Origin of the sequence: Streptomyces sp. Alt3, assembly GCF_030719215.1 — a bacterium.
Lineage (GTDB): Bacteria > Actinomycetota > Actinomycetes > Streptomycetales > Streptomycetaceae > Streptomyces > Streptomyces glycanivorans.
This window is the reverse complement of record NZ_CP120983.1, coordinates 2,118,328-2,175,998: the sequence shown is the minus strand read 5'-3', so window position 1 is coordinate 2,175,998 and position 57,671 is coordinate 2,118,328. Positions and strand designations below refer to the sequence as shown.

Sequence of the window (57,671 nt, the reverse complement as noted above, 5' to 3'; positions counted from 1 at the left end):
GACCCCTGTCCCGGCCGGCCGCGGTGCGGGCCCGGGGAGCCGCCCTCCGCTCGCTTCCCGTACCCTCGTGCCGGGCCGTAGGCTGCCTCCCGGCCCGCGGGAAAGCGCGACACGCGCGGGGGGCGGAGTCGGGGTGAAACCCTAGATGTAGTGGTTGCATTGCTGTCACCACCCACAAGTAGTGGTCCCCGGTCGGACGGGGTCTGGTTCATCGCCTATGCTTGTGACCGTCCTCAGGGGCCCTGAAACAGGGCACGGAGGGCTATTCAGTCGTGCTGTGAAGGAGGGTTCGGAGACATGCACTGCCCCTTCTGCAGGCACCCCGACAGCCGGGTCGTGGACAGTCGCACGACGGACGACGGGACGTCGATCCGACGACGGCGTCAGTGCCCCGACTGCTCCCGTCGCTTCACGACGGTGGAGACCTGCTCGCTGATGGTGGTCAAGCGCAGCGGCGTGACCGAGCCCTTCAGTCGCACCAAGGTCATCTCCGGAGTCCGCAAGGCTTGTCAGGGCCGTCCCGTCACCGAGGACGCCCTGGCGAAGCTCGGCCAGAGGGTCGAGGAGGCCGTGCGCGCCACGGGGAGTGCCGAGCTGACCACCCACGACGTGGGTCTGGCCATACTCGGCCCCCTGCAGGAACTCGACCTCGTCGCGTACCTGCGTTTCGCTTCGGTGTACCGGGCGTTCGACTCGCTCGAGGACTTCGAGGCCGCCATCGTGGAGCTCCGCGAGCAGCGGCCCCGCGCAGAGCAATGCGGGAGCGGTGGGACCCCCGAGGTCCCCGCCCCCGCCGCAGTCGCCGCTGATTGATCACCTGGCCGGCCGCCCGAGGCGGCGGCGGGCGGCACCAGACCTGTTCCGGGACGCTGTGCGTGGCGTCCGGAGCATCAGACACACACTGTGCCCTGGGAAGAACTGGGCACTTCAGGGCGTTTTTGCCCACATATGGGAGGCGGCATGACAGAGACGGCGAGCGGCCCGGCACGAGGTTCCCGCACCAAGGGAGCCAAGTCGACTGCGACCAAGCAGGGCCTGCGCATCGAGCGCATCCACACGACTCCCGGCGTGCATCCGTACGACGAGGTCGCGTGGGAGCGCCGTGACGTCGTCATGACCAACTGGCGCGACGGCTCGATCAACTTCGAGCAGCGTGGCGTCGAGTTCCCCGACTTCTGGTCGGTGAACGCGGTCAACATCGTCACCAGCAAGTACTTCCGGGGGGCTGTCGGCACGCCGCAGCGCGAGACCGGTCTGCGGCAGCTGATCGACCGGATCGTGAAGACGTACCGGAAGGCCGGCGAGGACTACAACTACTTCGTTTCCCCCGCCGACGCCGAGATCTTCGAGCACGAGCTGGCCTACGCCCTCCTGCACCAGATCTTCAGCTTCAACTCCCCGGTGTGGTTCAACGTCGGTACGCCCCAGCCGCAGCAGGTCTCGGCCTGCTTCATCCTGGCCGTCGACGACTCCATGGAGTCGATCCTCGACTGGTACAAGGAAGAGGGCATGATCTTCAAGGGCGGCTCCGGTGCCGGCCTGAACCTGTCCCGCATCCGCTCCTCCAAGGAACTGCTCTCCTCGGGCGGCAACGCCTCGGGTCCGGTCTCCTTCATGCGTGGTGCCGACGCCTCCGCAGGAACGATCAAGTCCGGTGGCGCCACCCGTCGCGCGGCCAAGATGGTCATCCTCGACGTCGACCACCCCGACATCGAGAACTTCATCGAGACCAAGGTGAAGGAGGAGGAGAAGATCCGCGCCCTGCGTGACGCGGGCTTCGACATGGACCTGGGCGGCGACGACATCACGTCCGTCCAGTACCAGAACGCCAACAACTCGGTCCGAGTGAACGACGAGTTCATGAAGGCCGTCGAGGCCGGCGGGAAGTTCGGCCTGCGCGCCCGGATGACCGGCGACGTCATCGAAGAGGTCGAGGCCAAGTCCCTCTTCCGCAAGATGGCGGAAGCCGCATGGGCCTGCGCCGACCCCGGCATCCAGTACGACGACACCATCAACGCCTGGCACACCTGCCCGGAGTCCGGCCGCATCAACGGCTCGAACCCGTGCAGCGAGTACATGCACCTGGACAACACCTCGTGCAACCTCGCCTCGCTGAACCTGATGAAGTTCCTCAAGGACGACGGCGAGGGCCGCCAGTCCTTCGAGTCCGAGCGCTTCGCCAAGGTCGTCGAGCTCGTCATCACCGCGATGGACATCTCCATCTGCTTCGCGGACTTCCCGACGCAGAAGATCGGCGAGAACACCCGCGCCTACCGCCAGCTGGGCATCGGCTACGCCAACCTCGGCGCCCTGCTGATGGCCACCGGGCACGCGTACGACAGCGACGGCGGCCGTGCGCTCGCCGGCGCCATCACCTCGCTGATGACCGGCACGTCCTACCGCCGCTCCGCTGAGCTCGCCGCGGTCGTCGGCCCGTACGACGGCTACGCCCGCAACGCCGAGCCGCACCAGCGCGTCATGAAGCAGCACTCCGACGCCAACGCCGTGGCCGTCCGCATGGACGACCTCGACGCACCGGTCTGGGCCGCGGCCACCGAGGCCTGGCAGGACGTGATCCGTCTGGGCGCGAAGAACGGCTTCCGCAACGCCCAGGCCTCGGTCATCGCGCCTACCGGCACCATCGGTCTCGCGATGTCCTGCGACACCACCGGTCTCGAGCCCGACCTCGCCCTGGTCAAGTTCAAGAAGCTCGTCGGCGGCGGATCGATGCAGATCGTCAACGGCACGGTCCCGCAGGCGCTGCGCCGGCTCGGCTACCAGCCGGAGCAGATCGAGGCGATCGTCGCCCACATCGCCGACCACGGCAACGTGATCGACGCTCCCGGCCTCAAGACCGACCACTACGAGGTCTTCGACTGCGCCATGGGCGAGCGTTCGATCTCGGCCATGGGCCACGTCCGGATGATGGCGGCCATCCAGCCGTGGATCTCCGGCGCACTGTCCAAGACGGTGAACCTGCCGGAGACGGCCACCGTCGAGGACGTCGAGGAGGTCTACTTCGAGGCGTGGAAGATGGGCGTCAAGGCGCTCGCCATCTACCGCGACAACTGCAAGGTCGGCCAGCCCCTCTCCGCCAAGACCAAGGAGAAGGAGAAGGAGGCGGTCACCGCCAAGGCCGAGGACACCATTCGCGCAGCCGTCGAGAAGGTCGTCGAGTACCGCCCGGTCCGCAAGCGCCTGCCCAAGGGCCGTCCCGGCATCACCACCTCCTTCACGGTGGGCGGCGCCGAGGGTTACATGACCGCCAACTCCTACCCGGACGACGGTCTCGGCGAGGTGTTCCTGAAGATGTCCAAGCAGGGCTCCACCCTCGCGGGCATGATGGACGCCTTCTCGATCGCCGTCTCGGTCGGTCTGCAGTACGGCGTGCCGCTGGAGACCTACGTCTCCAAGTTCACGAACATGCGCTTCGAGCCGGCCGGTATGACGGACGACCCGGACGTGCGGATGGCGCAGTCGATCGTCGACTACATCTTCCGCCGCCTGGCACTCGACTTCCTGCCGTTCGAGACGCGCTCCGCGCTCGGCATCCACTCGGCCGAGGAGCGTCAGCGCCACCTCGACACGGGTTCGTACGAGCCCGCCTTCGGGGACGAGGACCTGGAGAGCCTGGCCCAGTCCGCTCCGGCGGCCGTGGAGCCGCTGAAGGCCGTTGCCCCGGCCGAGGAGAGCGTCGCGGAGAAGCCGGCCCCCAGGGCCGCGCACACCTCGGCCGAACTGGTCGAGATGCAGCTCGGAATCAGCGCGGACGCACCGCTCTGCTTCTCGTGCGGTACGAAGATGCAGCGTGCGGGCTCCTGCTACATCTGCGAGGGCTGCGGCTCGACCAGCGGATGCAGCTGAGAACGAGCGGAATCGCGTCTGAGGCAGGTTTGAGCATCTGCTGCCGAGGGCGCTGATCCGCACATGGGAGAGGGCACCGACCGACGGTCGGTGCCCTCTCCGCCATTTCGGATCCGCGTGGATTCGAGTCGCTGCGTGACCGACGCGTCGAAGTTGCGTTGCGTGCACGGTGACGAAAGCGGCTGACTTGCCGGGGTCGGCGTCCTCGGCGCCGGCCTCGGGCGTCGTACGCATCGACCCGGCGCCGGCCGTGTCCGGGACGGTGGCGGGCGGCCGGGCTGTGCGGCAGCGGACCCCGATGCCGCGCGCGAGCCGCCCCGGCGGGGCTCAGCAGTCGTAGCGGTGGGTGTACGGGGTGTCGGGGCAGGTGCGGCAGACGAAGAAATACATGCCGCCGAGGTCGCCCAGGCACATGTCGTGCCCGAATGTGTCGAGGGTGGCGGGATCGGCCTCGGCCCGCCAGGACGGGACCGTCGCCCCGTCCCGGTGTGGGTCCCGGTCGGCCAGGGGGAGCCAACGACCCGTGTCCGGTTCGGTCGCGGTGACGCTGAGCAGGTGTTCCATGCGGGTGCCGCAGCCCGCGCAGTCGGGCCAGTCGGGCTGCTGGGTCCACCCCGGGTAGCCGCCGACCTTGCTCTGCTGCGTGGTGGCCACCTCGAAGTAGTCGTAGCCCTGTACCTCCTTCAGGTCCTCGAACCGCTCGTCGAGCAGATTGCCGAGCCCCTCCGGCAGGTCCCAGTTCGGGTACTCCACGGCCTGAGTGGGGGACACCGTGCACGGGCGGGGCAGATAGTCCGCCTCCGCCGTGTGCGGTCGCGGCGGTTCCCCGGCGACGGGGCCGGCGGTCGTCAGCGCCGTGCTACGCCAATGGAGCCGAGGGTTGGCCGCGTACCGGTCGTCCTCGTGGACGAGCGGGCACCAAAGGATCTGCAACAGGTCGGTGCCGGGCGGGAAGACGAGGCCTGGCACGTCCCGTGCGTACAGCTGCACCACCGGGACCATCGCGACCGGCTCGGGTCCGACGGGCGCGTCGAGCGGCTTGTAGTGGTCCGGTTCGGCGCACATCGGCCAGGGCTCGTCGGCCGGCCACAGCAGCGGCCCGCCGATCGAGCTGTCACCCGGGCCCGGCTGCCCGGCCCTGGGGTAGAGGAGGGTGACTTCGCGGGACGTGCCGGTCAGCTCCGGAAAGACCGCCTCGACGTCGAACGGGATCGGCGCCGGCGGCCGGGGCCCGGTCGGCTGGGCCCGGGCGACGTCCTGCTGCGGGTGCCGTGACGGCATGGGGGTCTCCTGCTGTGGCCGGACGCCGCCGACCCTGGGAGCGTGGACCGGTGACGAGTACGGAGCTGCTGATCGCGATCAACGGGATCGGTCGCGGTCAGCCTGCCGGTGCCGGTGATCATGTGGTCGAGATTTTCGGATAATACAAGTGCGGCCTGGTCGCCCCGCGTGATATTCCTCCCGCCTATGGACGATCTTGTGACAGCGCGGCTCGTGCTTCATCCGATGACCGTCAGCGAGGCTGAACAAGTGGTGGCGGGCGAGTCGGCCAGCGGTGCCCGGTGGGGGCCCGGATATCCCACCGATGGGGACGTGTCGGCCGCCAGGCGCTTCCTGGGTACCTGCGCGACCACCGGTGATCCCCAGCCGTTCGGCAACTATGAGGTCCGGCGCCGCGAGGACGGTGCGGCGATCGGCGGCGTGGGCTTCCACGGAGCTCCGGACGAGGAGGGGGGCGTCACGATCGGCTACGGCCTCATCCCCTCAGCGAGAGGCAACGGATACGCTTCCGAAGCTCTCCGCGGACTGCTGCCGTTCGCGCGGGCACGCGGCGTCACCCGCGTGAAGGGCGACGCCGACCACGACAACATCGCATCCCAGCACGTGATGACGGCAGCCGGGATGCGGCCGGCCGGACAGGACGAACGCGTCAGGTACTTCGAGATCGCCTGGACCGGCACGACGGCGAATCCTGACCCACACTCCTGACCTTCGCCTCGGGACCCGGCGTGTCCCGCCCTGCCTCCCGGGCTCTCCGGGCCAATGGGGGGAGACGGGTATCGGAACCGTCGGATGAGTGGGTCACCCGTCGAGGAATCGGTGTCTGCTGTCGGCCGGCGAGGTGAAGAGCTGGCCATCACGGACCTGCCATTCGCTCGGTCCTTCGACTTCGTGGCTGACGAGCAACAGTCCTTGGACGAGGTCTCCGTCGTCGTCGGATGCGGGAATCCGAGCGATCTCCTTGATCTGATCCACGAACCAGTCCAGGGCCGAAGCACGGATGTCAGCCCCGTAGAAGATGTAGTGGGTCCAACTGGTGTGCCGGCGCGGTGAGCCCCACCCGTTGGAGTAGTGGTTGTCTTCATGAGACGCGATGACCTCGCGGACGGCGGTGAGTTGTGTCTCGTCGCACTCCAGCCATCCTCTGATCGAGACGTAGACGCCCATGATTCGTCCTTTCTGTCTTCAGTTCTGATCTGCCAGCCGTCGACTGCTCAGGTGCCCCGGTCGCCGACGGCGGCTCGCTGCCACTTCACGGCGACGGTGATGTCTGTGCCGAGGGTGCGGGCGAGGACCGCGGCGGGTAGCCCGGTCGCGAGCTGGAACAGTGCGGTTGAGCGGGTTTCCGCGAGGCGGATGCCGAGCTTGCGGAGTCGTTCGCTCCTCGCCCAGACGCTGATCGTCACGCCGGGCCGGACTCCGGGGGAGAGCCAGGGTGAGTCCGTCCGGGCGAGGACGGCATGGCTCCGGCGGACCACGACCCAACCATCTACTCGTCTCGCTGGGGCAGGGTTCCGAGGGTCGGTCTCCCTCGCGGTGCTCGACCGAGAGGAGTGGACCCCAGGCCGCACGCGCCGGTTTCGTGGGGATGCCGACCGGATGCGACGACTCGCCGACCGCAGGGCGCCACGGTTGAGGGCACGGGGTTCCTCGGCCGTGGTCCGGAACCCGAGGAACAGCGCGTGCGAGGGATATGCGTTCTCCGTCGGTGGCACGACCGCGGCCGCACCGGACAGGGCGTCCGGTGCGGTCCCCGCGGATCGCTGAACAGCAGTGCACCAAGGGGGCCGGCCGTCGGCCGGCCCCCTTCGGAGCGCCGTCACTTCGAACCGGCGTGGGATTCGCCGGTTCGGAAGCGGTGGCGGAAACACGACGTCCTGGCCGAAGGCGCGGGCACCGGTGAGAGCCATCGGCGCGGGCACGGAGCGGCCGGACCGTGGAGTTCCCCAGGTGTCCTCACGAGGAGTCCGGGGCTGCGGCCCGTCGGTGTCAGCCTGCGCGGCTTCCCATCTCGGCGGCGAACGAATCAGGGTCCCCGTCGAATCCGCGCAGGGTCCCGCGGAAGCCCCAGGAGCCCGAGGAGTCCCGGACGAACTCCGCCACGACCGCGGCGGTGGCGGCCCCCACCGTCGAGAAGTCGTCCTCCGCCAGAATCGTGTAGCCCTCGCGGATCTGCACGGCCGTGTGCTCTATCCGGTCGAAGGTCTTGCGGCCGTCGCGCTGCTGGATGGCCACGCCCACCACGACCCTGGCGTAGGCGTCCGACAACCGTTCCAGTTCGAGCGTCATGACCTCGTCGAAGCCGAAGCCCTGCCCTGTCCGGCTGTCCCGGTTCAGCGTGATCGTCCCGTCCGGTGACCGGCTGTCGAAGTGCACGAGGTAGGCAGGGCTGCCGTAGGGCCTGTCCGTGCCGTACGTGGCCGCGATTATGTCGAGATCGTTGGCCGGCTCACCGGCGGCGCTGGGGTCCCATTTGACCCTCACCTCGACCTTCTCGATGTCCTTGTTGGGAGTGCTCATCACACGTGCCTCCTCGCTGCTGGACCGACGGGCCTCATCCATCCTCAGATCATGTCCGTAACTGTCGGTGAAACCAACCGTGTTGGAAATGGACGTCACTTTCGGGCCATGGTGTGGCCGGAGAGGTGCGCCACGCGGTGCCGGCCGGACCCGGTCCGTCAGGAGCGTGACCCGCGCCACGCCGGGCGCCGTACGATGGCTCTGTGCTGGTCAAGTGGATTCGCTGCACCGTGGTCGACCGCCACGGTTTCGAGCGGGAGCAGCGGAAGTGGGCGGGACTGCTCGGTGAGCCGGGATTCCTGACGCAGAGCGGCGGGTGGAGCCGAGGGCAGCCCGATGTCGCCCACGTGTTCGCGTTCTGGGAGAACAGGGTCTTCTACGACTCGTTCATGGCCCGCGGGCACGACAGGCTGGCCGCCCCGCAGTCCGGCACGTACAAGGACATGCAGGTCAAGCTCTTCGAGTACCGCTTCGACGTGAAGACCGGATTCGAACCGGACTTCACGGACGCGGACGTGGTCAGGGTCGCGCACAGCCGGGTGTACGAGGACCGTGTCGACCACTTCGCACTCATGCAGCAGCGGGTGTGGAATCCGGCCATGGCGGGTTCCCCCGGAATGTTGCGCGGAGTTTTCGGAGAAGCTCCGGGCCCCGAGTTCCTTGTGCTGTCCATGTGGCAGTCGAGCGCCGAACGAGGCAAGTACCGGCCCGGGAGCGCCGCTCGGCTCGAGGCGCGGGCGGAGACGGAACGGGACGTCGAGACGCTCACCGGGGACGTGGTGCAGCTCGAGCCGTCGTGGACCGTCTGACCGCGGCCCGTAGGGCAGTTTCCTTGGTCACATACGCTCGACGGTGCCCGTACGGGTGCTCGATCGCACCGGACGGCATCTAGGGTCGGTACATGGCACGACCGCAACGCATCGTTCTCGTCCGGCACGGTGAGTCCGAGGGCAACGCAGACGACACGGTCTACGAACGCGAGCCGGACCACGCTCTGAGGCTCACGGCCAAGGGCCTGGGCCAGGCACGGGCCACGGGGACGCGGCTGCGTGAGACCTTCGGCGACGAGCGTGTGAGCGTCTACGTCTCGCCCTACCGACGCACCCACGAGACCTTCAGGGCTTTCGATCTCGAACCTGAACACGTGCGCGTCAGGGAAGAACCGCGGCTGCGTGAGCAGGACTGGGGCAACTGGCAGGACCGTGACGACGTCAGGTTGCAGAAGGTCTACCGGGACGCCTACGGGCACTTCTTCTACCGCTTCGCGCAGGGCGAGTCCGGGGCCGACGTGTACGACCGGGTGGACGCGTTCCTGGAGAGCCTCCACCGCAGTTTCGAGGCGCCGGACCACCCCCCGAACGTCCTGCTGGTCACGCACGGGCTGACCATGAGGCTCTTCTGCATGCGCTGGTTCCACTGGTCGGTGGCGGAGTTCGAGTCCCTGTCCAATCCTGGGAACGGAGAATCCCGGACCCTGCTTCTCGGCGCTGACGGCCGCTATACGCTCGACCGGCCCTTCGAACAGTGGCGCACCCCTGAGCCGTACGGCAGTACCGGATAGAGTGGAAGAGCGATGACCGCTGACTCCGCTTACGACCGCTTCGAACGCGCTCTGGCCAGCCTGCGTGGACTGTCCGTGGGAGATGCCCTCGGCTCCCAGTTCTTCGTCCCGGCCAACTACCCCCTGCTCAAGGACCGGGACCTGCCGCCCGGTGACTGGCAGTGGACCGACGACACCGAGATGGCCTCCTCCGTACTCGCGGTGCTGGCCGCGCACGAGCGCATCGACCAGGATGCGCTCGCCGAGTCCTTCGCCCGTCACCATGACTTCGACCGGGGCTACGGGCCCGCGGTGAACCGGCTGCTCAGGCTGGTCAGGGAAGGCGGGGACTGGCGCGAGCTGGCGTCCGCGCTCTTCCAGGGCCAGGGTTCCTGGGGCAACGGTTCGGCGATGCGTATCGCGCCGCTGGGCGCCTGGTACGCGGACGATCCGGAGCAGGCCACCCATCAGGCCGAGGTCTCCTCGTACACCACCCATCAGCACCGCGAAGCCGTGGTGGGCGCCATGGCAGTCGCGGCGGCGGCCGCTCTCGTGGCCGCGCCCGGGCGGCCGCCGACGCCGGAGGGCCTGATCGACGGTGTGGTCGCCCTCATCCCGCGCAGCGCGGTCGGCGCCGGGCTGCGACGGGCGCGCGACATGCTCGACTACCGGGACGCGGGGACGGTCGCGGCGGTGCTCGGCAACGGGCGTCGTACGAGTGCGCACGACACGGTGCCGTTCGCCCTCTGGTCCGCGGCGCGGAACCTCGGCGATTTCGAACATGCCTTCTGGGTGACGGCGCAGGCGGGCGGTGACGTGGACACCACCTGTGCCATCGTCGGTGGAGTCGTTGCCGCGGAACCGGTCGGTGCCCCGCCGGCCGAGTGGCTGGCCCGGACGGAAGAACTGCCCGAATGGGTCCCGTCGGCTCCGGCGCGCCGCTGAGTTCCACGTCTCCGGCGGGCTGCTGACCGTCCGGTGAAGGGCCGGCGCTCCGGGGCCGCCGCTCATGAGGCCCGCATCCGGTGCCGGCACTTCCACTGTCACGGTCCTGCCACAGCGGCGGACCTGGTCGGCCGAACAACCTGCAGGGGACTTACTCTTTCGCCCACGCCGCCCTCATCGATCTTGGTGGGCGTGCGCCTGGAGATGCCGGGGCCGACGCGCCGCGATGTGGCCGTGCGAGCGGACCCCGGTGGGGGAGGGGTCCCATGTCCGAACATTCGTCCGATGCGTCCAGCCGGCCCGATGTGTCGCCGGAGGCCGGTGACGCCGGGCAGGTCGCGTCCGGTGCCGAGCCTGGGCCCGGTGACACGGTGGGGTCCGATGTGTCGCCGGAGGCTGGTGACGCGGGGCAGTCCGCGTCCGGTGCGGCGCCCGGCCCCGTGTCCGAGGAGTCCGGCAGGGCGAGGGCGGCCGCAGGGACGGTGCGGGTTTCCGGTCCGCCGGTTCCGCCGCAGAACGTGGGCCCGGACGTGCCGAAGGTGCCCGCCTACCTCCGGTCCCCGCAGCCGACGGACGCCCGGCAGCGCGGGGCGCAGCAGCCGCCCGGCGTGCTGACCAGGCTGCGGGCCGCTTCCCCGCCCGCGATCGGACCTGGCACCCTCTGGTCGGTGTTCGCCACGGCCCTTCTCAGCGCGCTGCTGCTCGGGGACGGCCTGGGGCTCAACCTTCTGATCGTTGCCGTGCCCGCGGCCCTGGGAGCCTACTTCGCGGCCCGCTCGGCACGACGCAGGCTGCGACCCTGGACCGCGGTCTGGGCGTTGGGCGGCTTGGCGCTCCTGGCGATCCCCGCCCTCCGCGATGCGGGGTGGCCGGTGTTCCTCGCCATGGTGTCGGCCCTCGCTCTGGGTTCGCTCGCCCTGCACGGAAGCCGTAGCTGGCCGGGCGTGCTGCTCGGGTCGGTGGGCCTGCTTCCCTCGGTGGCGGGCGGGGCACGCTGGGGGTGGCGCGGGGTGCGCGCCCGGGCGGACGACTCCCGCGGCCGGGTGCGCACCGTGGCGCGCACCACGGCGGTGGCCGTCGTCCTGCTCATCGTGTTCGGCGCGCTCTTCGCGTCCGCGGACGCCGCCTTCGCCGATCTGCTGGGCAGCCTCACCCCCGACGTATCGATCGGTGACAGTCCCTGGCGCGTCTTCCTCTTCGTGCTCGGCCTCCTCGGAGCGCTCGCCGCCGCTTACAGCGCCGCGGCACCGGTGCGCTGGGACGGCATCACCGTTCGCCCGGGCACTGCCAGGAACAGGGCCGAGTGGGCACTGCCGCTGATCGTGCTCAACCTGCTCTTCGCCGTCTTCATCGGACTCCAGCTGGTCGTTCTCCTCGGCGGGTACGACAAGGTGCTGGAAGAGACAGGACTGAAGCCCGCCGAGTACGCGCGGCAGGGTTTTTGGCAGCTGTTGTGGGCCACTGTGCTGACCCTGATCGTCATCGCGCTGGCCCTGCGCTGGGCCCCGCGGGGCAGAGCGGGTGACCGGACACTGGTCCGGAGCGTTCTGGGTCTCCTGTGCGTGCTCACGCTCGTCGTGGTGGCCTCCGCGCTGCGGCGCATGGACCTCTACGTGGACGCCTTCGGCCTGACCCGGCTCCGGATCTCCGTAGCCGCCGTCGAGCTCTGGCTCGGCGTGGTGCTCGTCCTCATCCTCGCGGCCGGAGTGTTCGGCGCCAGGCTGCTGCCGCGCGCCGTCGTGGGGAGCGCGGCCGTCGGTGTGCTCGCCTTCGGGCTGATCTCGCCCGACGGGCTGATCGCCGAACAGAACGTCCAGAGGCACCGCAGCGGCGGGACGATCGACATCGAGTACCTCAAGGGGCTCTCCGCGGATGCCGTACCGGCGTTGAACGAGCTGCCGGAACCTCTGAGGTCGTGTGCGCTGGAGAACTTCCAGCGCGACTTCGCACTCCCGGACGCTCCTTGGTACGTCACCAGCTGGGGTGAAGCCAGGGCCCGGGAGGTCATCGAGGAGCACCCAGCAGAGAGCCAGGGGGCCAAGTGCTACGACCTCGGCCGGGATGCAGACGAGCGGGACGGTTACGAGGAGGAGGACTCCTACGACCCGTACTGAGCGGTGGGGCCCGGCCGGTCCGGCGGCACATCTCCTGCCGGACAACTCCGGCACCGGGCCCTTGCCCTTGGATCCGAGCCCCCCGGCCTCCCGCCGTTTCGTGTGGATCGAGCGGCTTCGCGTTCCGAGTGGATCGCGCGGGCTCCCGTTCCACTGGGATCGTGCGGACCGCTCGTTCCGGAGAGAGTGGGCCACGCGTGGCGGCCCGGTTGCGCAGGGGGTTCTCGGTGCCTGATCAAGGTGCCGAGCGGATGAGTCGATTCCCTCGAACGACCGCTTGCCCGAGAGATGTTCTGGGGACTCTTCATGGGCATGGGCCGACGACTCGGGGCATGGGCCGACAAGACCCCTCCCCACCTGTGCGCAGTGGGGAGTGGCTCGCGAACGGCCGTCCTGGCCCTGGGTGAGTCGGCCGATGAACGGAATCGATTGATGATTCGCTGTTCGCGTCTGCTATTCAATGGCCTGGTGGATGCTGGTGGGTCGTATTTTGCAGGGCGGTGTGCTGCCTCGTCCGAAGTTCTTGAGGGGTCGCGAAGTGCAGTCCAGATCCTGTGTGTGCTGGGATGCTGTCACTCTGTGTGTGTGATTTTTCCGCGTGTGATCTTTGTCGGTGAGAATCGTTTGTATAATTATGTGCAAAAGTGAATGATCGGATAAGGGTGCGGGGACGTGTGATCGGCCGGTCGCGAAGCCGGTCGCCCGGGTGCGGCGAAGTCGCCCCGGGGGTGACGCCTCGCCGCCGCCCCCGGTTCGTGGCGTTCCGGACGCGGCCGGACACGCGCCGAACGGTTGGACGGTGCCCCGGGGTGTTCTTGCCGCGGCCATCGGCGTAACCTGGCTGGCGCCATGCCGTACGAACCACCCACGCACACCGTCGAGCGCTCACTGCGCGCCACATCCGGTGCCAGGACCGTCGCCGGCGTCGACGAGGTCGGACGCGGAGCGTGGGCCGGCCCCGTCACCGTGTGCGCGGCCGTCACCGGTCTCCGCAGACCCCCCGAGGGCCTCACCGACTCCAAGCTGCTCACCCCCAAGCGCCGGGCGGAACTCGCCCCGACGCTCGAGAAGTGGGTCACGGCCTACGGGCTGGGGCACGCCTCACCAGGGGAGATCGACGACCTCGGAATGACCGCGGCTCTCCGCCTCGCGGCCGTAAGGGCGCTCGATACGCTGCCCGTTCGGCCTGACGCCGTGATCCTCGACGGCAAGCACGACTACCTCGGCCCGCCTTGGAACGTCCGTACCGTGATCAAGGGCGACCAGTCCTGTATCGCCGTTGCTGCGGCCTCGGTGATAGCCAAGGTCCACCGGGACACGATGATGGCCGAACTGGGCGCGGAATCGGGGCAGTACGCAGACTTCGCCTTCGGCGCGAACGCCGGTTATCCGTCACCGGTACACCGGGCAGCGCTGGAGGAACGGGGGCCTACGCCTCACCATCGCCTCAGCTGGGCCTATCTCGACGCGCTGCCCAAGTGGCAGCACCTGAAGAAGGTCCGATTCTCCGCCGAGGCGGCGGCACTGGAAAGCGGGGGCCAGCTCGGCTTCGACTTCTGATCGCGCAGGCGCATCCCTCCGCCGACGCCTTCGCGTCGGCAGTGAAAGACAACCATTCCATGCCTCTCATCCCCGAGGAGCCTCAGATTCCCGAGAGCGCCCAGGGTCCCCGCGTCACTCCGGCCGCCGGCCGCACCGCGCCGACCCCCCGTCCCGTACCCGGCCCGCGTTCCGCGGCCACACCGCGTCCCGGAAGCCCGGGCCGCGGCCCCGTGCGGCCAGCGCCCCCGGCGCAGCGCCCGCACCACACCCCCGCTTCTGCCGCAGCTCCGGCTCCTGCCGGACGGACGTCGGCGGAAGAGACTTCCGCGGCGGAGTTCCAGCTGATTCCGTCGACCGCCGACGGTGCGGTCGACGCCGCCGACGAGGCCGTCGACCTGTTGCTCGACTCCGGTCAGGCACCCGGAGCGATCCTGGTGCTGACCACCGGCGAGCTGCACCCCTGGGCCGCACACGAGCTCTCCTTCGGAGAAGCCTCGTACTGGGCCCAGCACGAGGCGGGTGACGACGTCTTCTTCGCCCGCACGGTGAATGCAGACCGTTGCGCCTCCCGCTCCGTCGTTGTCGTCGCCGTCAACGGAGACCTCGACGGAACGGCTGCCCGTACGCTGTCCGGCCTGCGGGAGCGATCCGGTGCGCTGTTGATCGTGTGCGGAGACCCGCAGACGATCAACTCCGCGCTGGGCGCGGCAGTCTGAGCCGTTGGACTGTGGGCCCCGGTCGTCTGCGACGACGTCCGGGGCCCACATCCTGTTTCACCGGGCGGCGCTCCGCCGCAGTGCCTCGGCGGCCCCACCGCCGGTGCGCAGCGGAACGAGTTCGTGGTCGGTGGAGGTGTCGGCCAGGGCCGACGGCCTGGACAGCAGCGTCGGTCTGCGACCGCCCCGGCCCTCGCCGAGCACCTGCCAACCTCCGTGGGTCAGGGTGATGTAGGCGCCGCAGCGAAGGCCGTGCAGTGTGCAGGCGTCCCTGAGCCCCCACATCCACGCACCGTCCTCCTCCGTCCAACGTTCGTCGCCTTCACGGCAGTAGAGCAGGACTGCGGTGCGCACAGGGGTGCGGCGGCGCAGATCGTGCGGGATCACCCGGCGCAGATGCGCCAGGAGGGCGTTGCGAAACTCCCAGCCGTCCGCGGGCGCGGTTGACCGCCTGACGAACGAGGCGCTGGCCGTGAGGCGTTCCTCATGGTCGAGTACGGCGACGACCGCAGTGGCCGGGGTCGGCCGGTGCCGTGCGTGGAGGCCGCTGACGACCTCACGCGGATTGCGCAGCAGGGGTATACCTGCCGCCGCCCACTCGGCCGGTTCGAGCATCCTGGCGACGTGGTTGACGGAGCCGGCGGACGCCGACAGTGAGGTGGCTGCGGACGGAGCGAATCCGAAGGTCACGGTCCTCCCTTCGCTACGCGCCCACGATGCGGGCAGGGTCGAGTGAGGGCGCGCCGCGGCACAGCCCTTTCGGGCCCGCGAAAAGACCGTGCGGGGAGCGACTCCAATTCTTCCTGTCGTATCGGCAGGCGGCAACGAGCAATTGGCTCGGCTGACGGGTATCTGACGGAATGACACAGATATCCCTGCCCGTTTCGGTGACGAACGAAGCCAGGTGTCAGGCCTGGACCGCGAGGACCAGCGGAAACACCCCCTCCGCTCCCGCACGTCGGAGCAGCCTTGCCGCGACGGCCAGCGTCCAGCCGGTGTCGGAGAGGTCGTCCACGAGCAGGACGGGCCCCCCTGCGGCAGTGAGAGCCTCCGCCAGTGCGGGCTCCACGACGAGGGTCTCGTGCAGCGTCTTGACCCGCTGTGCGCTGTTGGTCTGCGAGATCCGGAGGTCCTCGCAGCCCGGAGCGTAGGTGACCGTACCGAGCAGAGGCATCCGTCCGACCTCGGCGATACGGCTGCCGAGTGAGTGGACCAACCGCGGTCTCCGGCGTGAGGCGAGCGTGACGACACCGACCGGTCGGGGAGCGGCGTCCGGAGCCCCCGATGCCCAGCCGCCGGGCCCCTTCGCCCAGTCCGCGATCACCGTGACCACCGCGCTCGACACGTCGTCGGGGACCGAAGTGTCCTGTGTCTGTGCCGTGAGCAGCGGACGGAGCCTGTTGCCCCAGCCGATGTCCGAGAGCCTGCCCAGGGCCCGGCCCGGATGGGCCAGCTCGCCGGCCGGGATGCGGCCCTTGAGATCGATACCCACCGATGAGAGCCCCGTGGGCCACATCTTGCGCGGCTCAACCTCCACCCCGGGCCTGCCCAGCTCACCGCGAGCCCCGTCGAGAGCGGCCGTGGAGACCTTGTCGTCGAAGCGCGCGCCGGCGCAGTTGTCACAGCGTCCGCAGGCGGTGGCCTCGTCGTCGTCCAACTGGAGCCGCAGGAACTCCATGCGGCATCCGGTCGTCGACGCGTAGTCGCGCATGGACTGCTGCTCGGAGGCCCGCTGCCGTGCGACCCAGGCATAGCGTTCCGCGTCGTAGACCCATGGTTCACCCGTGGAGATCCAGCCGCCCTTGACCCGTTTCACCGCACCGTCGACGTCCAGCACCTTGAGCATCGTCTCCAGGCGGGTGCGCCGCAGGTCGACCAGCGGTTCCATGGCGGGGAGCGACAAGGGGCGGCCAGCCTGGGCGAGCACATCGAGAGTCCGGCGCACCTGCTCCTCCGGAGGGAACGCGACCGAGGCGAAGTACTGCCAGATGGCTTCGTCCTCCTTGCCCGGGAGCAGCAGAACCTCGGCGTGCTCGACACCGCGGCCGGCGCGTCCGACTTGCTGGTAGTAAGCGATGGGAGAGGACGGCGATCCCACGTGCACGACGAATCCGAGGTCCGGCTTGTCGAAACCCATGCCGAGCGCGGACGTGGCCACCAGGGCCTTGACCCGGTTGGCCAGGAGATCGTCCTCGGCCTGTTGCCGGTCGGCGTTCTCCGTCCTGCCGGTGTACGAGGCGACCGGATGCCCGCACTGGCGGAGGTAGGCGGTGATCTCCTCGGCGGCCGCGACGGTCAGCGTGTAGATGATGCCGGAGCCCGGCAGTTCCCCGAGATGGTCACCCAACCAGGCAAGACGATGTGCCGCGTCGCTCAGTTGCAGCACGCCGAGACTGAGGCTCTCCCGGTCCAGAGGGCCCCGCAGCACCAGGGCGTCGGTGCCCGCTCCCGTGCCGAGCTGCTCCGCGACGTCCGCGGTCACACGGGCGTTGGCGGTGGCCGTCGTTGCTAGGACGGGGACGCCCGCGGGAAGATCGGCGAGCATGGTCCGAAGTCTCCGGTAGTCCGGGCGGAAGTCATGGCCCCAGTCGGAGATGCAGTGCGCCTCGTCCACCACCAGCAGCCCCGTCGCAGCGGCCAGGCGGGGCAGCACCTGGTCGCGGAAGTCGGGGTTGTTGAGCCGCTCCGGGCTGACCAGCAGGACGTCCACCTCACCGGCCGCCACCTCTGCCTGGACCGTGTCCCATTCCTCGGTGTTGGAGGAGTTGATCGTGCGGGCGCTGATACCGGCCCTTGCCGCCGCCGCCACCTGGTTACGCATCAGAGCAAGCAGGGGGGAGACGATCACCGTCGGTCCGCTTCCCTGCGCGCGCAGCAGTGACGTGGCCACGAAATACACCGCGGACTTGCCCCATCCCGTCCGCTGGACGACCAGGGCTCTGCGCCTGTCGGCGACGAGGGCCTCGATGGCCCGCCACTGGTCCTCGCGCAGCCGGGCGGTGCCGGTGGTGTCCCCGACCAGGCGGGCGAGTACGGAATCGGCCGAGGCCCTGAGCTCTGCGCGGTCTGCGTTGGTCATGTCCCCATGCAACCCGATGCCTACGACAAACCGCGAACGGTGGCCGACTCCTGTGGATAAAGTTATCCACAGGGGTCGCGCGATTCGGCGGCCCGCGGGACGGTCGTGCCATGAACAAGCACGATGCAACCTCCGGACCGTCCGACGTGCAGCAGATCACCCTGCGCGGTCCCGCCGAACTTGCCGACGCCTTGCCGTACCTCATGGGCTTCCATCCGAACGACAGCGTGGTCATGGTGGCCCTGCACGGAGGTCGGGGCCGCTTCGGCGGCCGGCTAAGGCTGGGTATCCCCAAGGATCCGGACGAGTGGGGGCCGGTCGCCGACCAGCTGGCGCAGAGCCTGATCGAGGGGAGCGAGCGGCGCGACGCGCGCCCCGACGCGATCGTCGTCTTCCTCTGTCAGGACCCGGTCGAGGGTGAGAGCGCCTCTCAGGCCATGGAACGGCTGAGGCCGCTCGCGCAGCGCCTGCGCAGGGCCTGCGGGGTACTCGACGTTCCCGTACTCGAGGCGCTGTGCATCTCCGACGGTCGCTACTGGTCGTACTGCTGTCCCGACCCTCGGTGCTGCCCGGCCGAGGGCACCCCGCTGGCGCTTCCCGGCACAACGGTGATGGCGGCGGCGGCCGCGTATGCCGGTGTCCAGGTGCGCGGATCGCTGAGGGACATGGAGGCGAGGCTCATGCCGTGGGAATCAGCGGCGACACAGGAGCAGGAGCGGGCTCTCGACTCGGCGGGTGCCGTGCTGGTCTCCCGCATCCTCGACGTCGACGGCCGCCGAGAGGTGGCTGGGGAGACCCTGAGGGTCGCGCGTGACCTCATGGAGCGCCTCGGGAGTGCGCCGTCGGCAGCACCCGCCGAAGCGGACAGTGCCGATGACGGTCTGATCACCACCGGTGAGGCGGCGGCCGTGATCCTCGGACTGCAGGACCGTGAGACCAGGGACCGGGCCGCCGAGTGGATGGAGGGCCGCGAGGCCGAGACGGCCCTGCGGCTGTGGCGCGCCCTCGCCCGCCGTTGCGTCGGCCCGTACGTGGAACACGCCGCCGCCCCGCTCACGCTGGCAGGCTGGGTCTCCTGGTCCAGCGGCGACGAGGCGGCTGCACGGGTGGCTCTGGGGCTCGCACTGCGGGCCGATCCCGACTACACGTTCGCTCAACTGTTGCACCAGGCGTGCAATCAAGGTCTGGACCCCGAAACCCTGCGCCGCTGTCTCCGCGGCGAGCGCCATCTGCGTGACGGGCAAGAAGGCGACAGCGCCCCTGAGCCGCGGGCCGTGGCCCGGACGGAGCGCCGGTCCGGGCCACGGCCCGCGCGTGCCCCGGCAGGGAAGCGGAGGAGCGCAGCGGCAAGCCGGCGGGCACCGGGCGCTTCCTCCCGCCCGGGTCCGACCGCGGGCCGTGGTCGAGCCCGGGACACGCGGCCGCTGGGGCAGCGCGGAGCCAGGAACCGCGATTGAGTGACCGCCTTCCCCGGGGCCGGTCAAGTCCTATGCCGGGCATACCGGTGCTGGAAGGGGAAAGCGGGAGCCGGGCACGGAACCGGTGTCGCGAAGGGCGTGTTTATCGTCAGGAAGACGACTATGATTTCGGCATGCCGCGCTACGACCCGTCGACCTTCCCGCCCTTCGCCGTCACCGTCGACCTGGTCGTCCTCACGGTGCGACGTCACGCGCTCTGCGCGCTGGTGGTACGCCGTGGCGAATCGCCGTTCCAGGGGCGGTGGGCGCTGCCGGGCGGATTCGTCAGGGCCGATGAGGATCTCGGTGCGGCGGCGGCGCGTGAACTCGGTGAGGAGACCGGGCTCTGCGCACACGACCCGACCGCCCCGGCCGTGGGGAACGGCGCGCATCTGGAACAGCTGGCCACCTACGGCGACCCGGGACGCGACCCCCGCATGAGAGTCGTCAGCGTCGCTCATCTTGCTCTCGCGCCCGATCTCCCCGCCCCACGGGCCGGCGGTGATGCCAACAGCGCCCGCTGGGCCTCCGTCGGGGACCTGCTCGGGCCTGGGGGCGGTTTCGTCCGGGACGACGAGCAGGCCGCACCACTGGCCTTCGATCACGCGAGGATCCTCGAGGACGGAGTGGAGCGGGCCCGCTCGAAAATCGAATACTCCTCACTGGCCACGGCGTTCTGCCCGCCGGAGTTCACTGTCGGCGAGCTGCGGCGGGTGTACGAGGCGGTGTGGGGCGTGGTCCTGGACCCCCGAAATTTCCATCGCAAGGTCACAGGTACGCCCGGTTTCCTGGTCCCGTCAGGGGGGACGACCACGCGTCAGGGGGGACGCCCCGCACAACTCTTCAGGGCCGGGGCGGCGACGGTGCTCAACCCTCCGATGCTGAGGCCGGAAGTCTGAGAGGTTCGGTATCGGTGGCTCACGCCGAGCGGACCTGCGGAACGCCCACAGAACCACCGATGCGCAAAAAGTCTGAAATGTCGCGTTATCTTGCTGGAGTATCCCGCCCTGCCACCGGGCGGTCCCACCCTTCTCGAGAGAAGCGATGCTCCAGGCCATCGGACTCACCAGTACCCCCCGCCGCGACGGCCCCCCCGTCGTGGACGACCTGACCTTCGAAGCCCAGCCCGGCAGTGTCACCGTGCTGCTCGGCGCTCCCGGCTCAGGCAAGACCACAGCACTCCGTCTGATGCTCGAACTCGAAGCGGGAAGGGGGGTCACCTACTTCAGGGGTCGTCCGCTGCACCGCATCGGCCACCCGGCCAGTGAGGTCGGGGTGCTGCTCGGAGACGTGCCGGGCCATCCCGCGCGTACCGCGCGCGGTCAGCTCCGCATGCTCTGCGCCGCAGCAGGGGTCCCTGCATCACGAGCCGACGAACTGCTCGATGTCGTCGGTCTCGCGGGGCTGGGGGACCAGCGCATCGGTACCCTCTCGGCGGGCATGGACCGACGGCTCGGGCTCGCTTCCGCGCTGCTCGGTGACCCCCATGCGCTCGTCCTCGACGAGCCGGCCGAGGGGCTCTCGCCGCGTGAGAAGAGTTGGATCCACGGCCTTCTCCGTGCGCACGCGGCCGAGGGTGGAACGGTCCTGCACACGACCGCCGATCCCAAGGAAGCGGCACGCGCGGCCGACCGTGTAGTCACCATCGATGAAGGTCGCCTCGTCGCGGACCAGGATGTGGCCGACTTCTCCCGTACCCGTCTGCGACCCCGGGTCGCCGTGCGTACCCCGCACGCCGCCAGGCTGGCCGCCGTGGTGGGCCGTGAAGCCCGGGCGGCCCGGCGCTCGGTCGAGGTGGTGGCCGAGGGTGGCAGCAGGCTGTCGGTGTACGGCAGCAGTTGCGCGGAGGTCGGGGACACGGCTTACCGGCACGGTGTCCCGGTGCACCAACTCGCCGACGAAACCGGAGACGCAGGCCCGGCGGCGGATTCCGCCGGCGGCCCCGGGGGCGCGTCGGGTGGTGGTCCGGTGAGGGCGGTTCTCCCTGGGCCCGCGTCGACTGTGGCGATCTCGCAACTGCCCCCTCCGATCCCTGTGCGCCCGGCTCGGGGTCCGCTCCGGCCGCTTCGGTACGAACTGCGGCGCCTCTTCGGTGTCAGGACAACCACCCTGATCATGGCGGCCGTTCTGATCGTCTCCGCCGGTCTGTCCGTGCTGCTGGCCCGCGCCGGGAAGGTGCCCCTGTCCGACCTGCTGGTCGCCTGGCCCGACGTGTTGCCCCTCCCGCCTGCCGCGTTCGCCGCCGGACTGCTGGGTGCCCTCTCCTTCGGTGACGAGTTCCGCTATCCGGCGCTTGCCGCAGGCCGAGGGACGGTGCCGCGCCGCCTCGGCCTCCTGATGGCCAAGCTTGTGGTCTCGGCGGGAGTCGCGCTGCTGCTGGCGCTGCTCGCCGTGCTGGCGGACGCCCAGGCCCTGCGCCTCGTGTACGGCGAGGACTTGGTGACAGTGCCGGAGAACGCGCCTCAAATGGCCGCTAGTTGGGCTGGCCTGTCGGTCGGATGCGCCTGGGCGGGGCTGCTGGGGGCCGGCGTGTTCCGGCTCACCGTCGCCGGCGTCGCGGCCGTGTTGGCGGTTCCCGTACTCGTAGTACCGCTGATGCAGAAGCTCCTCGAGGGGCCGTCCGCCCGCTCGGTCGGCGGTCTGCCGGGTCGACTGCGTGAACTCGGCTGGCTGCAGTGGCCGTACGAGACGGACCGATGGGTCATGGTCGCTGTGCGGATTGTCGCCCAACCTGTGGGGTTGGCGCTTTCCTTGTCGTTGTCCGCCTTGATCTGCGCGTATGTATTCACGAGCCTTCGAGGGAGAGCCCGTTGGTGACCATATCGACGGTGCTCGATGCCGCATGTCGGACAAGTCTTCCGAAAAGGTGCGATTTCTACCGCTAACCCGTCAATTGAAAGGGGAGTGGCGATCACCCTTTCGTGTGCTTTTCAGCAAAGACCTCAAGGGGCGGGTGAGCCGCGCCGACAAAGGATGCGTGAGTACCCTTGCGCACACCATGATGACCGCCGCCCGCTCTGCCGACTCCGGCCTTGCCGGCCCGGGCGAACTCGACCGCTACCCCTACACGACGGAGGCGCCGGCCGGCGAGCGCGCCGCCGTCCGTTCCTGGAGTGGCGGCGAATCCGAACTGGGTCGGGTGAGCCGACGCGGCACGGCCAGTCGCGGCCGCGGACTTCACGGCCAACTGGTCCAGCAGTTGGGTCAGATGATCGTTTCCGGCGACCTCGGTGCCGACCGTCCGCTCGTCCCGGAGGAGATCGGCCAGCGATTCGAGGTCTCCCGCACCGTTGTGAGGGAGTCCCTTCGCGTTCTTGAGGCCAAGGGCCTGGTCAGTGCCCGGCCCAATGTGGGCACGAGGGTCCGGCCGGTAAGTGACTGGAACCTGCTCGACCCCGACATCATCGAATGGCGCGCCTTCGGCCCGCAGCGTGATGACCAGCGCCGCGAACTGGAGGATCTCCGGTGGACCATCGAGCCGCTGGCCGCCCGGCTGGCCGCAGGTCACGGACGCGATGACATCCAGCAGCGTCTCGGCGACATGATCGAGATCATGGGGCATGCCATGGGCCAGGGGGACGCAATTACGTTCTCCCGGGCCGATGCGGAGTTCCACGCCCTGCTGATCCAGGCGGCGGGAAACCGGATGCTCGAGCACCTTTCCGGGATCGTGTCGGCAGCCCTGCATGTTTCCGGTGGTCCCGTCACCGGTTGTGACCGCCCCGCGGAGGCCTCCCTCGGCCACCACGCACGGATCGTCGAGGCTCTCGCCTCGGGCGATTCCGCCGGTGCCGAGGCCGCCATGCGGCAGCTGCTGATCGGCCACGCAGACGGAGATCGGGTGGTTCCCGCACCGCGCGAGCACTGAGCGCGGCGGGACCGGGTATACGAACCGTGTTGCCGCCGGGCCCGAGCGACCCGGCGGCATGATTACACGTAAATGTGATCTCTGGTTCCGTTTGTCGCGAATGGGGTGTGACTGGGGCCACGCGAATTGGGCGTAACACTCCTCGAAACAGTGCGATGACCTAAGAGGTGACCGCCGCGGAAGGAATACAGCAGCCACGTAGTGCGCTGTGCAGTTCTGAGGCCAAGCCCGCGACGTCGGCGACATCCCCAGCCGACGTTCGTCGGTTCCAGCCCTCTCCAGGGCCGGGCCGGAAGCCGTTTCCATCGTTCCGAGAGGTTGTTCGTGTCGGCCAGCACATCCCGTACGCTCCCGCCGGAGATCGCCGAGTCCGAGTCTGTGATGGCGCTCATCGAGCGGGGAAAGGCTGATGGGCAGATCGCCGGCGATGACGTGCGTCGGGCCTTCGAGGCTGACCAGATTCCGCCAACCCAGTGGAAGAATGTTCTGCGCAGCCTCAACCAGATCCTCGAGGAAGAGGGTGTGACGCTGATGGTCAGTGCCGCGGAGTCGCCTAAGCGCGCCCGCAAGAGCGTCGCAGCGAAGAGCCCGGTCAAGCGCACCGCCACCAAGACCGTCACGGCCAAGACGACCGTGACGCGGACCGTCGCGGCGTCTGCCGCTCCGACGGCCCCGAGCGCGGACGTGGCGGCTGACGACGCCGCCGTGGCCGCTCCTGCGAAGAAGGCGGCAGCCAAGAAGACGGTTGCCAAGAAGACCGCCGCGAAGAAGACCGCGGTCAAGAAGACCGCGGCGAAGAAGTCCGGCAAGCAGGACGACGAACTGCTCGACGGCGACGAGCCGGTCGAGGAAGTAAAGGCCGGCAAGGGCGAGGAAGAGGAGGGCGAGGGCGAGAACAAGGGCTTCGTCCTCTCCGACGACGACGAGGACGACGCACCCGCGCAGCAGGTCGCTGTCGCCGGCGCCACGGCCGACCCTGTCAAGGACTACCTGAAGCAGATCGGCAAGGTCCCCCTCCTCAATGCCGAGCAGGAGGTCGAGCTCGCCAAGCGCATCGAGGCCGGGCTCTTCGCCGAGGACAAGCTGGCGAACTCCGACAAGCTCGCACCGAAGCTCAAGCGCGAGCTGGAGATCATCGCCGAGGACGGCCGCCGCGCCAAGAACCACCTGCTGGAGGCCAACCTCCGTCTCGTGGTCTCACTGGCCAAGCGCTACACCGGTCGCGGCATGCTCTTCCTGGACCTCATCCAGGAGGGCAACCTCGGTCTGATCCGCGCGGTCGAGAAGTTCGACTACACCAAGGGCTACAAGTTCTCCACGTACGCAACGTGGTGGATCCGCCAGGCGATCACCCGCGCCATGGCCGACCAGGCCCGCACCATCCGTATTCCGGTGCATATGGTCGAGGTCATCAACAAGCTCGCCCGGGTGCAGCGCCAGATGCTCCAGGATCTGGGCCGTGAGCCCACTCCGGAAGAGCTGGCGAAGGAGCTCGACATGACCCCTGAGAAGGTCATCGAGGTCCAGAAGTACGGCCGTGAGCCGATCTCTCTGCACACCCCGCTGGGTGAGGACGGTGACAGCGAGTTCGGAGACCTGATCGAGGACTCCGAGGCCGTCGTACCCGCGGACGCGGTGAGCTTCACGCTGCTCCAGGAGCAGCTGCACTCCGTGCTCGACACGCTTTCCGAGCGCGAGGCAGGTGTGGTCTCGATGCGTTTCGGTCTCACCGACGGTCAGCCGAAGACCCTGGACGAGATCGGCAAGGTCTACGGGGTGACGCGCGAGCGCATCCGTCAGATCGAATCCAAGACGATGTCGAAGCTGCGCCACCCGTCGCGTTCGCAGGTGCTGCGCGACTATCTCGACTAGATCGTCTGCGCGGGCATGGGCCGGGGTCCGGAACTGGAAAAGTTCCGGACCCCGGCCCATGCCCGTATGCAGGCCCCGGCTCATGTCAGCATGCGGCGGGCACCGGTGCGGATGACGCTGAGTGGGCACTGCTCACCTCGGCGTAAGGAGCCTCCATGCCCCGCATTCCGGTCCGTTTCCTCCCGGCCGCCTGCACTCTGGCGGTCGCTGCGGCGGTCATACCGCTCGGCCCCCCGGCCCCCGCAGCTGCGGACAGCATCATCGTCGGCGGGAAGCCGGTGGCCGTCGCGGACAGTCCGTGGGCCGTGGCACTGTCGAGCCGTGACCGGTTCGGAGGAACCCGCGCCGGTCAGTTCTGCGGAGGGGTCGCGATCGCACCCACCAAAGTGCTGACAGCCGCGCACTGCCTCAGGGAGGACGTCCTGGGGGCTGCTGTCCCCGAGGTCGCGGATCTCCGGATCATCGCAGGGCGGGACGAGCTGGACGGGCCAGGGGGTCAGGAGATCCCTGTGCGTTCGACATGGGTCAATCCCGGCTACGACCCTCGTACGAATGCGGGTGACCTCGCGGTCCTCACTCTGGACCAGGCGCTGCCTGAGGGCAGTGCCATCCCGATGGCAGGTGCCGGGAGTCCCGCGTACGAGCCGGGCACCTCGGCGACGGTCTACGGCTGGGGGGACACGACCGGCTACGGGGCCTACGCGTCCCGGCTGCGGGCCGCCTCGGTCCGCGTGCTGGCGGACAGCGACTGTGTCCGGGCGTACCCCGGCGGCACACAGGGCGCCTACGACGCCTCATCGATGCTCTGCGCCGGTGACAACGCGGGTGGGCGGGATGCGTGCCAGGGGGACAGCGGAGGCCCGCTGGTGGCCCGTGGGCGCCTCGTCGGGCTTGTCTCCTGGGGGAGCGGCTGCGGGAGCCCGGAGAGCCCCGGCGTGTACACACGCGTCTCCGCCGCCATCCGGTGGATGGCGGACAACAGCTGACCGCAGCCGTACAAACGCGTCGGACGGTACGAGAACGGGCGGCTTCCCCTGGGGGAGGCCGCCCGTCGGCCGGTCCTGGACCGTGCCCGTGGCTCGTCGTGGATGCGAGGTGTCAGTGTTGTTCCTCGTCGGCGGCACTTGCCTGTACGGCAGTGAGCCGGTCCGTCTCATCCTGTATTTCCGCGGCGATCTTCTTGAGTTCCGGCTCGAACTTACGTCCGTGATGGGCGCAGAAGAGCAGTTCACCGCCGCTGATCAGGACGACGCGCAGATAGGCCTGGGCGCCGCAACGGTCACAGCGGTCTGCTGCGGTCAGCGGGCTCGCGGGGGTCAGAACAGTAGTCACGTCGCCTCTTCTCTAGCTCGACGAGCTGTCGTACCAGGGTCAACATCCAACCAGGCCGAAAACGTTCCCGCTCGTGGCATTTCTTCGAAACTTCTTCTCGGGATGGCTGTCTGTTGCCGGTTGGCGGCGAATGTGCCGTATTGCGTAGCGCTACGGTTTCGCGTTGCTTGTGTGGGCCGGTCCGCCGGCTGGGTTGCCGGTTGTTCATGAGGACGTGCCCGGAGCCTAAATGGTTCATGCCTCGAAGGGAACGTGATGTGCACGTCACTCCAACGAATGATCGAACGTGTATGCGAGGCTGCACTAGCATGAGGATTCCCCCTGGGTGGCGTTACAACCGCTCTACCAGGCCTCGGTAGGCTCCTAGCGGCCACCGAGGCCGAGCCCGTTACCCACTGGGCCCCAAAAGAAATTCAGCGAGGAGCGAACCGCGTGACCGCCGATTCCGTGCCGTCCACTGCGCTGCTGACCGGAGCAGGCGGCGCAGACAGGGACAGCTCCAACTACACCGCGCGGCACCTTCTCGTCCTCGAAGGGCTCGAAGCCGTCCGTAAGCGCCCCGGGATGTACATCGGGTCGACGGACAGCCGCGGACTCATGCACTGTCTCTGGGAGATCATCGACAACTCCGTCGATGAGGCTCTCGGGGGCTACTGCGACACCATCGAGGTCATCCTCCACGACGACGCCTCCGTCGAGGTCCGCGACAACGGCCGTGGCATTCCCGTGGACGTCGAGCCCAAGACGGGGCTGTCCGGCATCGAGGTCGTCATGACCAAGCTGCACGCCGGCGGAAAGTTCGGCGGCGGCTCGTACGCTGCGTCGGGCGGCCTGCACGGCGTCGGCGCCTCGGTCGTGAACGCGCTCTCAGCCCGTCTGGACGTCGAGGTCGACCGCAACAGCGCGACCCACTCCATCAGCTTCCGGCGTGGTGTCCCGGGCATGTTCACCGAGCAGGGGCCGGACAGCCCCTTCGACCCCGCCAACGGCCTCCGCAAGGGCAAGCGCGTGCCGAAGACGCGGACAGGTACCCGGGTGCGGTACTGGGCGGACCGACAGATCTTCCTCAAGGACGCGAAGCTCAACCTGGAGACGCTGTACCAGCGAGCACGCCAGACCGCGTTCCTCGTGCCCGGCCTCACCATCGTCGTACGCGACGAGCGGGGCGTCGACGGCGAGGGCAAGACGGAGGAGACCTTCCGCTTCGACGGCGGAATCAGCGAGTTCTGCGAGTACCTGGCGCAGGACAAGGCAGTCTGCGATGTCCAGCGCCTGAGCGGAACGGGAACCTTCAAGGAGACCGTGCCGGTCCTGGACGACCGCGGTCACATGACGGCGACCGAAGTCACCCGCGAACTGGGTGTCGACATCGCCCTGCGCTGGGGCACCGGCTACGACACCAACCTCAAGTCCTTCGTCAACATCATCGCCACCCCCAAGGGCGGCACCCACGTCAGCGGATTCGAGCGCTCCCTCACCAAGACGGTGAACGAGGTCCTGCGCTCCGCGAAGCTGCTGCGCGTTGCCGAGGACGACATCGTCAAGGACGATGCGCTGGAAGGCCTGACCGCGGTGGTCACCGTGCGTCTCGCCGAGCCGCAGTTCGAGGGACAGACCAAGGAGGTGCTCGGCACCTCGGCTGCCAACCGGATCGTGGCCAACGTGGTCTCCAAGGAGCTCAAGGCGTTCCTGACGTCCACGAAGCGCGACGCGAAGGCCCAGGCCAGGGCGGTGCTGGACAAGGCGGTGGCTGCTGCTCGCACCCGGATCGCCGCCCGCCAGCACAAGGACGCACAGCGCCGCAAGACCGCGCTCGAATCGTCCTCGCTGCCCGCGAAGCTCGCGGACTGCCGGAGCGACGACGTGGAGCGCAGCGAGCTCTTCATCGTGGAGGGCGACTCGGCCCTCGGCACCGCGAAGCTGGCCCGCAACAGTGAGTTCCAGGCGCTGCTGCCGATCCGGGGGAAGATCCTCAACGTCCAGAAGTCGTCCGTCTCGGACATGCTCAAGAACGCCGAGTGCGGGGCCATCATCCAGGTCATAGGAGCGGGCTCCGGGCGCACCTTCGACATCGACGCGGCGCGCTACGGCAAGGTCATCATGATGACGGACGCCGATGTCGACGGTTCGCACATCCGTACATTGCTGCTCACGCTCTTCCAGCGCTACATGCGGCCGATGGTCGAGGCGGGGAGGGTCTTCGCGGCCGTGCCGCCGCTGCACCGGATCGAGCTGGTCCAGCCCAAGAAGGGCCAGGACAAGTACGTCTACACCTACTCCGACAACGAGCTCCGGCAGACCTTGCTGGAGCTGCAGCGGAAGAACGTCCGGTTCAAGGACTCGATCCAGCGGTACAAGGGTCTGGGTGAGATGGACGCGGACCAGTTGGCGGAGACCACGATGGACCCGCGCCACCGCACGCTCCGCCGGATCAACATCGGCGACCTGGAGTCCTCCGAGCAGATCTTCGATCTGCTGATGGGTAACGAGGTCGCACCGCGCAAGGAGTTCATCACCAGCTCCGCGGCCACCCTGGACCGTTCGCGTATCGACGTCTGACGGCTCCACCCGTGGGTGGAGAGCGATTCTCCACCCACGGTCAGCCCAGGAGCCGATCCCGTGATCCCCGCGCTTCCGTAGCGTCGAAGACATCGAATCTTCACGTCACTCGGAGGCCGTCGTGCCGGAGCTCTTCAACGTTTTGGTGATCGTCGCGGTTGTCGCGCTTGTCATCGTCCGGCAGTTCTCGGCCCAGCGGGTGGGGGACGGGAGGCGGTGGTGGGTGCTGCCGGTGGTCCTGCTCGTCGTCGCCCTGCGTACGGACGGAGCTCTCGATCCCCGGCACGAGACCTTGTCGGCGACGATGCTGGGGGCGGGTCTCGTGGTGGGACTGGTCACAGGTGCGGGATGGGGCTGGACGGCCCGGTTGTGGCAGGGGCCTGACGCCTCCTTCTGGAGCCGGGGCACCACGGCCACCGTCTTCGTATGGGTGGGTGGGACAGCGCTGCGCGGCTCGCTGGCTGTGGCCGCCGTCCTGCTCGGAGTGCACCAGGGGACAGCCGCCCTGCTCGTATCACTCGCTGCGATGCTGTTCGCACGGAGCGGGGTGCTGGCTCTGCGGACCAGAAGCGTGCGGGAGCAGTACGGTGTCCCCGCGGTTTCTCAGGCCGGCGACGCTTCGGCGGCTGCCGCACGGGTCATGTCGAAGGGTGGGGCGTGAACCGCGGTACGTGGACGAGCTGGCCTTCCAGAGAGGCTCTGACCCGAGCTCCCCGTGCCAGGCCGCGGGCGCTGATCGGGGGTTTCGTGTGGAGCGCGGTGCTCGCCGGCCTCCTTTGGAACGCCTTTGCGGACGGAAGGTTCGCGCTCTGGCAGATCGCCGTCGGTCTGGGGGCGACGGCGGGCTGCATGGCCATAGGCAGGATGTTCCTCCTCACCACCAAGGATCACCGCCTCTGGCCGTCCCTCGGCCTGCTGGTGCTGCTTACGGCAGCGGCGTTCGGGGCCATCGAGGCCGGTGTCGGAGGGGTCGCGGTCGTGCTCTGGTGCGGCTGCGCCGTGATGGCTCTGGTACGGCTCCCGCTGGTTGCTGCGGTTCCCCTTACGGCCGTGACCCTCTGCGCCTACGCGGTGGTCGAGGGCGACGGATGGCTGACCACTGTGATCACCACGGGGAGCCTGTGCCTGGGCGGGTACGTACTGCGGCTCGACGCCGAGGCCCGTGGCAGTTCCCAGCGCCTTCTCGTCCAGGAGAGGGCCGCGCGGGAGGCGGAAGCCGGAGCGGCGGCGCTGGCGGAGCGCTCCAGGATCGCCCGCGAGATCCACGACGTCCTCGCCCACAGCCTCTCCGCCCAGTTGGTGCACCTGGAGGCGGCCCGGTTGCTGATCGAACGGGAGCCTTCGACGGAATTCCGCGACCAGGTGCTGGAGAGAGTGGTGTCGGCGCGCTCCATGGCACGTGACGGCCTCGCGGAGACGCGCCAGGCGCTTTCCGCGCTGCGGGGGGAGACGATCCCGGTGGAGGACTTCCTGCATCAGCTGGTGGCCGACGGGCCGGCCGAGGTCTCTGTCGCGGGTGAGCGGCGAGAACTGACCGCGGAGGCGTCGCAGGCGGTGCGGAGGGTGGCCCAGGAGGCATTGACCAACACCCGGAAGCACGCTCCGGGGGCAGCCGTCTCCGTCCGGCTGGAGTACGGGCCTGACGCGGTTGCTCTCCTGGTGCGGGACTCCGGGGGACACCGTCCGGCGGGCGAGCTCGCTGTCAGTGGTTCCGGTTACGGTCTTGTGGGGATGCGGGAGCGCGCCGAACTGCTGGGCGGGACGCTGGAGGCAGGGCCGGACGAGGAGGGGTTCGTGGTGAATCTGAGGGTGCCCGCGTGAGCGCGCGGGTCGTGGTCGCCGACGATCAGTCGGTGGTGCGTGAGGGCATCGTCATGCTGCTGGGTCTGCTGCCCGGTATCGAGGTGGTCGGGGCCGCGAAGGACGGGGACGAGGCGGTTGCTCTCGTCGCCGAGAGGGCGCCCGATGTGGTCCTGATGGACCTGCGGATGCCTCGCTGCGACGGCGTCGAGGCCACGCGTCGGATCCGCAGGGAGTACCCCCGCACCCAGGTGGTGGTCCTCACCACCTTCGCGGACGACGATTCTCTGTTCACCGCTCTTCAGGCGGGCGCACGGGGCTATCTGACCAAGGACGCCCGCGGTGAGGAGATCGCCCAGGCCATCGAGGCCGTGCTCTCGGGCGAGGCGGGGCTCTCACCGAAGGTGCAGAGCCGGCTCCTGGAGAGGGTCACATCCCAGGCCGTCGTGTCAGGGATGCCTCTTCCGGCGGGGCTGCCCGACGGACTCACTCCGCGAGAGGCCGAGGTACTGGTCCTCATCGCGGACGGTCTCTCCAACGCGGAGATCGGGCGCGCCCTGCATATCTCGGGAGCCACGGTGAAGACCCATATCAACAACCTCTTCTCCAAGACGGGCGCACGCGACAGAACAGGGGCCGTGCGCTATGCGTACGGCCACGGCCTCGCGCACCCACCCGGCACTTCCGTCACCTGAAATGGTGAAGCACGGCGAATGAAGTGCCCGGGATCTTCCCGGTCTGCCCATTCTTGGCTACGCGGCCGAAAAGGCTCGTGGACAAGGGAGTTGTCGGTGAAGAAGGAAGCAGGGCCGGACACTGCTGTGCTACGGCTCGACGACCCGTGGGACGAGGCGGCGGCTGCTGGGTGGCACGAGCCGGACGGAGCCGGTGCCATGGCGGTCGACGGGAGGCTCCGGCCGGTGGAGCAGCGCGGCCACACGGCGGCGGAGGTCTATCTGGAGGTGCAGAACAGCCCGGCCTTCCGCGAGGTGCGCCGTCGCTACCGACGGTTCGTGGTTCCCGCTGCAACGGCCTTCCTGCTCTGGTACCTCGCCTATGTGATCGCGGCGACCACTGCGCACGACCTGATGGCGCGGCCCGTGGCCGGCGTGCTCAACGTGGCCATGGTGGCCGGTCTCGGACAGTTCTTCACCACGTTCCTGCTCACCTGGGCGTACGCCCGTCACGCGCGTCTGCACCGAGACCGCGTCGCTCTGGAACTTCGTTGGGAGACGCAGGAGATGACGAGAGGTGCCGACCGGTGAGAGGGGATCACCAGACGCTGGCGTTGCTGCTGTTCAGCGTCTTCATCGCCGTGACACTCGGCATCACCACCTGGGTCGGCCGGAACAGGCACGGTTCCGCCGAGGAGTTCTATGCGTGCGGGCGGCTCTTCTCCCCCATGGAGAACGGATTCGCCATCGCGGGTGACTACATGTCCGCCGCGTCCTTCCTCGGCATCTCGGGGCTCATCGCACTCTTCGGCTACGACGGCATGCTCTACTCCGTCGGATTCCTCGTGGCCTGGCTCGTCGTCCTGCTTCTCGTCGCCGAACTCGTACGCAACTGCGGCCGGTTCACGCTCGCCGACGTGGTTGCCGCGCGCATGGCGGAGCGGCCGGTGCGTACAGCGGTGGGCGTCTCCTCCGTCACCGTCTCGGTTCTCTACCTGGTGGCTCAGATGGTGGGTGCTGGGAGCCTCGTCGCGATGCTGCTCGGTGGCACGAGCGACACCGCCCGGTCGTGGACCGTGGTCGGCGTCGGAGCGCTCATGGTGGTCTATGTGTCGCTCGGCGGCATGCGCGCGACGACCTGGATCCAGATCGTCAAGGCAGTCCTGCTGATGGCCGGAGCCGTCACGCTCACCGTGCTCGTGCTGCTCCGGTTCCACGGCGACTTCAACGCCCTGCTCACCTCCGCCGCCGACCGCAGCGGGCACGGGCGCGACTTCCTTTCGCCGGGGCTTCGGTACGGCGGCAGTTGGACAGCCCGTTTCGACTTCGTCAGCCTCGGCCTGGCGCTCGTCCTCGGCACGGCCGGCCTGCCGCACATCTTGTCGCGCTTCTACACCGTGCCCACCGCGCGTGCGGCGAGACGCAGTGTCGTCTGGTCCATCGGGCTGATCGGCAGCTTCTACCTGATGACCGTCGTGCTCGGGTTCGGAGCGGCCGCGCTCGTCGGTTCGGCCGAGGTACGGGCGTCCAACGCGTCCGGGAACACGGCTGTTCCGCTACTGGCGCTCGTCCTGGGGGGCGGAGAGGGGTCCACGGGCGGGACGGTGCTCTTCGCCGTCGTGGCTGCCATCGCCTTCGCCACGATCCTCGCCGTGGTCGCCGGGATCACCCTCGCCTCCTCGGCCTCCGTCGCCCACGACCTCTACGCTTCGCTCAGGCGCCCGGGGGCCAAGCCGCGCAGCGAGGTGGGTGTGGCACGCGTGGCCGCAGCGGGCGTCGGGGTGGTGGCCATCGGGCTCGGCCTCCTCGCCCAGGATCTCAACGTGGCGTTCCTGGTGGGGCTGGCCTTCGCGGTAGCTGCCTCCGCCAACCTCCCGGCGCTGCTCTACTCCCTGTTCTGGCGGAACTTCACCACCCGGGGAGCGGTCTGGGCCGTCTACGGCGGGCTCGTCCCGGCTGTCCTGCTCGTCCTGCTCTCGCCCGTCGTCTCGGGGAGCCCCGCGTCGCTCTTCCCCGGTATCGACTTCGCGCTCTTCCCCCTGGAGAACCCGGGGCTGGTGTCGATCCCGGCAGGCTTCCTGGCCGGCTGGCTCGGTACGGTCACCTCACCGGAGCCGCCCGACCCCGCCAAGCACGCGGAGACCGAGGTCCGGTCCCTCACCGGGGCGGGGGCGGCCTGAGGCAGACGGCTCGGGCACCGGCCGCAGCAGCGGCTTCGTCAGTTGCCGGATGCCCAGGTGTACCGGTGTTCGGGTCGGCCCGTCTCGCCGTACTTGAGGGACAGCCGCACCCTGCCCGTGCGTTCCAGCAGCTTCAGATAGCGCTGGGCCGTCTGCCGGCTCATTCCGGCGTTCTCCGCGATCTCCTGGGCGGAGAGCGGCCCATCGGCCGAGCGGAGGGCCTGACGCACCAGTTCCGCCGTCGTCGTCGAGTGGCCCTTGGGGAGGTCGGACCCGCCCGTGGTCCACAGGGCTCCGAACAGCCGGTCCACTTCGGTCTGCTCGGCGTCCCCACCGCCCTCGAAGCTGCGGCGCAGCGCCGCGTACGCCTCCAGTTTGGTGCGAAGACCGGCAAAGGCGAAGGGTTTCACCAGGTACTGGAGGGCTCCGTGACGCATCGCAGCCTGAACGGTTGCGACGTCGCGCGCGGCCGTCACCATGATCACATCGGTGTGACGGCCGAGTTCGCGTAGTTCCCGCACCACGGCCAGACCGTTGCGATCCGGCAGGTAGTGATCGAGCAGGATCAGATCGACGGGAACCTCGTCGATGCTGATGAGGGCCTCGGCCGCCGAGTGGGCCACGGCGGCCACCCTGAAGCCGGGCACCTTGGCGACGTAGGCCGCGTTGATCCGGGCGACCCGCACGTCGTCGTCCACGACCAGAACCTCGATCATGCAGTCTCTCCTGACGTCGAGGGGCTTGCGGGAGCGGAGGTGCAGCCCGGGCGGGAGGCCCTGAGCTCGTCGGCGTCGCCCTGAGCGGGAACGCCTGACCGTTCGCTCGCCCCCGGGCCGGGGACACCGAGCCGGTCCGGTTCGCGCAGGGCCTCCGGCAGGACGACGGTGAAGACCGCCCCGCCCTCAGGAGAGGCCGACACGGACACGCTCCCGCCCTGGCGCTCGGCGAGTCGCCGTACCAGCGGCAGTCCCAGGCCGCGTTTGCCGTGCGCCGGGAGTTCCTTGGTCGACCAGCCCTCCATGAAGATGGATTCGTGGTCACCGGCCGGTACGCCGGGGCCGCTGTCACGCACCCGCAGTACCACCGTACGGCCGTCGGCCCTCAGCCCGACCTCGATCCGGGACGCCGCGGAGCCCGCGGTCGCGTCCAGCGCGTTGTCGACCAGGTTGCCGAGGACCGTGACGAGTCCGCGTGGATCCACCAGCCGATCCGGCAGCATGGTCTCCTCCGCCATCCGCAGGGCGACGCCGCGCTCGGCGGCGACGGTGGCCTTGCCGACCAGGAGAGCGGCGAGCAGGGGGTCGTGGACCTTCTCGGTGACCTGCTCGGCCGTCGCCCGGTGGACGCCGACGACCTCCGTGACGAACTCGACCGCTTCGTCGTGCATCTCCAGTTCCAGCAGTCCCAGAAGGGTGTGCAGCCGGTTGGCATGCTCGTGGTCCTGGGCGCGGAGCGCGTCGATCAGGCCGCGGGTGGAGTCGAGTTCGCGGCCGAGGTACTCCACTTCGGTACGGTCGCGCAGAGTGGCGACGGCCCCGCCGTCCTCGGTGGGCATCCGATTGGCGAGCAGAACCCGACTGCCGCGGACAGTCACCAGGTCGTCACCTACCACCCTCCCCGCCAGCACGTCGGTGGTCCGGCCCTCGCCCAGTGCCTCGTCGAGATGCATCCCCGCGACGCCGGGACCGAGGCCGAGCAGCCGCTGGGCCTCGTCGTTCAGGAGCCTGATGCGCCCGGTGCGGTCGAGTGCGACGACGCCCTCGCGGATGCTGTGCAGCATGGCCTCGCGTTCGGTCAGCAGGGCCGAGATGTCGGAGAACGCCAGGTCATGGGTCTGCCGCTGGAGGCGGCGGGAGATCAGATAGGCGGCAAGCGCTCCCACCGCGAGCGCGCCGCCCGCGTAGGCCAGCAGTCCGGGGATCGCGGCGAGCAGCCGGGCCCGGACGCTGTCGTAGGCGATACCGACCGAGACCGCGCCGACGATCCGGTCCGATCCGTCGAGCAGCGGCACCTTGCCGCGGGCCGAGCGTCCGAGCGTCCCGCTGTCGATCTCCATCACGGACCTGCCGGCCAGGGCCGTGCTGGGGTCGGTGGACACGACGTCGCCGATGCGGGAGGTGTCCGTGTGGGACCAGCGCACGCCCCGCTTGTCCATGATCACGACGTATTCGGCGCCGGTCGACCGCCGGATTCGTTCCGCCGCGGTCTGGACAGGGCCGTCCGGGCGGGGGCCGGTGGCGATCAGCGAGTCGGCGATCTGCGGCTGTGCCGCCGTGCTCTGCGCGATCGCCAGGGCGCGACGCATCGCCTGGTCGTCGAGCTGGTCGCTCAGGGGCGCCAGGAAGAGGCCTGTGACGAGGACCGTGACGCCGGTGATGATGGCCAGCTGCATCAGCAGGACCTGCGAGAAGACCCGCTTCGGCCAGCCGATCCGGCGTGGTCCCCGGGAGGTGGTCGATGGGGGGCTCATCGTACGAACGGTAAGGGGCGAACCGTGCTCACCGAAATCCCTGTCGGCCGACCACCCCGCAGCCGCCGCACTCCCGACAGCGAAGCAACTGCCGACCGGCCCCCGATCCTGCCCGCCACCCTGCTCCTGCGTGGCCCCCGCCTCACTTCAGCAGGACCCCGCCGTCCCGAGCCTGCCCCGCCGTCCCGGCCCGCCACCCCGCTTCTGCGGCTCCGCGCCGGTCGGCCGACAGGTGGCAGGGCCCTTGCCCTCGCGCCCTCCATCTGTGAGCGTTCTATGGGTATCCGCAGCAACGCAATCTTCTTGCGTTTTTTGCGCTAATCTTGCGTTTATGACGCGACGACTTGCTCAGGTTGCCCAGAAAGTAGGAGTCAGCGAGGCCACGGTCAGCCGCGTGCTGAACGGCAAGCCAGGCGTCTCCGACGCCACGCGGCAATCCGTTCTCTCCGCGCTGGACGTGCTCGGCTACGAGCGCCCGACGCAGCTCCGCGGTGAGCGCGCCCGGCTGGTCGGGCTGGTCCTGCCCGAGCTGCAGAACCCGATCTTCCCGGCCTTCGCCGAGGTGGTCGGAAGCGCGCTCGCCCAGCAGGGGCTGACCCCCGTGCTCTGTACGCAGACCAAGGGCGGGGTCTCCGAGGCCGACTACGTCGAGCTCCTCCTGCAGCAGCAGGTCTCCGGTGTCGTGTTCGCCGGTGGGCTGTACGCCCAGGCCGACGCACCCCACGATCACTACAAGGTGCTCGCCGACCGCAAGATCCCCGTCGTCCTGATCAACGCCGCCATAGCTCACCTCGGATTCCCCGCGGTCTCGTGCGACGACTCGGTGGCGGTCGAGCAGGCCTGGCGTCACCTCGTCTCGCTCGGCCACGAGCGGATCGGGTTCGTCCTCGGCCCGGCCGACCACATGCCGTCGCAGCGCAAGCTCGCGGCAGCCCGCGCGCTGGCCGCCCGGTCGGGGGCGACCGTGCCGGACGAGTGGGTCTTCCGGGCCATGTTCTCGCTGGAGGGCGGACAGGCCGCCGCCACGCGACTGCTCGACCAAGGGGTCACCGGCATCATCTGTGCCAGCGACCCGCTGGCCCTGGGCGCGGTGCGCGCCGCGCGCCGCCGCGGTCTGTCCGTGCCTGGGGACGTCTCGGTCGTGGGCTACGACGACTCGGCGTTCATGAACTGCACCGAGCCGCCGCTGACCACGGTGCGTCAGCCGATCGAAGCCATGGGAAGGGCCGCCGTCGAGCTCCTCGCGGTGCAGATCGCCGGACGCACTGTGCCGTCCGACGAGCTCCTCTTCGAGCCGGAGCTGGTCGTTCGCGGGTCCACGGCCCGACTGTCCCGGTAGCGCACCGGCGAGAATTTGCGTCAGCTGTAGCTAATTTGCGGGGCCGCGCCTTCGAGGTGATGCCGCCTGCGGGCCGACCGTGCCCTGGCCGGGTGCCTGCGAGCCGGCCACGTCCGTGCCTGACGTGGTCGGCAGCGGCAGCGGCAGCGGCTGGGGCGGGCGTGGTCCGACGTACAGTCCGCTCGGCCGCATCCGCAGTGGCCGTTCCGCGTACTCCTCCATCGCGTGGGCGATCCAGCCTGCTGTACGGGACACGGCGAACACCGTCTCGCCCGTCTGGGCGGGCATGCCGCACGCGACCGAGAAGACGGCCAGCGCCAGGTCGACATTGGCGTGCAGGGGTGTGTGGCGGGTGGCGGTCGCGACCACGTCACGGGCCGCCGCCATCGCCGGGGCCGCCTGTGGCATCTCGTCCAGCAGTGCGAACAGGGCGGTCGCCCGCGGATCCTCCCCGGTGTAGAGGCGGTGCCCGAGCCCGGGAACGCGTCGGCCCGCGCGCAGGTGATCCGCGACGACCGGGGCCGCGCCGCCGCGCTCCACGACCTCGGACAGCATGCGGTGCGCCGGCCCGCTCGCGGCGCCGTGCAGCGGGCCCTCCAGGACGCCCAGTCCCGCGGAGACGACGGCGTACGGGTGTGCGTGGGTCGACGCTGCGACGCGGGCCGCCAGGGTCGAGGCCGCGAGATCGTGGTCGGCCAGCAGCGCGAGCGCGGTGTCGAGCACGGTCAGCCATGCCGCGTCAGCGGGTCGTGCGGAGAGCTTCGGCCACAGGTCGGCGGCGAGCGAACCGTCGCCATCGGCCTCACTGCCGGGCTCCCCGGCTGTCGGCAGCGCGCCGACCAGAGTGGGAATCAGGCTCCGGGCGCTGTTGAGCACCCCCTCGGGCGAGAGGTCGAACCGCAGAGGATCCGCGGCCGCGGCCGCGGCGACAGCGGCCCGCAGCCGGTCCGTCGAGCTGCTGTGCCGTGGCAGTGAAGCGGCGGTGAGCCGCGCCGCCGCCAAGGACTCCGCGGCCGCCGTGAATCGGGCCCCCGGGCGGAGCTCACCCGTCCAGATCCACTCGGCGACCTCCTCGTAGCCGTGGTGGCGGGAGAGTTCGGTCGCGTCCACGCCCCGGAAGTAGTAGCGATCCGGCTCGATGAGCGTGACACCGGTGCGGAATACCAGGTCACCCGCCGCCGACGGGGGAGGTTCGCGGCGCCCGGTGCGGCGGGCCAGGGCGTCGACCTCGGCGGCGTCGAACGTGCTCCCGCGTCCGCCGGGAGTCCGCCTGCTGGCCAGTTGGCCCCGGCTCACGTACGCGTACACGGTCTCCGGCTTCACCCCGAGGCGCTCGGCCGCCTCCCGGGTGGTGAGCCTGTGTTCCGAAGGGGCCCCGTCGGTTTCCGCGTCCTGCGTGCCGGTGCGTGGCACCGCGTCATGCGTCATGGCGTCCACGGTATCCGTATCCGTTGATGGCGGATCACCTCCGACAGGGCTTTATGTTGATTCAATCAATGTTGACAGTTAGTCAGTCAATCATGGACAGTCGAATCAATGTACAGCTCATCGGCGGAGGAGAGACCTGCCATGCCTGACACGCACACGGAAACAGCCCCGCTCGACACGCCCCGGGGGCTCGCCGGCGTGATCGTCACCGACACGGGAATCGGAGACGTGCGCGGACGCGAGGGCTTCTACCACTACCGGGAGTATTCGGCGATCGAACTGGCGGAGAGCCGCAGTTTCGAGGACGTCTGGTTCCTCATGTTCTTCGGTGAGCTGCCCGGCCGTGCGGCGAGCGCCGACTTCGCCGCCCGCTCCGCCGGCCTGCGTCGGCTGCCCACCGAGGTGCGGGAGGCGCTGCCCTCGATCGCCCGCGCCGGCATGGTCTCCGGCCCGCTCGCCGGTCTGCGCACCGCCCTCTCGCTGCTCGGTGCCTCGGCCGGGTTCCGCCCGGTGTACGACATCGACGCCGGCCGACGCCGCGAGAACGCGCTTGCCGTGTCCGCCGCGGTCCCCACCGTGCTGACGTCCCTGTACCGACTCGGCCAGGGACTGGAGCCGGTCGAACCGCGCGACGACCTCCCGTTCGCGGCGAACTACCTCTACATGCTCACCGGCGAGGAGCCGGACGACGCACGGACGGCAGCCATTGAGCGCTACCTCGTCTCCACCGTCGACCACGGCTTCAACGCCTCCACCTTCACCGCCCGGGTGATCGCATCCACCGGTGCCGACGTCGCCGCCTGCCTCGTCGGAGCCGTCGGCGCGCTCTCCGGTCCGCTGCACGGCGGAGCACCCAGCCGTGCTCTGGACACCCTGGACGCGATCGGCACCCCGGACCGGATCGACGGCTGGATCCGCGAACGCGTTCTCGCGGGGGAGCGGATCATGGGATTCGGGCACCCCGTCTACCGCACCGAGGATCCGCGCTCACGCATGCTCCGCTCGGTCGCCCGGAGCTTCGGCGGCCCTCTCGTCGACTTCGCCGTGGAGGTGGAGCGACAGGTGGAGGCGATCCTCGCCGAGCTCAAACCGGGACGCGAGCTGCACACGAACGTGGAGTTCTACGCCGGTGTCGTCATGGAACTCTGCGGGCTGCCGCGTGCGATGTTCACCCCCACCTTCTGTGCCGCGCGCATGATCGGCTGGAGCGCCAATATCCTGGAGCAGGCGGAGGACTCGAAGATCATCCGTCCGGCGGCCCGCTATGTGGGGACCCCGCCCCCGCACCCCGTACCCGCACTCTGACCGACCCCGAGGAAGGCCCCGTTGACCCCGCCCCGCGCCCCGCAGATCCCGGTCGTCGTCCTGGCGGGATTCCTCGGATCAGGCAAGACGACCCTGCTCAACCATCTGCTCCGCAACAGGGCGGGCAACCGGATCGGCGTCGTCGTCAACGACTTCGGGTCCATCGAGATCGATGCCATGACCGTCGCGGGGCAGGTCGGCTCGACGGTCTCGCTGGGCAACGGCTGCATGTGCTGCGCCGTCGACGCGAGTGAGCTCGACACCTACCTGGAGACGCTGACCGCGCCGTCCGCCCGGCTCGACGTGATCGTCATCGAGGCGAGTGGTCTCGCCGAGCCCCAGGAACTCGTACGGATGCTGCTGGCCAGCGACAATCCGCACATCCGGTACGGGGGCCTGGTCGAGGTCGTCGACGCCGCCGAATTCCCTGCCACGCGGGAGCGTCACCCCGAGATCGACCGGCACCTCGCCGTCGCCGACCTGATCGTGCTGAACAAGACCGACCGGGTCACCGAGGCCGGACTGCGGGCCGTACGGGAAGCGGTGGAAACGGCGGGCGGCAGCGCTGCGGTCATCTGTTCCGCCTACGGGAGGATCGACCCGGAGCTGCTGCTCGACCCGGTGACGAGGGCCGACGAGGACGACTCCTTCCGCCAGCTGACGTTCGAGGACCTGCTCCCCGAGGCCGACCGCACGCACGCGGACCACCTGCACGCGGCCTACGACAGCGTGTCCTTCACGGCCGACGTGCCGCTCGGTCCCCGCCTCTTCATGGCGTTCCTCGACTCCAGGCCCGCAGGGCTCTACCGGATCAAGGGGTTCGTGGACTTCGGCGTGGGCGACCCCGGCAACCGGTACACCCTGCACGCCGTCGGCAGGTTCCTGCGCTTCGAACCGCAGCGCTGGGCCCGCGACGAACCGCGGCGGACCCAGCTCGTCCTGATCGGCTCCGGTATCGACGCCCACGCGCTGCACAAGGAACTCGAGGGCTGCCAGGACGCGTGGCAGGACGCCACCGAGGAGCTGGAGCGCAGCATGTGGGGCGTCCTGCGGTACGTACGACAGCCGGACGACGACGAGGCCTGAGGCGGGCCCCGCTCCCTGCGTCCGGATCAGCGAAGATCCGGACGCAGGGACCCGTCCGTCCGGTCTACTGCAGCGGCTCGGCGATCACCGAGACCTGGCTCGTCATCGGCGTCCCCGAACCGTCGCGGCGCGGATCCGGTGCGGGCAACTGGGCCGGTGCGCCGCTCTTCTGCGCCGCCAGTGCCGGGACCCGTCCGGCCCACGCGAACACCAGGACGTCCTCACCCTTGAGGAAGCGCTGGCAGCGCACCCCACCGGTGGCCCTGCCCTTGCGCGGGTACTGGTCGAACGGAGTCAGCTTCCAGGTCCGCTCGGAATCGTCGAGCGTGCCGTGCGACCCGGCGACCGTGAACACCGCGGCGTCCTCCGAGGGGTCCACCGCTGTGAACGAGAGGACCGTCGCGCCCTCCATGAGCTTGACGCCCGCCATGCCTCCTGCCGGGCGTCCCTGCGGACGCACCGAGGCCGCCGGATAGCGCAGCAACTGCGCGTCCGACGTGATGAAGACCAGATCCTCCTCGCCCGTACGCAACTGGGTCGCGCCGACGATCCGGTCACCGTCCTTCAGCGAGATGACCTCCAGCTCGTCCTTGTTGGCGGGGTAGTCGGGCACCACACGCTTCACCACCCCCTGCAGGGTGCCGATGGCCAGCCCGAGCGCCTCCTCGTCCAGCGTGGTGAGACAGATCAGCTGCTCGTCCGCCTCCAGCGTGAGGAACTCCGCGACCGGGGCCCCGCCCGACAGGTTCGGAGCCGCATGGGTGTCCGGCAGCTGCGGCAGGTCGATCACCGAGAGCCGGAGCAGGCGTCCGGTCGACGTCACCGCCCCCACGTCGCCGCGTGCCGTGGCCGGGACGGCCGACACGATCGCGTCGTGCTTCGCACGCCTGGCGTCCTCGGTCTGTTCGAGCGGCTCGGCGTTGGCCGTACGGGCGAGCAGGCCGGTCGAGGAGAGGAGCACCTGGCACGGGTCGTCGGCGACCTCCAATGGCACCGAGGCGACCTGCGAACCCGCGGACTCCAGCAGCACCGTGCGTCGGTCGGTGCCGAACTTCTTCGCCACCGCGGCCAGTTCGGACGAGACCAGCTTGCGCAGCTCCGCGTCCGACTCCAGGATCGCCGTCAGCTCCGCGATCTCCTGGGAGAGCCTGTCGCGCTCGGTCTCCAGCTCGATCCTGTCGAAGCGCGTCAGCCTGCGCAGCGGGGTGTCCAGGATGTACTGGGTCTGGATCTCGCTCAGCGAGAAGCGCTCCATCAGGCGCTCCTTCGCCTGCGCGGAGTTGTCGCTGTCCCGGATGAGACGGATGACCTCGTCGATGTCGAGCAGCGCCACGAGGAGGCCCTCGACCAGGTGCAGCCGGTTGCGGCGCTTGGTCCTGCGGAACTCGCTGCGCCGGCGCACCACGTCGAAGCGGTGGTCGAGGTAGACCTCCAGGAGCTCCTTGAGCCCGAGGGTGAGCGGCTGCCCGTCGACCAGCGCGACGTTGTTGATGCCGAAGGACTCCTCCATCGGCGTCAGCTTGTAGAGCTGCTCCAGAACGGCCTCCGGCACGAAGCCGTTCTTCACCTCGATCACCAGACGCAGGCCGTGCGCCCGGTCCGTGAGGTCCTTGACGTCCGCGATGCCCTGGAGCTTCTTCGAACCGACCAGGTCCTTGATCTTGGCGATCACCTTCTCCGGGCCGACGCTGAAGGGCAGTTCGGTGACGACGAGGCCCTTGCGGCGGGCCGTGACGCTCTCTATGGCGACCGTGGCACGGATCTTGAACGTGCCGCGGCCGGATGCGTACGCGTCCTTGATGCCGCCGAGGCCGACGATCCTGCCTCCGGTGGGCAGGTCGGGGCCGGGGACGAAGCGCATCAGCGTCTCGAGGTCGGCGCCCGGGTGCCTGATCAGGTGGCGGGCGGCGGCGATGACCTCGCCGAGATTGTGCGGGGGCATGTTGGTCGCCATGCCGACCGCGATCCCGGAAGCGCCGTTGACCAGGAGGTTCGGGTACGCCGCCGGGAGGACGACCGGCTCCTGCTCCTGGCCGTCGTAGTTCGACTGGAAGTCGACGGTGTCCTCGTCGATCGACTCCGTCATGAGTGACGTGGCGTCGGCCATCCGGCACTCGGTGTACCGCATCGCGGCGGGCGGGTCGTCGTTGCCCAGAGAGCCGAAGTTGCCGTGCCCGTCCACGAGGGGCAGGCGCATCGAGAACGGCTGTGCCATGCGCACCAGTGCGTCGTAGATCGACGCGTCACCGTGCGGGTGGAGTTTGCCCATCACTTCGCCGACCACGCGTGCGCACTTCACGTAGCCGCGGTCGGGGCGCAGTCCCATCTCGTTCATCTGGGACACGATGCGGCGGTGCACGGGCTTCATGCCGTCGCGGGCGTCGGGCAGAGCCCTGGAGTAGATCACCGAGTACGCGTACTCGAGGAAGGAGCCCTGCATTTCGTCGACGACGTCGATGTCGAGGATCTTCTCCTCGAAGTCGTCCGGCGGCGGGGTTTTCGTGCTGCGGCGGGCCATCGCGGCTGCGACTCCTTCACAGATTCTGTCGGGCAACCTCAGGTTCTGACGCCGACCATTGTGGACCGCCGCACCGACAACCCCGACCTCGACCCGTCCGAAGCGGCCCCCGGGCCCTGCACGGAGCCCCTGATTACGGCAGCATCTACGACAACATTCACCCGACGGGAACTTCGCCAGGTGCCCGTGCGCTTGCCTAGAGTGGCAGGTCCGGCAGGAAATCCTGTACCGATCGAAGGGACGTACATGCCCATGGGTCACACGGCCACAGCCCAGGCCGGTTCCGGCGGCTTGACGGCGACCGAGCACCGCTTGGCCAACGGCCTGCGCGTGGTGCTCTCCGAGGACCATCTGACCCCCGTCGCCGCGGTCTGCCTCTGGTACGACGTCGGCTCCCGGCACGAGGTCAAGGGACGCACGGGACTGGCTCACCTTTTCGAGCACCTGATGTTCCAGGGCTCGGGCCAGGTCAAGGGGAACGGGCACTTCGAGCTGGTGCAGGGGGCCGGTGGTTCCCTGAACGGCACGACCAGCTTCGAGCGCACCAACTACTTCGAGACGATGCCCACGCACCAGCTGGAGCTGGCCCTGTGGCTCGAGGCCGACCGGATGGGCTCGCTGCTCGCCGCGCTCGACGAGGAGTCCATGGAGAACCAGCGGGACGTCGTGAAGAACGAGCGCCGCCAGCGCTACGACAACGTCCCGTACGGCACGGCCTTCGAGAAGCTCACCGCGCTCGCCTACCCGGAGGGCCACCCGTACCACCACACGCCGATCGGCTCGATGGCCGACCTGGACGCGGCGACCCTGGAGGACGCCCAGGCGTTCTTCCGGACGTACTACGCGCCGAACAACGCGGTCCTCTCCGTCGTCGGGGACATCGACCCGGAGCAGACGCTCGCCTGGATCGAGAAGTACTTCGGTTCCATCCCCTCCCACGACGGCAAGCAGCCCCCGCGCGACGGCGCGCTGCCCGGCATCATCGGCGAGCAGCTGCGCGAAGTGGTCCGGGAGGAGGTCCCCGCGCGTGCGCTGATGGCCGCGTACCGCCTGCCGCAGGACGGTACGCGCGAGTGCGACGCCGCGGACCTGGCGCTGACCGTGCTCGGCGGCGGTGAGTCGTCCAGGCTGCACAACCGCCTGGTCCGCCGTGACCGTACGGCCGTCGCCGCCGGGTTCGGGCTCCTCAGGCTGGCCGGTGCGCCCTCGCTGGGCTGGCTGGACGTCAAGACGTCCGGCGGTGTCGAGGTGCCGCAGATCGAGTCGGCCGTCGACGAGGAACTGGCCCGCTTTGCCGAGGAGGGCCCGACTCCGGAGGAAATGGAGCGGGCGCAGGCGCAGTTGGAGCGCGAGTGGCTCGACCGGCTGGGCACGGTCTCCGGCCGCGCGGACGAACTGTGCCGGTACGCCGTCCTGTTCGGTGACCCCCAGCTCGCCCTGACCGCAGTGGGTCGCGTCCTGGACGTGACGGCCGACGAGGTCAAGGCCGCCGCCCGGGCGCACCTGCGCCCCGACAACCGTGCGGTCCTGGTCTACGAGCCGGTCGAACCGGCCGATGAGACCGACGGGGCCGAAGGCACCGACGCGCACGAGGGGGCCGACAAGTGACCGACGCCGCCGTGACTGGAGTAGCGATGGAGTACCACCCGCAGCCGACCGCCGGCGAGGCCCGGCCCTGGGCCTTCCCCGCACCCGAGCGGGGCGCCCTGCCCAACGGGCTGACCGTGTTGCGCTGTCACCGGCCGGGCCAGCAGATCGTCGCCGTGGAGATCTTCCTCGACGCCCCGCTGGACGCCGAGCCCGAGGGGCTGGACGGTGTGGCCACGATCATGGCGCGCGCACTGTCCGAGGGCACCGACAAGCGCTCCGCGGAGGAGTTCGCCGCCGAGCTGGAGCGGTGCGGCGCCACGCTGGACGCCCATGCGGACCACCCGGGCCTCCGCGTCTCCCTGGAGGTCCCGGTCTCCCGGCTGGCCAAGGCCCTCGGCCTCGTCGCCGAGTCCCTGCGGGCCCCGGCCTTCGCGGAGAGCGAGATCGAGCGGCTGGTGGGCAACCGGCTCGACGAGATCCCGCACGAGCAGGCCAACCCGGCCCGCCGGGCCGCCAAGCAGCTCTCCAAGGAGCTCTTCCCCGCCACGGCGCGGATGTCGCGTCCGCGCCAGGGCACGGAGGAGACGGTCCGCCGGATCGACGCCGCCGCCGTACGCGCCTTCTACGACGCCCATGTCCGCCCGTCCACCGCGACGGCGGTCGTCGTCGGCGACCTCACCGGGGTGGACCTGGACGCGCTCCTCGCCGACACCGTGGGGGACTGGTCGGGCAACGCCGGCCAGGCCCGGCCCGTCCCCCCGATCACCGCGGACGACACCGGCCGCGTGGTCATCGTGGACCGTCCCGGAGCCGTGCAGACGCAGCTGCTGATCGGCCGCATCGGCGCGGACCGGCACGACAGCGTGTGGCCCGCCCAGGTCCTCGGCACGTACTGCCTGGGTGGCACGCTGACCTCGCGGCTGGACCGCGTGCTGCGTGAGGAGAAGGGCTACACCTACGGCGTGCGGGCCTTCGGGCAGGTGCTTCGCTCGACTGCGCCGGGTTCCTCCTCCGGGGCGACCGGCGCCGCGATGCTCGCCATCAGCGGCTCGGTCGACACGGAGTCCACCGGTCCCGCGCTGGACGACCTGTGGAAGGTCCTGCGCACCCTGGCGGCCGAGGGCCTCACCGACGCCGAACGCGAGACTGCGGTGCAGAACCTCGTGGGCGTCGCCCCGCTGAAGTACGAGACGGCGGCCTCCGTCGCGGGCACCCTCGCCGACCAGGTGGAGCAGCACCTTCCGGACGACTACCAGGCCGAGCTGTACGCCCGCCTGGCCGCGACCGGCACGGTCGAGGCGACCGCCGCCGTGGTCAACGCGTTCCCCGTCGACCGGCTCGTCACCGTCCTGGTCGGGGACGCCGCGCAGATCGCGGAGCCTGTCAGGGCGCTCGGAATCGGCGAGGTGTCCGTCGTCAGCGGCTGACTGAAGCCGACAGAACAGGACATGGCGGAACCCCGGCGGGCGTGTGCTCGCCGGGGTTCCGTCATGTGTCCGTTTCGAGGTCTATAGCGTCATTCATCCTGTGGGATGTGCGACAAAAGACCCTTTCCGTTTGGTGAGGGAAAGCGCCCCGCTCTAGCGTCGGCCCGGCTGTCCGCCGGACGATTGCCGCGCCCGCGGCGCCGGACAGTCATCGCCGAGTCCCCGTCAGGCGCGAGCCTGGGGAGCCGGGGACCCACGAAGTCCCTGGGGTGAATCGGATCTCCGTGCCTCGTCAGAGGCCCGGCGGCCCGTAGGAGACCTTCCTGCTCCGAACCCGTCAGCTAACCCGGTAGGCGAGAAGGAAGGAAAGGACCAGCCACTCCATGGCGTTCATCCGTGCCACCGGGAAGCACCGTGCCCCGAGCCGACTGACGCGCAAGAGCGCCAAGGTCGCCGGCATCGCGGCCCTGGCCACCACCGGCGTCATCGGCGCCACGGCCTCCCCGGCTCTCGCCGCGGACTCCGAGGTCACCGCCGGCAGCACCGGCCTCACCCAGACCGTCGCCCTCGACACCACCCTCGCCGCCCAGATCGAGGCCCAGGCGAAGGCCCAGAAGCACCAGGCCGAAGTCGCCGCGAAGGCCGCGGCCGAAGCCAAGGCGAAGGCGGAGGCGAAGGCCGAGGCCGAGCGCAAGGCCGAGGCCCGCGCCAAGGAGGCCCGCGAGGAGAAGGCGCGTGCCGCCCGCGCCGCCGAGCGCGCCCGGCTGAACGCCTTCCACCTGCCGGTCGCCGGATCCCACGTCACCACCGGATACAAGTCCGGCGGCGCTCTCTGGTCCTCCGGTAGCCACTCCGGCGTGGACTTCCAGGCCGCTTCCGGCAGCTCCGTCGTCGCCGTCGGCGCCGGCACGGTCGTCGAGGCCGGCTGGGGCGGCGCGTACGGCAACAACATCGTGCTCAAGATGAAGGACGGCACGTACACCCAGTACGGCCACCTCTCCTCGATCGGCGTCTCCGTCGGTCAGAGCATCGGATCGGGCGAGCAGATCGGCCTCTCCGGCTCGACCGGCAACTCCACCGGTCCGCACCTGCACTTCGAGGCCCGCACCACCCCCGAGTACGGCTCGGACATGGACCCCGTCGCCTACCTCCGTGCCCACGGCGTCCAGGTCTGACCCCACGCAGCAGGACACAGCGCCCGCACGGACGCGACGAAGGCCCCGGCATCTGCCGGGGCCTTCGTCGCGTCAGCGCCAAAGCGCGCGCGCCGGAGCCCTCGCGGAAGTGCTGCCTGGCCAGAAGATATCCATGGATTCCACCCCGCCGTCGGAAATTCGGGCCGGTTGCAATAGAGTCACGGAACAGGCGTCGATCGGCCGCGTTTTCGCGGGGATTAAGGCGGAGGTTCGGACATGCGCATTCCCGCGCATTCGGTATGCACGGCAATCCGTGACGACATCGTCTCCGGTGTCTACGAGCGGGGCAGCCGCCTCACCGAAGAGGTGCTCGCGCGTCGGTACGGGGTCTCCCGCGTTCCCGTGCGTGAGGCGCTGCGCACTCTGGAGTCCGAGGGGTTCGTCGTCACCCGCCGGCACGCCGGTGCCTGTGTCGCCGAGCCCACGGAGCAGGAGGCCGCGGATCTCCTGGAGATGCGCATGCTCCTGGAGCCCCTCGGTGCCGCCCGAGCCGCGCAGCGTCGCACCGAGGCGCATCTCAAGGTGCTCCGTGGCCTGGTCAGACTGGGGCAGGAGCGGGTACGCAGAGGCGAGGGGGAGGATCTGCGTTCCCTGGGAGGCTGGTTCCACGAGACGCTCGCCCAGGCGTCGGGCAGTCCCTCGCTGATCGCGCTCCTCACCCAACTCCGGCACAAGATCGCCTGGATGTACGCCGTCGAACAGCCGGTCCGTCCCGCCGACTCGTGGGCCGAGCACGGCGCCCTCGTCGACGCCGTGGCGCGTCGTGACGCGGAGCGGGCCCGGGTGCTCGCCGCCCAGCACGCGGAGCGGGCCACCGCCGCCCACCGGCTGCGGCGCGCGGACCGCCCGGCACGCGCTGCGGGCACGGCCCGGGTGAGGACTTCGCAACACCCCGTAAACATCGCGGGAGTCCGCCATTAACAATTGCGCCGTATACAAAGAAGGTAATTATCGAAGGGCTTTCTTTTTGCTGCCCTGATTCAGGTGTTTCCGGGTGCCGTATGTGCCGGGTCGGGAAACAGGGAAAGCCGCGGATCCCCTGAGGGATGCCGCGGCTTTCCGCAGGAAAATTCCGGCGCGAAGTGGCCGGGATCAGACGGTCTCCGGGAGCTCCTCGAGCCCCTCCGCCACCAGCTTCGCCAGACGGTCCAGGGCGACCTCGGCGTTGTCGGCCTCGGACGCGAGCACGATCTCCTCGCCGCCCTGGGCGCCCAGGCCGAGCACCGCGAGCATCGACGCGGCGTTGACCGGGTTGCCGTCGGCCTTGGCGATCGTCACGGGGACGCCGGAGGCCGTGGCGGCACGGACGAAGATGGAAGCGGGGCGGGCGTGCAGGCCCTCGGCCCAACCGACGTTGACGCGGCGCTCAGCCATGGTTCTGCCCTTCACGTAACGATGAGTTGTCTAGACCAGTCTCTCATGCGGTGCGGACTGCTGTGCCGGGCACCGCAAGCCGGTCGCCCACCGCCCGCCGGCTCCCCAGCGTGCCCCTGCCACCGCCCCACCGCGACCGGTGCCCCGGGCCGTAGGCTTTGCCCATGGAGCCCACTCCGGAGCAGAGTCCGCATCACGCGTACCCCGACCACTGGGAGGCGGACGTGGTGCTCCGCGACGGTGGCACCGCGCGCGTCAGGCCCATCACCACGGACGACGCCGAGCGGCTGGTCAGCTTCTACGAGCAGGTGTCCGACGAGTCGAAGTACTACCGCTTCTTCGCTCCGTATCCGCGTCTCTCCGCCCGGGACGTGCACCGCTTCACCCATCACGACTACGTCGACCGGGTGGGGCTGGCCGTCACGATCGGCGGCGAGTTCATCGCCACCGTCCGCTTCGACCGGATCGACGACCGGGGCAGGCCCGCCTCCGCCCCCGCGGACGAGGCGGAGGTCGCCTTCCTCGTGCAGGACGCCCACCAGGGCCGCGGCGTGGCCTCGGCCCTCCTCGAACACATCGCGGCGGTCGCCAGGGAGCGGGGCATCCGCCGCTTCGCGGCCGAGGTGCTGCCCGCCAACAACAAGATGATCAAAGTGTTCCGGGACGCCGGGTTCACCCAGCAGCGGAGCTTCGAGGACGGCTCGGTCCACCTCACCCTCGACCTGGAACCCACGGCCGAGTCGCTCGCCGTCCAGCGCGCCCGCGAACAGCGTGCCGAAGCACGTTCGGTCCAGCGGCTGCTGGCCCCCGGGTCCGTCGCCGTCATCGGCGTCGGCCGTGCGCCCGGCGGCGTCGGCCGGACCGTGCTGCGCAACCTCCTCGGTTCCGGCTTCACCGGGCGCACGTACGCGGTGAACACGTCGTTCGCCGAAGACCTCGGCACGGTCGAGGGGGTGCCCGCCCACCGCTCCGTGGGCGGGATCGGCGAGCAGGTGGACCTCGCGGTCGTCGCCGTCCCGGCCGACCGGGTGCCCGAGGTCGTCGCCGACTGCGGGGAACACGGTGTCCAGGGAGTAGTCGTGCTCTCCGCCGGCTACGCCGAGCGCGGCGCGCAAGGGCGGGACCGGCAGCGGGAACTGGTGCGGCAGGCGCGCTCGTACGGCATGCGCATCATCGGCCCGAACGCCTTCGGCATCATCAACACCTCCGACGCGGTCCGCCTCAACGCCTCCCTCGCCCCCGAATCACCCAAGGCCGGGCGCATCGGACTCTTCACCCAGTCCGGAGCCATCGGGATCGCCCTCCTGTCCGGGCTCCACCGCCGGGGCGCCGGACTGTCGGCCTTCATCTCCGCGGGCAACCGGGCCGACGTCTCGGGCAACGACTTCCTGCAGTACTGGTACGAGGACCAGGACACCGATGTCGCCCTGCTGTACCTCGAATCACTCGGCAACCCACGCAAGTTCACCCGGCTCGCCCGGCGGACCGCCGCCGTGAAGCCCGTGGTCGTGGTGAAGGGCGCCCGGCACAGCGGTACCAATCCGCCGGGCCACGCCGTACCCGTCAGCCGTATCCCCGACGCGACGGTCTCCGCGCTGATGCGTCAGGCGGGCGTGATCCGCGTCGACACCGTGACGGAGATGGTCGACGTCGGCCTGCTCCTCGCCGGCCAGCCCCTGCCGGACGGTCCCAGGGTGGCGATCCTCGGCAACTCCGAGTCGCTCGGCCTCCTCACCTACGACGCCTGCCTGGCCGAAGGGCTGCGCCCGCGCCCGCCCCGCGACCTCACCACGGAGGCGAGTCCGCAGGACTTCCGGCGCGCACTGGCCGAGGCGCTCGCCGACCGCACCTGCGACGCCGTGATCGTCACCGCGATCCCCTGGGTCGGTGAGAACGGCGAAGCGCTGACCGGCGAGGGCGAGGTCCTGGCGGCCGCCCTGCGTGAGGCGGCGTCCACCGGGCCCGGGAAGCCGGTGGCGGTGGTGCACGTGGAGATGGGCGGCCTGGCACAGGCCCTCGCCGCCGCCACGAGCACGGCCGCTCGGCCCAGCACGGCCGCTCGGCCCGGGCCGCAGCCGGCCGCTCCGGACCCGCAGGCGCAGACCTCCGCCCCGGCCACGCCCGGCGAGGACGCCGCGGCCACGAACGGCGCGGGCCCCACCGACGGCACCGGGCCCTCCGCCGGGCGGATTCCCGCCTACCCCGCCGCCGAGCGAGCCGTCCGCGCGCTGGCCGAGGTGGTGAAGTACGCCCAGTGGCGCCGCCACGCGGCAGCTCCCGGCAAGGTGCCCGAATTCCTCGACGAGACCATCGACGAGCACGGCACCGCCGAGCTGATCGAGACGCTCCTCGGCCCGGACCCCGACCCCCGTGGCCGCCCCCTCACCCACGACGAGGCGCGCGAACTGCTCGCCCGCTACGGAGTGTCCGTACGGCCGGCGCTTCCCGCACCCGACCCGGAGGCCGCCGTCGCAGCCGCCGCGAAGCTCGGCTATCCGGTCGCCCTCAAGACCACCGCACCCCATCTGAGGCATCGGGCCGACCTCGGTGGTGTCCGGCTCGACCTCGTCAACGAGAACGCCCTGCGCAGGGCGTACGACGAACTCACCGAGCTGCTCGGCACGCCCGCCGAACTCCGGCCCGTCGTCCAGGCCATGGTCCCCAGGGGCGTCGACACCGTCGTCAGGGCGACCATCGACGCGGCTGCCGGTGCCGTCCTCTCCTTCGGCCTGGCCGGTGCGCCTTCCGAGCTGCTGGGCGACACGGCCCACCGCCTGGTGCCAGCCACCGACCGTGACGTCGCCGAGCTGATCCGGTCCATCAAGGCCGCTCCGGTGCTGTTCGGCTGGCGTGGCGCCGCTCCGGCGGACACCGCGGCGCTCGAAGAGCTGCTCCTGAGGGTGTCGCGGCTGGTCGACGATCACCCCGAGGTGGTCTCGGTCGCCCTGGAACCCGTCGTCGTGGCCACACAGGGCCTGACGGTCCTCGGGGCGAGCGTCCGGCTGGCCCCGCCGCCCGCCCGCAGCGATCTCGGCCCCCGCCGGCTCCCCAGCTACTGACCGGGCAGGGGCCCGCGAGTGAACGTGCGCACGGAGTCCCCGGCAGTCACCGGCCCCCCGTAGGATGGTCTGCATGGCAAAGACCGGTACGACGACCCAGGGGCTGCGCGCGGCGATCGAGCGCAGCGGCTACTACCCGGCCCTCGTGGCCGAGGCGGTGGAGGCCGCCGTCGGCGGGGAGCCGGTCGCTTCGTACCTGGTGCACCAGGAGACCACCTTCGACTCCAACGAGGTCCGCCGCCACGTCACGGTCCTCGTCCTGACGGACACCCGCTTCATCGTGAGCCACACCGACGAGCAGGCCGCCGACACGAGCTCCCCGACGCCGTACGCCACGACGTCCACCGAGTCGGTCAAGCTCGACCGGATCTCGTCCGTCGTGGTCAGCCGCGTGGTCGCCAACCCCGAGAAGTACGTGCCCGGCACGCTGCCCCGCGAGGTCGTCCTGACCATCGGCTGGGGTGCCGTCTCCCGTATCGACCTCGAACCCGCGGCCTGCGGCGACCCCAACTGCGAGGCCGACCACGGCTACACCGGCAGCTCCACCGCCGACGACCTGAGCCTCCGTGTCAGCGAGGCCGGGGACGGCCCGGACACGGTGCGCCAGACCCTTGCCTTCGCCCAGTCCCTCTCCGAGGCCACGGCCGCGACAGCGCCGACCGCCCGCTGATGGTCCAGCCCGCCTGGCAGGACCCCGTCCTGCTCGCACCCGAGGCCGCGCCCGCTCCCGAGTACGGCGCAGGCTCGCTCGCGGACCTGCTGCCGACGCTCGCCGCTGGGCAGGGCGTACCCGGCTTCGAGGCGATGATCCCGGAGCTCACCCCCGCCGACCGGAACTGCGTCTTCCTGATCGACGGGCTCGGCTGGGAGCAGATCAAGGCCCACCCGGACGAGGCCCCTTTTCTGCATTCGCTGCTCCCCACCTCCCGCGGCGGCACCGGCCGGCCGATCACCTCGGGCTTCCCGTCGACCACGGCGACCTCGCTCGCCTCGGTCGGTACGGGCCTCGCCCCGGGCGAGCACGGCCTTCCCGGCTACACGGCGCGCAACCCGGAAACGGGCGCGCTGATGAACCAGCTCCGCTGGAAGCCGTGGACCGAGCTCAAGGCCTGGCAGCCGTACCCGACGGTCTTCCAGCTGGCCGACGCGGCAGGCGTACGCACGGCACAGGTCTCCGCCCCCGGCTTCGAGCAGACCCCCCTGACCAAGGTCGCGCTCAGCGGTGGCTCCTTCCTGGGCCGCCTCACCGGCGAGGACCGGATGGACCTCGCCGCCGAGCGGCTCGCCGCCGGTGACAGGTCGCTCGTCTACACGTACTACAGCGAGGTCGACGGCCAGGGGCACCGCTTCGGCGTCGACTCGGACGCGTGGCGCGGCCAGCTCATGTACGTCGACGGCCTCGCCCGGCGCCTCGCCGAGCAGCTGCCTCCCCGTTCGGCGCTGTACATCACCGCCGACCACGGCATGATCGACATCCCGTTCGACGAGGAGTCACGTATCGACTTCGACGAGGACTGGGAGCTGAGCGCCGGAGTCGCCCTGCTGGGCGGCGAGGGCCGTGCCCGACACGTCTACGCGGTCCCCGGCGCCCAGGCGGACGTGCTGACCGTCTGGCGCGAGGTGCTCGGCGAGCAGTTCTGGGTGGCGAGCCGCGACGAGGCCATCGCGGCGGGCTGGTTCGGCCCGAGGATCGACGAGCGGGTGTACGGCAGGATCGGCGACGTGGTGGCGGCCGCGCACGACGACGTGGTGATCACCGCTTCGGCCAAGGAGCCCCACGAGTCCGCGATGGTGGGCATGCACGGTTCGCTGACCCCCGTGGAACAGCTGGTCCCGCTCCTCGAAGTACGCTCGTAGCCGACGTTTTCCGTTCCCCACACCCCCCACTTCGAAAGGCGCCTACCTCCTCATGCCCGAGCTCGTGTTCTTCTCCGGAACGATGGATTGCGGAAAGAGCACGCTGGCTCTCCAGATCGCCCACAACCGGTCGGCACGCGGTCTGCAGGGCGTGATCTTCACCCGGGACGACCGGGCGGGGGAGGGGAAGCTGTCCTCCCGGCTGGGTCTGGTGACGGAAGCTGTCGAGGCCGCCCCGGGGATGGATCTCTACGGCTACCTCGTGAGCCGGATGTCCCGCGGTGACAAGGTCGACCACGTGATCGTGGACGAGGCCCAGTTCCTCGCCCCCGAGCAGATCGACCAGCTGGCCCGTGTGGTCGACGAGCTCGGTCTGGACGTGTTCGCCTTCGGCATCACCACCGACTTCCGCACCAAGCTCTTCCCCGGCTCGCAGCGTCTGATCGAACTGGCGGACCGTCTGGAGACGCTCCAGGTCGAGGCGATGTGCTGGTGCGGTGCCCGCGCCACGCACAACGCCCGGACGGTGGGCGGGGTCATGGTGGTCGAGGGGGAGCAGGTCGTCGTCGGTGACGTGGACCGCCCGGCCGCGGACATCGGCTACGAGGTCCTCTGCCGCCGCCACCACCGCCGCCACATGACGAGCGCCGCGTCCCACGCGGGCGCGCTGTCCCCGGACGTGCTGCCGGTCAACCACGGCTGACCGCGAGCCGGCCGGGGAACCTGTCGTCGACCGTGCGAGGTGACCGGGGGCGAGGACGTGACCTCGCACACCCTCAGTCGCGCAGGGACACGCCCCGGCGGGTGCGGAGGCGGTCGATCTCCCACCAGGCCAGAGCCGTCACCGAGAGCGGCCCGGCGAGGAACACGCATACCTGTACCGGTGGCGGACCGGGCGGCAGTCCTCCGGTACAGAGGCCCACGATCGCGAACTCCCAGACCACCACCCCGGTGAGCAGGGCGGGTAGCGCCGCGTGCACCTGCGCGCTGTTGAAGCCGCTTCGCACGGCGCGTCCGGTGGAGAACAGCATGAAGAGCATCACCCACGTCGTCAGCAGGAACGACAGGAACGTGACGGGTGCGAACAGCATGGCGAGGTCCTCGGGGACCACCGGTGCGGTGGCGATCACCAGCACGGTGGCGAGCGGTGACACCGCGAGTGCTCCGAGATACCACAGAGCGGACCGCCTCGCTGTGCGCAGCGGAAGCCGCATACGCTCCCGCGCCTGCGGCGAGGCCATGCGGTGGACCAGCGCGACCACCACGGGACCGCTCACGAGCAGCAGCCACGGGGTGACGGCCAACCTCATGAAGTACTGCTCCTGCGCCTGACCGAGATCCTCGGCCTCGCCGTACACGACGAGAACGAGGACCGACACGACGACAGCGATCCAGGCCCGCGCCCTCTGCGCGCGGGCCACTTCGGGATCTTCATGGTGACGGTACCCCGACGCGGGGAAGAGGCGACGTGCCCTGATCCGGGCGGAGCGGGCCAGGGGGTAGAGCACCAGCAGAGGCAGCGTCAGCCCCCAGGTGCAGGGAAAGGCCAGCACTGCCCACACCCAGCCGTGGACGGTCGGCCGTCCGCCCCTCAACATCTCTGCGAGGGTGGGCCATTCGTCCTCGCGCAGTCGGCTCCACAGCGAGGCGGGCGCACGCGGGGGCACGTACGGGTGGGGTCCCTGGGGCCGAGGCCCGGTCCACTGCGGCGGAACGTAGGGCCGGGGCGGCGGAGGGGGGACTTGGGGCCGAGGGGCGTGCGCGGGTGGCGGAGGCACGGGGCTCCGGGGAGGCCGGGACGGTGGCTGCGGGTGGCCCCGGTCAGGTGGCCGGGACGGTGGCTGCGGGCTGGGTCCCCCGAAACTCATGCTGCGTTCCTCCCGGGTGATGCGGTGATCCAAGGTGATCAGGCCCGGTCGACCGGGCCAGGAGGACCGGAGCGACGTCGAACCGCGGACCAGCAGGCGACATGCACATGATCGTGGGTGCCCGTCACCGGCTACAACACCTTTGATTCCGGACCCCGGAGACGCTCCGTGCCTCGGCGGCTTTCCGAAGGCCGGGTGCCGGACGTCTCGGTGCCCGTACCGGCCAAGTGCCGGCCGTCCCGATGTCCGTACCGGTGGGCGGAGTGGGCGAGCGGGCCAACCACGGGGTGTGCCGACCGAGTTGACCGGCGGAGTGCCCGTGGCGCCCGATCCCCGGCCCGCCCCGCCCCGCCCCCGTGCCGCAGTCCGGGGTCCGCTCAACTCCCCGGCGGCCGGACGATCGTGAAGACGGCGCCCTCCGGGTCCGCCACCGTGGCCAGCCGGCCGCTGGAGGCCTCCCGCGGCGGCTGCAGGACGTGCCCGCCGAGCTCCACCACCCGCGCCGCCGCCTCGTCCGTGTCGGCGACCTGGAAGTAGGTCATCCAGTGCGGGCCCCGGTCGCGTGGCAGGCCGTGTCCCACACCGTGCAGGGCGGCCACCGGGCGGCCCTGGAGGTGGAGTGTCTGGTAGTCGAAGTCGGCCGATACGACCGCCTCGGTCTCGAACCCGAACACGGCCTGGTAGAACTTGGCGACCGACGCCGTCTCCCGGGTCACCAGTTCGTTCCAGACCGGGGTGCCCGGTGTTCCCGCGAGGGCCGTGCCGAGGTGCTCCGCGGCCTGCCAGGCACCGAAGACGGCGCCGCTCGGGTCGGACGCGAGCAGCAGACGCCCGGCCTCCCCGGCGTCGAGGGGACCGACGGCCACCGTCCCGCCGCAGGAGCGGATCGCCTCCGCGGTGACGTCCGCGTCCTCGGTGGCGAGGTAGGTCGTCCAGGCGATCGGGAGGTGCCGGTCGGGTGGGAGCTGTCCGATGCCCGCGACCTCCTTGCCGTCGAGCAGCGCCCGGACGTACGGCCCCAGCTGTTCGGGTCCGGGCTGGAACTCCCAGCCGAACAGCCTGCTGTAGAACTCCTGTGTCGCGGACAGGCCGTGCACGATCAGACTCACCCAGCACGGTGCTCCGGGCGTGCGCCGGGTGGCAGCCTCGGTCATCTTCTTCTCTCTCCTCGTACCATCGGGGTCGCCGTACGGGGGGACGGGGCCTGCACGGCGTCCAGCGGTACGGATACGGGTGCGTACGCTCCGTGCAGATGCTCGCACCACTGAGGCCCGGAGGCACCCCGGCCGCGCCGCGTTTTCCGGCTTCCGCTCACGCCGGGGACCGATTTGGCGCGGTACATCCTATTCGGTGTGGCTGATCTCGGACGGCCCCTGGGCGAAGATGGCACCCATGAAGCCCATCATCACCGAATCCGAATACATGAGCGAGTCGGCGGGGCCCAGGCCTCCGGTGCTCCTGGACGTCCGCTGGCAGCTCGGTGGGCCGAACGGCCGCGCCGACTACGAGGCCGGCCACATCCCGGGCGCGGTGTTCGTCGATCTCGACTCCGAACTCGCGGGCCCGGCCGGTACCGGCGGCCGGCACCCCCTGCCGGACCCGGAGGTGTTCGGGGCCGTCATGCGGCGGGCCGGGGTCGGCCGCAGGAGCCCCGTGGTCGTCTACGACGGCGGTCAGGGCTGGGCGGCCGCCCGTGCGTGGTGGCTGCTGCGCTGGACCGGGCACCTCGACGTCCGTGTGCTGGACGGCGGTCTCGCGACATGGACCGGTGAGCTCTCCACCGGCATCCCCAAGCCCGAGGAGGGCGACTT

47 protein-coding genes and 1 riboswitch (1 of these 48 running past the window's edge) are annotated in these 57,671 nt (G+C 70.0%); of the genes, 33 read left to right on the top strand and 14 right to left on the bottom strand.

Annotation, left to right across the window (positions count from 1 at the left end; all coding sequences use genetic code 11):
* Positions 1–297: 297 nt before the first annotated feature.
* Together nrdR and P8A20_RS09120 are read left to right on the top strand one after the other, a co-directional pair.
* Positions 298–813: a transcriptional regulator NrdR gene (gene nrdR, locus P8A20_RS09125; protein ID WP_306103307.1), complete on the top strand. Its 516-nt coding sequence runs from the start codon at positions 298–300 to the stop codon at positions 811–813.
* A gap of 147 nt (positions 814–960) precedes the next feature.
* Entirely contained in the window at positions 961–3,864 is a 2,904-nt protein-coding gene (locus P8A20_RS09120; protein ID WP_306103306.1) for a vitamin B12-dependent ribonucleotide reductase, read from the top strand.
* Positions 3,865–4,191: 327 nt separating this feature from the next.
* On the opposite strand, the gene P8A20_RS09115 is transcribed toward P8A20_RS09120, so the two are convergent.
* Positions 4,192–5,145, bottom strand: a complete 954-nt coding sequence (locus P8A20_RS09115; RefSeq protein ID WP_261988674.1) for a hypothetical protein — start codon at positions 5,143–5,145, stop codon at positions 4,192–4,194.
* 186 nt (positions 5,146–5,331) lie between these two features.
* Here P8A20_RS09115 and P8A20_RS09110 point away from each other — a divergent pair, with 186 nt between their 5' ends.
* Positions 5,332–5,853 (top strand): GNAT family N-acetyltransferase, encoded by a 522-nt coding sequence (locus P8A20_RS09110; RefSeq protein ID WP_147960480.1) that lies wholly within the window; start codon positions 5,332–5,334, stop codon positions 5,851–5,853.
* A gap of 93 nt (positions 5,854–5,946) precedes the next feature.
* Here P8A20_RS09110 and P8A20_RS09105 read toward each other — a convergent pair whose 3' ends face one another.
* The 3 genes from P8A20_RS09105 to P8A20_RS09095 form a co-directional block, all read right to left on the bottom strand.
* Positions 5,947–6,312, bottom strand: coding sequence for a hypothetical protein (locus P8A20_RS09105; RefSeq protein ID WP_147959834.1), 366 nt, complete (start codon positions 6,310–6,312; stop codon positions 5,947–5,949).
* A gap of 47 nt (positions 6,313–6,359) precedes the next feature.
* Positions 6,360–6,551 carry a hypothetical protein gene (locus P8A20_RS09100; RefSeq protein WP_147959835.1) on the bottom strand — a complete coding sequence of 64 codons (192 nt, stop codon included), beginning with the start codon at positions 6,549–6,551 and terminating at the stop codon, positions 6,360–6,362.
* Positions 6,552–7,134: 583 nt separating this feature from the next.
* Complete coding sequence (locus tag P8A20_RS09095; protein WP_306103305.1) at positions 7,135–7,665, bottom strand: TerD family protein; 531 nt, start codon at positions 7,663–7,665, stop codon at positions 7,135–7,137.
* Positions 7,666–7,868: 203 nt separating this feature from the next.
* Between P8A20_RS09095 and P8A20_RS09090 the strand changes: the two genes are divergently transcribed.
* From P8A20_RS09090 to P8A20_RS09065, 6 genes are all read left to right on the top strand, one after another.
* Positions 7,869–8,474, top strand: a complete 606-nt coding sequence (locus tag P8A20_RS09090; RefSeq protein ID WP_147959837.1) for a YdbC family protein — start codon at positions 7,869–7,871, stop codon at positions 8,472–8,474.
* 92 nt (positions 8,475–8,566) lie between these two features.
* Positions 8,567–9,226 carry a histidine phosphatase family protein gene (locus P8A20_RS09085; protein WP_147959838.1) on the top strand — a complete coding sequence of 220 codons (660 nt, stop codon included), beginning with the start codon at positions 8,567–8,569 and terminating at the stop codon, positions 9,224–9,226.
* Positions 9,227–9,238: 12 nt separating this feature from the next.
* Positions 9,239–10,150 carry an ADP-ribosylglycohydrolase family protein gene (locus tag P8A20_RS09080; RefSeq protein WP_306103304.1) on the top strand — a complete coding sequence of 304 codons (912 nt, stop codon included), beginning with the start codon at positions 9,239–9,241 and terminating at the stop codon, positions 10,148–10,150.
* Positions 10,151–10,416: 266 nt separating this feature from the next.
* Positions 10,417–12,264: a DUF4153 domain-containing protein gene (locus tag P8A20_RS09075; RefSeq protein ID WP_306103303.1), complete on the top strand. Its 1,848-nt coding sequence runs from the start codon at positions 10,417–10,419 to the stop codon at positions 12,262–12,264.
* An 849-nt stretch (positions 12,265–13,113) separates the two neighbouring features.
* On the top strand, positions 13,114–13,824 hold the full coding sequence (rnhB, locus tag P8A20_RS09070) for a ribonuclease HII (protein ID WP_147960519.1): 711 nt from the start codon (positions 13,114–13,116) through the stop codon (positions 13,822–13,824).
* A gap of 59 nt (positions 13,825–13,883) precedes the next feature.
* Positions 13,884–14,522 (top strand): flagellar biosynthesis protein FlhF, encoded by a 639-nt coding sequence (locus P8A20_RS09065; RefSeq protein ID WP_147960520.1) that lies wholly within the window; start codon positions 13,884–13,886, stop codon positions 14,520–14,522.
* A 57-nt stretch (positions 14,523–14,579) separates the two neighbouring features.
* Here P8A20_RS09065 and P8A20_RS09060 read toward each other — a convergent pair whose 3' ends face one another.
* Both P8A20_RS09060 and P8A20_RS09055 read right to left on the bottom strand, forming a co-directional pair.
* Positions 14,580–15,212, bottom strand: a complete 633-nt coding sequence (locus P8A20_RS09060) for a hypothetical protein (RefSeq protein WP_147960521.1) — start codon at positions 15,210–15,212, stop codon at positions 14,580–14,582.
* 217 nt (positions 15,213–15,429) lie between these two features.
* Entirely contained in the window at positions 15,430–17,601 is a 2,172-nt protein-coding gene (locus tag P8A20_RS09055; RefSeq protein WP_306103302.1) for a RecQ family ATP-dependent DNA helicase, read from the bottom strand.
* Positions 17,602–17,711: 110 nt separating this feature from the next.
* Here P8A20_RS09055 and P8A20_RS09050 point away from each other — a divergent pair, with 110 nt between their 5' ends.
* The 6 genes from P8A20_RS09050 to P8A20_RS09025 all read left to right on the top strand — a co-directional run bounded on the left by P8A20_RS09050 (position 17,712) and on the right by P8A20_RS09025 (position 25,784).
* The gene (locus tag P8A20_RS09050) at positions 17,712–19,058 is read left to right on the top strand and encodes a DUF4192 domain-containing protein (RefSeq protein ID WP_306103301.1); all 1,347 of its coding nucleotides are present in this window, start codon (positions 17,712–17,714) and stop codon (positions 19,056–19,058) included.
* Between the two features lie 134 nt (positions 19,059–19,192).
* Complete coding sequence (locus P8A20_RS09045; protein WP_147959839.1) at positions 19,193–19,957, top strand: NUDIX hydrolase; 765 nt, start codon at positions 19,193–19,195, stop codon at positions 19,955–19,957.
* A 145-nt stretch (positions 19,958–20,102) separates the two neighbouring features.
* Entirely contained in the window at positions 20,103–21,875 is a 1,773-nt protein-coding gene (locus P8A20_RS09040) for an ATP-binding cassette domain-containing protein (RefSeq protein WP_306103300.1), read from the top strand.
* A 181-nt stretch (positions 21,876–22,056) separates the two neighbouring features.
* Positions 22,057–22,926 carry a FadR/GntR family transcriptional regulator gene (locus P8A20_RS09035; protein ID WP_306105134.1) on the top strand — a complete coding sequence of 290 codons (870 nt, stop codon included), beginning with the start codon at positions 22,057–22,059 and terminating at the stop codon, positions 22,924–22,926.
* A gap of 324 nt (positions 22,927–23,250) precedes the next feature.
* A complete protein-coding gene (locus P8A20_RS09030; RefSeq protein WP_147959841.1) occupies positions 23,251–24,798 on the top strand; it encodes an RNA polymerase sigma factor in 1,548 nt (515 codons plus the stop codon).
* A gap of 155 nt (positions 24,799–24,953) precedes the next feature.
* Positions 24,954–25,784 carry a S1 family peptidase gene (locus tag P8A20_RS09025; RefSeq protein WP_306103299.1) on the top strand — a complete coding sequence of 277 codons (831 nt, stop codon included), beginning with the start codon at positions 24,954–24,956 and terminating at the stop codon, positions 25,782–25,784.
* Between the two features lie 112 nt (positions 25,785–25,896).
* Here the strand turns inward: P8A20_RS09025 and P8A20_RS09020 are convergent, their stop codons facing one another.
* Positions 25,897–26,130: a DUF7455 domain-containing protein gene (locus P8A20_RS09020; RefSeq protein WP_014153643.1), complete on the bottom strand. Its 234-nt coding sequence runs from the start codon at positions 26,128–26,130 to the stop codon at positions 25,897–25,899.
* 432 nt (positions 26,131–26,562) lie between these two features.
* Here P8A20_RS09020 and P8A20_RS09015 point away from each other — a divergent pair, with 432 nt between their 5' ends.
* The 6 genes from P8A20_RS09015 to P8A20_RS08990 all read left to right on the top strand — a co-directional run bounded on the left by P8A20_RS09015 (position 26,563) and on the right by P8A20_RS08990 (position 33,343).
* Positions 26,563–28,689 carry a DNA gyrase/topoisomerase IV subunit B gene (locus tag P8A20_RS09015; RefSeq protein WP_306103298.1) on the top strand — a complete coding sequence of 709 codons (2,127 nt, stop codon included), beginning with the start codon at positions 26,563–26,565 and terminating at the stop codon, positions 28,687–28,689.
* Positions 28,690–28,810: 121 nt separating this feature from the next.
* Complete coding sequence (locus P8A20_RS09010; protein WP_261989087.1) at positions 28,811–29,350, top strand: DUF1453 domain-containing protein; 540 nt, start codon at positions 28,811–28,813, stop codon at positions 29,348–29,350.
* Positions 29,347–30,510 carry a sensor histidine kinase gene (locus tag P8A20_RS09005; RefSeq protein ID WP_147964438.1) on the top strand — a complete coding sequence of 388 codons (1,164 nt, stop codon included), beginning with the start codon at positions 29,347–29,349 and terminating at the stop codon, positions 30,508–30,510. Before P8A20_RS09010 ends, P8A20_RS09005 begins: the two co-directional genes overlap by 4 nt.
* Complete coding sequence (locus P8A20_RS09000; RefSeq protein WP_147964439.1) at positions 30,507–31,184, top strand: response regulator transcription factor; 678 nt, start codon at positions 30,507–30,509, stop codon at positions 31,182–31,184. The genes P8A20_RS09005 and P8A20_RS09000 overlap by 4 nt, the downstream gene beginning before the upstream one ends.
* 96 nt (positions 31,185–31,280) lie before the next feature.
* Positions 31,281–31,754, top strand: coding sequence for a DUF485 domain-containing protein (locus P8A20_RS08995; RefSeq protein WP_147964440.1), 474 nt, complete (start codon positions 31,281–31,283; stop codon positions 31,752–31,754).
* Positions 31,751–33,343: a monocarboxylic acid transporter gene (locus P8A20_RS08990; protein WP_306103297.1), complete on the top strand. Its 1,593-nt coding sequence runs from the start codon at positions 31,751–31,753 to the stop codon at positions 33,341–33,343. Before P8A20_RS08995 ends, P8A20_RS08990 begins: the two co-directional genes overlap by 4 nt.
* A gap of 38 nt (positions 33,344–33,381) precedes the next feature.
* On the opposite strand, the gene P8A20_RS08985 is transcribed toward P8A20_RS08990, so the two are convergent.
* Complete coding sequence (locus P8A20_RS08985) at positions 33,382–34,059, bottom strand: DUF7342 family protein (RefSeq protein ID WP_147964442.1); 678 nt, start codon at positions 34,057–34,059, stop codon at positions 33,382–33,384.
* Positions 34,056–35,813, bottom strand: coding sequence for an ATP-binding protein (locus tag P8A20_RS08980; protein WP_306103296.1), 1,758 nt, complete (start codon positions 35,811–35,813; stop codon positions 34,056–34,058). The genes P8A20_RS08985 and P8A20_RS08980 overlap by 4 nt, the downstream gene beginning before the upstream one ends.
* A gap of 331 nt (positions 35,814–36,144) precedes the next feature.
* On the opposite strand from P8A20_RS08980, the gene P8A20_RS08975 reads away from it, so the two are divergent.
* A complete protein-coding gene (locus P8A20_RS08975; RefSeq protein ID WP_147961347.1) occupies positions 36,145–37,152 on the top strand; it encodes a LacI family DNA-binding transcriptional regulator in 1,008 nt (335 codons plus the stop codon).
* Between the two features lie 30 nt (positions 37,153–37,182).
* Here the strand turns inward: P8A20_RS08975 and P8A20_RS08970 are convergent, their stop codons facing one another.
* Positions 37,183–38,580 carry a citrate/2-methylcitrate synthase gene (locus P8A20_RS08970; RefSeq protein ID WP_261988826.1) on the bottom strand — a complete coding sequence of 466 codons (1,398 nt, stop codon included), beginning with the start codon at positions 38,578–38,580 and terminating at the stop codon, positions 37,183–37,185.
* 141 nt (positions 38,581–38,721) lie between these two features.
* Here P8A20_RS08970 and P8A20_RS08965 point away from each other — a divergent pair, with 141 nt between their 5' ends.
* Both P8A20_RS08965 and P8A20_RS08960 read left to right on the top strand, forming a co-directional pair.
* Positions 38,722–39,885, top strand: coding sequence for a citrate synthase/methylcitrate synthase (locus P8A20_RS08965; RefSeq protein ID WP_306103295.1), 1,164 nt, complete (start codon positions 38,722–38,724; stop codon positions 39,883–39,885).
* 21 nt (positions 39,886–39,906) lie between these two features.
* Positions 39,907–40,971: a CobW family GTP-binding protein gene (locus tag P8A20_RS08960; protein WP_306103294.1), complete on the top strand. Its 1,065-nt coding sequence runs from the start codon at positions 39,907–39,909 to the stop codon at positions 40,969–40,971.
* Positions 40,972–41,035: 64 nt separating this feature from the next.
* Here the strand turns inward: P8A20_RS08960 and P8A20_RS08955 are convergent, their stop codons facing one another.
* Positions 41,036–43,489, bottom strand: coding sequence for a DNA gyrase/topoisomerase IV subunit A (locus P8A20_RS08955; RefSeq protein WP_306103293.1), 2,454 nt, complete (start codon positions 43,487–43,489; stop codon positions 41,036–41,038).
* A 246-nt stretch (positions 43,490–43,735) separates the two neighbouring features.
* Between P8A20_RS08955 and P8A20_RS08950 the strand changes: the two genes are divergently transcribed.
* The 4 genes from P8A20_RS08950 to P8A20_RS08935 all read left to right on the top strand — a co-directional run bounded on the left by P8A20_RS08950 (position 43,736) and on the right by P8A20_RS08935 (position 48,623).
* On the top strand, positions 43,736–45,097 hold the full coding sequence (locus P8A20_RS08950; protein WP_147959844.1) for a M16 family metallopeptidase: 1,362 nt from the start codon (positions 43,736–43,738) through the stop codon (positions 45,095–45,097).
* 26 nt (positions 45,098–45,123) lie between these two features.
* Positions 45,124–46,506 carry a M16 family metallopeptidase gene (locus P8A20_RS08945; RefSeq protein ID WP_147960485.1) on the top strand — a complete coding sequence of 461 codons (1,383 nt, stop codon included), beginning with the start codon at positions 45,124–45,126 and terminating at the stop codon, positions 46,504–46,506.
* Between the two features lie 202 nt (positions 46,507–46,708).
* Positions 46,709–46,876, top strand: a riboswitch (cyclic di-AMP (ydaO/yuaA leader).
* Between the two features lie 13 nt (positions 46,877–46,889).
* Complete coding sequence (locus P8A20_RS08940; protein WP_147959845.1) at positions 46,890–47,681, top strand: M23 family metallopeptidase; 792 nt, start codon at positions 46,890–46,892, stop codon at positions 47,679–47,681.
* A gap of 237 nt (positions 47,682–47,918) precedes the next feature.
* Complete coding sequence (locus tag P8A20_RS08935; protein ID WP_306103292.1) at positions 47,919–48,623, top strand: GntR family transcriptional regulator; 705 nt, start codon at positions 47,919–47,921, stop codon at positions 48,621–48,623.
* A gap of 171 nt (positions 48,624–48,794) precedes the next feature.
* On the opposite strand, the gene P8A20_RS08930 is transcribed toward P8A20_RS08935, so the two are convergent.
* Positions 48,795–49,076, bottom strand: coding sequence for an HPr family phosphocarrier protein (locus P8A20_RS08930; RefSeq protein ID WP_014153627.1), 282 nt, complete (start codon positions 49,074–49,076; stop codon positions 48,795–48,797).
* A 164-nt stretch (positions 49,077–49,240) separates the two neighbouring features.
* On the opposite strand from P8A20_RS08930, the gene P8A20_RS08925 reads away from it, so the two are divergent.
* The 4 genes from P8A20_RS08925 to P8A20_RS08910 all read left to right on the top strand — a co-directional run bounded on the left by P8A20_RS08925 (position 49,241) and on the right by P8A20_RS08910 (position 54,695).
* Positions 49,241–52,135 carry a bifunctional acetate--CoA ligase family protein/GNAT family N-acetyltransferase gene (locus P8A20_RS08925; protein ID WP_147959847.1) on the top strand — a complete coding sequence of 965 codons (2,895 nt, stop codon included), beginning with the start codon at positions 49,241–49,243 and terminating at the stop codon, positions 52,133–52,135.
* A 73-nt stretch (positions 52,136–52,208) separates the two neighbouring features.
* On the top strand, positions 52,209–52,805 hold the full coding sequence (locus P8A20_RS08920) for a DUF5998 family protein (protein WP_147959848.1): 597 nt from the start codon (positions 52,209–52,211) through the stop codon (positions 52,803–52,805).
* Positions 52,805–53,992: an alkaline phosphatase family protein gene (locus P8A20_RS08915; protein WP_306103291.1), complete on the top strand. Its 1,188-nt coding sequence runs from the start codon at positions 52,805–52,807 to the stop codon at positions 53,990–53,992. Before P8A20_RS08920 ends, P8A20_RS08915 begins: the two co-directional genes overlap by 1 nt.
* A 52-nt stretch (positions 53,993–54,044) precedes the next feature.
* Positions 54,045–54,695, top strand: a complete 651-nt coding sequence (locus P8A20_RS08910; protein ID WP_147959850.1) for a thymidine kinase — start codon at positions 54,045–54,047, stop codon at positions 54,693–54,695.
* A 73-nt stretch (positions 54,696–54,768) separates the two neighbouring features.
* Here the strand turns inward: P8A20_RS08910 and P8A20_RS08905 are convergent, their stop codons facing one another.
* Positions 54,769–55,659 (bottom strand): hypothetical protein, encoded by an 891-nt coding sequence (locus tag P8A20_RS08905; RefSeq protein ID WP_306103290.1) that lies wholly within the window; start codon positions 55,657–55,659, stop codon positions 54,769–54,771.
* 578 nt (positions 55,660–56,237) lie between these two features.
* Entirely contained in the window at positions 56,238–57,014 is a 777-nt protein-coding gene (locus P8A20_RS08900) for a VOC family protein (protein WP_306103289.1), read from the bottom strand.
* 238 nt (positions 57,015–57,252) lie between these two features.
* Between P8A20_RS08900 and P8A20_RS08895 the strand changes: the two genes are divergently transcribed.
* Positions 57,253–57,671: the 5' portion of a sulfurtransferase gene (locus tag P8A20_RS08895; protein ID WP_306103288.1), read on the top strand. It continues 409 nt past the right edge of the window; 419 of the gene's 828 nt are visible here — the first part of the coding sequence; it begins with the start codon at positions 57,253–57,255; its stop codon lies beyond the right edge, outside the window.

Excerpts from the sequence above, each read along its gene's own strand:
- nrdR (WP_306103307.1), top strand. The coding sequence starts at position 298 with ATGCACTGCCCCTTCTGCAGGCACCCCGACAGCCGGGTCGTGGACAGT.
- P8A20_RS09120 (WP_306103306.1), top strand. The coding sequence starts at position 961 with ATGACAGAGACGGCGAGCGGCCCGGCACGAGGTTCCCGCACCAAGGGA.
- P8A20_RS09115 (WP_261988674.1), bottom strand. The coding sequence starts at position 5,145 with ATGCCGTCACGGCACCCGCAGCAGGACGTCGCCCGGGCCCAGCCGACC.
- P8A20_RS09110 (WP_147960480.1), top strand. The coding sequence starts at position 5,332 with ATGGACGATCTTGTGACAGCGCGGCTCGTGCTTCATCCGATGACCGTC.
- P8A20_RS09105 (WP_147959834.1), bottom strand. The coding sequence starts at position 6,312 with ATGGGCGTCTACGTCTCGATCAGAGGATGGCTGGAGTGCGACGAGACA.
- P8A20_RS09095 (WP_306103305.1), bottom strand. The coding sequence starts at position 7,665 with ATGAGCACTCCCAACAAGGACATCGAGAAGGTCGAGGTGAGGGTCAAA.
- P8A20_RS09085 (WP_147959838.1), top strand. The coding sequence starts at position 8,567 with ATGGCACGACCGCAACGCATCGTTCTCGTCCGGCACGGTGAGTCCGAG.
- P8A20_RS09080 (WP_306103304.1), top strand. The coding sequence starts at position 9,239 with ATGACCGCTGACTCCGCTTACGACCGCTTCGAACGCGCTCTGGCCAGC.
- P8A20_RS09075 (WP_306103303.1), top strand. The coding sequence starts at position 10,417 with ATGTCCGAACATTCGTCCGATGCGTCCAGCCGGCCCGATGTGTCGCCG.
- rnhB (WP_147960519.1), top strand. The coding sequence starts at position 13,114 with ATGCCGTACGAACCACCCACGCACACCGTCGAGCGCTCACTGCGCGCC.
- P8A20_RS09065 (WP_147960520.1), top strand. The coding sequence starts at position 13,884 with ATGCCTCTCATCCCCGAGGAGCCTCAGATTCCCGAGAGCGCCCAGGGT.
- P8A20_RS09055 (WP_306103302.1), bottom strand. The coding sequence starts at position 17,601 with ATGACCAACGCAGACCGCGCAGAGCTCAGGGCCTCGGCCGATTCCGTA.
- P8A20_RS09050 (WP_306103301.1), top strand. The coding sequence starts at position 17,712 with ATGAACAAGCACGATGCAACCTCCGGACCGTCCGACGTGCAGCAGATC.
- P8A20_RS09045 (WP_147959839.1), top strand. The coding sequence starts at position 19,193 with ATGCCGCGCTACGACCCGTCGACCTTCCCGCCCTTCGCCGTCACCGTC.
- P8A20_RS09040 (WP_306103300.1), top strand. The coding sequence starts at position 20,103 with ATGCTCCAGGCCATCGGACTCACCAGTACCCCCCGCCGCGACGGCCCC.
- P8A20_RS09035 (WP_306105134.1), top strand. The coding sequence starts at position 22,057 with ATGATGACCGCCGCCCGCTCTGCCGACTCCGGCCTTGCCGGCCCGGGC.
- P8A20_RS09025 (WP_306103299.1), top strand. The coding sequence starts at position 24,954 with ATGCCCCGCATTCCGGTCCGTTTCCTCCCGGCCGCCTGCACTCTGGCG.
- P8A20_RS08985 (WP_147964442.1), bottom strand. The coding sequence starts at position 34,059 with ATGATCGAGGTTCTGGTCGTGGACGACGACGTGCGGGTCGCCCGGATC.
- P8A20_RS08980 (WP_306103296.1), bottom strand. The coding sequence starts at position 35,813 with ATGAGCCCCCCATCGACCACCTCCCGGGGACCACGCCGGATCGGCTGG.
- P8A20_RS08975 (WP_147961347.1), top strand. The coding sequence starts at position 36,145 with ATGACGCGACGACTTGCTCAGGTTGCCCAGAAAGTAGGAGTCAGCGAG.
- P8A20_RS08970 (WP_261988826.1), bottom strand. The coding sequence starts at position 38,580 with ATGACGCATGACGCGGTGCCACGCACCGGCACGCAGGACGCGGAAACC.
- P8A20_RS08965 (WP_306103295.1), top strand. The coding sequence starts at position 38,722 with ATGCCTGACACGCACACGGAAACAGCCCCGCTCGACACGCCCCGGGGG.
- P8A20_RS08955 (WP_306103293.1), bottom strand. The coding sequence starts at position 43,489 with ATGGCCCGCCGCAGCACGAAAACCCCGCCGCCGGACGACTTCGAGGAG.
- P8A20_RS08950 (WP_147959844.1), top strand. The coding sequence starts at position 43,736 with ATGCCCATGGGTCACACGGCCACAGCCCAGGCCGGTTCCGGCGGCTTG.
- P8A20_RS08945 (WP_147960485.1), top strand. The coding sequence starts at position 45,124 with ATGGAGTACCACCCGCAGCCGACCGCCGGCGAGGCCCGGCCCTGGGCC.
- P8A20_RS08940 (WP_147959845.1), top strand. The coding sequence starts at position 46,890 with ATGGCGTTCATCCGTGCCACCGGGAAGCACCGTGCCCCGAGCCGACTG.
- P8A20_RS08935 (WP_306103292.1), top strand. The coding sequence starts at position 47,919 with ATGCGCATTCCCGCGCATTCGGTATGCACGGCAATCCGTGACGACATC.
- P8A20_RS08930 (WP_014153627.1), bottom strand. The coding sequence starts at position 49,076 with ATGGCTGAGCGCCGCGTCAACGTCGGTTGGGCCGAGGGCCTGCACGCC.
- P8A20_RS08925 (WP_147959847.1), top strand. The coding sequence starts at position 49,241 with ATGGAGCCCACTCCGGAGCAGAGTCCGCATCACGCGTACCCCGACCAC.
- P8A20_RS08920 (WP_147959848.1), top strand. The coding sequence starts at position 52,209 with ATGGCAAAGACCGGTACGACGACCCAGGGGCTGCGCGCGGCGATCGAG.
- P8A20_RS08915 (WP_306103291.1), top strand. The coding sequence starts at position 52,805 with ATGGTCCAGCCCGCCTGGCAGGACCCCGTCCTGCTCGCACCCGAGGCC.
- P8A20_RS08910 (WP_147959850.1), top strand. The coding sequence starts at position 54,045 with ATGCCCGAGCTCGTGTTCTTCTCCGGAACGATGGATTGCGGAAAGAGC.
- P8A20_RS08900 (WP_306103289.1), bottom strand. The coding sequence starts at position 57,014 with ATGACCGAGGCTGCCACCCGGCGCACGCCCGGAGCACCGTGCTGGGTG.